The sequence below is a fragment of the Cupriavidus sp. 2SB genome (assembly GCF_005503625.1).
Taxonomy (GTDB): domain Bacteria; phylum Pseudomonadota; class Gammaproteobacteria; order Burkholderiales; family Burkholderiaceae; genus Cupriavidus.
Genome location: NZ_SCMX01000054.1, coordinates 1 through 46,428 on the forward strand (window position 1 = coordinate 1; position 46,428 = coordinate 46,428).

The following is a 46,428-nucleotide window of genomic DNA, read 5'->3' on the forward strand; positions in this document are numbered from 1 at the left end:
TCCCTGCGCATTGCCGCCATGGCCACGGCGGGCGTGCTCGCGTTGATGGCGGCCGGGCAGGCGTTCTTTGGCAAACCCGCGTCGAAGCCCCGTACGCCGCCGGTGGTCTCGAAACCTGCAGCCCCGGCCGCGGCGCCGAGCATCGAAACCGTTGCCTGGGAGACGCTGCGTCCTGCGGACTGGGATCCGATGAAGCCGTTCAAGGGCCTCGACATCGCGAAACTGGAGGACGACGATCCGCGTGCGCAGCAGGCGCTCGACGAGGCCAAGGTGTACTGGCAGAACGCGCCGATGAATCCTGCGCTCGACGGCCGCGGTGCGCGGATGACGGGGTATGTGGTGTCGCTCGAAGGCGAGGGGGAGGCGATCCGCGAGTTCCTGCTCGTGCCCTACTTTGGCGCATGTATCCATACGCCACCCCCGCCAGCCAACCAGGTGGTTCACGTGGTGGCGAACGAAGCGTCACGCAATTTCCGCACGATGGATGTGGTGACGGTCAGCGGCACGATGCGCGTCAAGGCGTCGCAAACGATGATGGGCGATGCCGGCTACCAGTTGACCGGTGCTGCCGTGGAAAATGTGAAGCCCGCATTCTGACGCTGGGCTCGCACGGACGCTCGATGTCATCGGTGACCGCTGGCCGCTGCGGTTCCCGGTCGTGGTGGCGCACTGGGCCAATGGGGCGAGCCGCAGCGCTTCACGCGTGGCGAACGTCACTCGGTATTGATCGACACGCGCACCGGCAAACCTGTGCCGCGCATGGCGCCCATGGACAAGGACGGCAATATCCTGTCGCCCGCCGATACCGAAGTGCACAAGGTGACCTGAGCCAACCTCGCGCAGCAGGCCGCTTATGCCGAGAGTAAGGTGACACTGGACAAGTAGATAGTACGGTCCACCCGCCCCGGTTTGCGGATCGGCCCCGAGGCGTGGCATCCCTGAATCCTGCGTGCGAATCTGAAAATCACGCCCTCCCTGGACGAGCAATATGACTTCCGACGCTTCCACAACGTCGCATCACTTGAAGTCCTAAACCTCTGTGCAAGGAGCACATCATGAAGAAGTTGACCCTGCTCGCCAGCGCCGCAATCCTCGCATTGCCCGCCATGGCTTTCGCCCAAAGCACCGTTCAGAATGGCGCCGAAACCCGCGCACAGGTGCGTGCCGACCTGATCGCCGTGGAGAAGGCTGGCTACGATCCGGCCCTGTCGAACGACAACTATCCGGCTGACATCCAGGCCGCCGAAGCCAAGGTATCGGCCGAGGAAGGCATCCGCGCACCGAAGCCGCTGACGCGCGCCCAGGTCCGTCAGGATCTGGTCAATGTCGAGAAAGAAGGCTACGACCCGTTCCGCACGGACTACAACTACCCGGTGGATCTGCAGAAGGCCGAAGCCAAGCTGTCGCAGGCGGAGGCATCGACGGTGTCGAACGCGACGTATGCCACGCAGCCGCAGGTGCAGGCGAAGATGACGTCGATGAAGGCAGCCACTTACGTGCCGCGTATCGACCGTCCGCGTAACCCGTTCTTCGACGGCGCCTGAGTATGGGTGCAAGGCCACATGACCTGATCGTCGAGCCCGCCGCCGCACGCAATGTTCCGCGTGGCGGCTGGCGCCTGCCCCTGGTAGCGGCGCTGACCGCCGTCGGCGCCGGACTGGGCGGCATGGCCCTGGCGATGCTCCTGCACGCCATCCAGCATCTGGCCTATCACTACAGCATGGCCGAGGTCATCGGCCACCAGAGTTTCCTGTCGGGTGTGGAACATGCCACGCCGCTGCGCCGGCTTGCCGCACTTGTCACGGCCGGCATTGTGGCCGGCGCCGGATGGTTCCTGCTCTATCGTTTCGGCCGCCCGCTGGTGGGTATCCGGCGCGCGGTGGGCGAGGCGGACGTCTCGCTGCCTGCACCACCCCGCATGCCTGTCTTCACCACGGTCTGCCACGCTTTGCTGCAGATCGTCACCGTCGCGCTAGGTTCGCCCCTGGGCCGCGAAGTGGCACCGCGCGAGATTGGCGCGCTCATCGGACAACGCCTGTCGGCAGCATTCGCCCTGCCCGCCCCCTGGCAACGCCGGATAGTCGCCGCAGGTGCCGGCGCCGGACTGGCCGCTGTCTACAACGTCCCGTTCGCAGGCGCCCTGTTCACGCTCGAAGTCCTGCTGCAAAGTTTTCAGCCCTCCACGGCGGTATTGGCGATTTTCATGTCGACCGTCGCGGCATTGGTCGCTTCGATGGGTCTCGGGTCGGAAGTCCAGTACACGCTGCCCGCATTCACGCCGGGCTTGCCGCTGCTTGCATGGGCCGCACTCTTCGGACCGATCGCCGGACTCACCGCCCACCTGTTTGCCAAAGTCACCGCCACTGCACGCCTGCACGCCGCGCGTTCCTGGCGCCTGCCTGTGCTCTGCCTGCTGAACTTCACATTGATCGGCCTGCTGGCGATGGTCTTTCCCGAACTGCCGGGCAACGGCAAAGGTCCCGCGCTGCTCGGTTTCACTGGCCAGATCGCCATCGGCCTCGCCATCACGCTGCTGGCGCTCAAGCTCGCGATCATCTGCTCCTCGCTGCGCGCGGGTGCGATGGGTGGACTGCTGACGCCCGGGCTGGCTTGCGGCGCGCTGATTGGCGTGATCGCCGCAGGGTTCTGGAACATGTTCCTGCCCAATATCCCGGTGGGCGCCTGCGCCGTCATCGGTGGCGCAGCCTTCCTCGCCACGTCGATGCAGATGCCGCTGACGGCCATCGTGCTGGTAGGCGAGTTCACGCATCTGCAATACGACATGCTGCCAGCCGTGGCACTCGCCGTGGTGGGATCGGTGTGTGCGCAGCGGCTGTACGCCGCACACGTGTCCACGCCGGTGCCGGCAGCCGTCGTCCCGGCAGGCACCCGCGGCGCGGCCTAATCCTTGATCTGCGCGATCACCACAAGGATCACCGCTGCATTGCCGGGCTGCTGCGTCTGCGAATAGGCCGCGCGCGCATGTCCGGCCTTGTCGCCCAATACCTCCGCAAACAGGTCCGATGCACCGTCGAGCACGGCGGGTTGATCGAACACGCCCGGCGCGCTCGTGACGTGCCCTTCCACGCGCACGATGTGATCAAGCCGGTCGAAACTGCCGAGATACGCACGAATCTGCGCCAATACATTCAATGCGGCCAGCGCCGCCGCTTGCTTGCCTTCTGCAACGCTCAGGTCGCGGCCCACCTGCCCGGTCCAGGCCACCTTGCCATCACGCAACGGCAACTGTCCTGATATGAACAACAGATCGCCCGCACGGCTGACGGCGGTGTAGCTGCCCAGCGGTTGGGGCGGCGGCGGCAGTGTCAGGCCGCGCGCGGCCAGTTTCGATTCGATGGTGCTCATGGAAGTCTCCGGGTAGTCATTCATCAAAGGATGCGAACCTGCGGCCAACTATAGGAACCGGCACTCCACGGATAAACCCCGGCGCTGGCACATGACTTGATACGCTGAGGAACAACTCAAGTCGCACGCTTTCCCCTATCATCGCGAAATTAGCATTTACATTGCATCTTTCATCTTGTTTCGAGATGAAATCCATCTCGCCGGCTGCGCCTTATCTGGAGACTGCAACATGACTTCGCCCACCTGGTCCGCTTCGTCCGCTTCGATCTTCCTGAACCGTCTCGGCCTGACCTCGCCGATCATCCAGGCGCCGATGGCCGGCGTAAGCACCCCGGCACTGGCCGCCGCCGTGAGCAACGCGGGCGGCCTTGGGTCTCTCGGGGTCGGTGCGATGGATGCCGAAGCCGCCCGCAAGGCCATCGCCGATACCCGCGCGTTGACGTCCAAAGCCATCAACATCAACCTGTTCTGCCATACGCCCGCGCAGGCCGACAGCCAGCGCGAACTGGCATGGCTCGACTACCTCGCATCGGTCTTTGCGGAATTCGGCGCCAAGCCGCCCGAATCGCTGCGTGAGATTTATCAGTCGTTCCAGACCGATAAAGCCATGCTGCAGATGTTGCTCGAAGAACGCCCTGCCGTGGTCAGCTTCCATTTCGGGCTGCCCGACGCTGCCAAGATCCGCGCGCTGCACGACGCCGGTATCTACCTGATGGCGTCGGCCACCTCGCGGGAGGAAGCACGGCTGATCGAAGCGGCGGGCATCGATGCCATCGTCGCGCAGGGTATCGAAGCAGGCGGCCATCGCGGCGTGTTCGATCCGAAGCAATACGACGAAGGACTCGGCACGATGGCGCTGGTGCGCGTGCTGGTACGTGAAACACGCCTGCCCGTGATCGCGGCGGGCGGCATCATGGATGGTGCCGGCATCGCAGCGGCGCTAGCCCTCGGTGCCGTGGCCGCTCAACTCGGCACGGCTTTCGTAGCGTGTCCGGAGACCTCCGCCGATGCCGCGTATCGCGCCATGCTCGCCTCGGCGCAGACACCGCCCACAACACTCACCCAGGCCATCTCGGGCCGCGCCGCACGCGGTTTCACGAACCGCTTCACGGCACTCGGCATGGCGGCTAACGCGCCAGCGGCCCCCGACTATCCGATTGCCTACGATGCCGGCAAGGCGCTCCACGCCGCGGCCAAGGCGCAGGGCTCCGCAGCGTTCGCCGCGCAATGGGCCGGACAGGCCGTGCCACTGGCGCGGTCGCTGCCGGCTGCGGACCTGATGCGGGTGTTGAATGCGGAGTTGGCCGAGACCGTTGATGGGTTGGCGGGATTGCGCGCGACGTTGCGCTGACCACCGGCGATCGTTCGCGATCGCAACCGGTTTTTCTCAGAAGGCTGGCGCCAGTGGCACCGGCCTTTTTTGTTGCGGCGTTGACTGGCCTCGGACTGCACTTGTTCCCCCCACGCACAAGTCTTTGTGCCGCCAGGCCGTTCAACTGAAGCGGGTCGTCACCTAAATTTGCATCCATCGACCACGTCGGTTCGATTGGCAAATCGCCAAGGTCAACCTAGATACGAGATCCCATCATGAGCACGCAAACCACCTCCTCCTCCAACGAAACCAAGGTCGCCATCGTCACGGGCGCCTCGCAAGGCATCGGTGCCGAGCTGGTCAAGGCCTATCGCCAACGCGGCTACCGCGTGGTGGCCACGGCCCGCAGCATCAAGCCGTCCGATGACGCCGATATCCTTGCCGTGGCAGGCGATATCGCCGATGCGGACACGGCCCGCCGCGTGGTGTCCACCGCCATCGAGAAATTCGGCCGCGTGGATGCGCTGGTGAACAACGCCGGCATCTTCATTGCCAAGCCGTTCACGCAATACACCGCCGAAGACTTCGCCACCAAGACCGGCGTGAACCTGGCTGGCTTCTTCCACATCACGCAGCTCGCCATCGCACAAATGGAAAAGCAGGGCCGCGGCCACGTGGTGAGCATCACCACGAGCCTGGTGGACCACGCCATCGACGGTGTGCCTTCGGTGCTGGCCTCGCTGACCAAGGGCGGCATCAACGCCGCTACCAAGTCGCTGGCTGTGGAATATGCCAAGCGCGGTATTCGCGTGAACGCCGTGTCGCCTGGCATCATCAAGTCGCCGATGCACGCCCCTGAAACCCACGCTGCACTGGGCGCGCTCCACCCGATGGGCCATATGGGCGAAATGAGCGACATCGTGGACGCCGTGCTCTTCCTGGAATCGGCACCGTTCGTGACCGGCGAGATCCTGCACGTCGACGGTGGTCAGAGCGCCGGCCACTAAGACGCATCACACATCAAGGGTAAACCCTTAGTCATCCTTCAGGTAGCCGTGAGCGCACTCTCCTAGACTGGAAGCTTTCGCCACGGCTACCTAAGGAACCCTAATGGCCACGATCGAAGTGAAGGTGCCCCAGCTTTCCGAGTCGATTTCGGAAGCTACGCTGCTGCAGTGGAAGAAGAAGCCCGGCGAGGCCGTTGCCGTCGACGAGATCCTCGTGGAACTCGAAACGGACAAGGTCACGCTCGAAGTGCCCAGCCCCGCAGCCGGTGTACTGGCGCAGATCGTTCAGCCAGATGGGGCGACGGTGCAGGCCGAACAGGTCATCGCCGTGGTGGACACCGAAGCCAAGGCCACGGCGGCGGCCCCTGCACCGTCCTCGCCTTCTGCTTCTCCAGTCCCTTCACCAGCCCCCTCCCCTGCACCCTCCTCAACACCTGCACCGGTCGCAGCTTCAGGCGGCGGCGCTCCCGCATCGGCCACGGCCGACTACGATGTGATCGTGATCGGCTCTGGCCCCGGCGGCTACATCGCGGCCATTCGCGCGGCGCAACTCGGCAAGACCGTGGCTTGCATCGAAGAGTGGAAAGACCCCAGCGGCAAGCCTCGCCTCGGCGGCACATGCCTCAACGTGGGCTGCATCCCAAGCAAGGCGCTGCTCGCATCGTCCGAACATTTCGAGCAGGCGCAGCACGATCTTGCGGATCACGGCGTCAACGTCAAGGGTGTCTCCCTGGATCTCGCCAAGATGATCGGCCGCAAGGCGGCTATCGTCGACAAGTTCACGGGCGGCGTGGAGTTCCTGTTCCGCAAGAACAAGGTCACCTGGATCAAGGGACACGGCAAGTTCAAGGGCCGCGCGGCGGACGGCGTGGTCACCGTGGAAGCCATCGAGGGCAAGGACGCCAAGTCCTATACCGCACGCAACGTCATCATCGCCACGGGCTCCAAGGCGCGACACCTGCCTAACGTGCCCGTGGACAACAAGATCGTTTCCGATAACGAGGGCGCACTGTCCTTCGATTCGGTGCCGAAGACGCTGGCCGTGATCGGCGCTGGTGTGATCGGACTCGAACTCGGGTCCGTCTGGCGACGGGTGGGCGCGGAGGTGACGCTGCTCGAAGCGCTGCCGACGTTCCTGGGCACGGTGGACGAAGCCATCGCCAAGGAAGCCGCCAAGCAGTTCAACAAGCAGGGGCTGGCGATTCACCTCGGCGTGAACATCGGCGAGATCAAGACCTCGGCCAAGGGCGTGAGCATCGCCTACAAGGACCGCGATGGCGCGGACCAGAAACTCGACGCCGACCGCCTGATCGTCTCCATCGGCCGCGTGCCGAATACCGACAACCTCGGTCTCGATGCCGTGGGCTTGTCAGCGGACGCACGTGGCTTCATCCCGGTGGACGACCAGTGCCGCACGTCGGTGCCCGGCATCTACGCGCTTGGCGATGTGGTGCGCGGACCGATGCTTGCCCATAAGGCCGAGGACGAAGGCGTGATGGTGGCCGAAGTCATCGACGGCCAGAAGCCGCACATCGACTACAACTGCATTCCGTGGGTCATCTACACCGCACCGGAAATCGCCTGGGTCGGCAAGACCGAAGCCCAACTCAAGGCCGAAGGCCGTGCCTACAAGACCGGCCAGTTCCCGATGACCGCCAACGGCCGCGCGCTCGGCCTGGGACGCCCCGAAGGCTTCATCAAGATGATCGCCGATGCCAACACCGACGAACTGCTGGGCGTACACATCATCTCGGTCAACGCCTCGGACCTGATCGCCGAAGGCGTGGTCGCCATGGAATTCAAGGCAGCATCGGAAGACATCGGCATGATCAGCCACCCGCATCCATCGCTGTCGGAGGTCATGCGCGAGGCCGCGCTTGCGGTGCAGAAGCGGGCGTTGAATATGTAGTTCTATCGACCGCTTCTTGGTTGACTCCCCTCTCCCACTGGCATGGGAGAGGGGAGCGCATAGCAGAGGACGTTGGCCTTTACGACACGCTTGTTTTTCTCCCATAGCGAAGGGCGTTGGAATACTCCGAAACGCCCTACCCCAACACCCCCACAAATCGCTTCCGATAGTCCGCCGGCGTTACCCCCACCACGCGCAAAAATGCCCGCCTGAACGTATCGATGTTCGTGAAGCCGCAGGCTGCCGCTGCCTGCTTCGGCGCGATGATGCCTTCCTCCAGCAATTGCCGCGCGGCGGCTACGCGGGCGCCCTCCACCCAACTCGCGGGTGTGACACCGACCTCTTCCTGGAACAGACGAGACAGATGCCGTGGACTGACGCCGAGGCGTGCAGCCAGGCTGGGGACATCGTGCGGTTCGGCGGGATGGGCGGCGACCCAGCGCTGGAGTTCCTGCAGTGCCGAACGATTGGCAGCGGGTGTTTCGCGGCGACTGAACTGCATCTGGCCACCGGGCCGTCGAAAGAACATCACCAGTTGGCTGGCGACGCGCATGGCGATATCCCGGCCCAGGTCTTCCTCCACGAGCGACAACGCCAGATCCATGCCGGCCGTGACCCCTGCCGCGGTACGCAGCTTGCCATCGCGCACGTGGATGGCATCGGCATCGACAGTGACATGCGGGAACCTTGCGGCCAGCGCGTCGGCGTCGGCCCAGTGCGTGGTGATGCGGCGTCCATCGAGCAGACCGGCCTCGGCCAGCAGGAACGCCCCGCTGCACACCGAACCATAACGCCGCGTCGTCGGCGCCACACGGCGCAGCCAGTCGAGCAATGCCGGGGCCATCTCCGCGTCTGCGGCGTGGGGTGCGCCCGCCACAAGCAGTGTGTGGATGCGAGGCAGTTTGCGCGCCCTGGGATCGTCCTCGATGACGATGTCCGGCATCAGGCGCACCCCCGACGAGGCCCGCACCGGGCCGCGACCAAGCGCCACGAGATCGAGGTGATAGATCTCGGCCCCGGCCTGGCGGTTGGCCTCGGCAAACACATCGAGTGGCCCCGAGACGTCCAGCAACTGCACACCCTCGATGGCGAGCAGGCCAATGTTTCGCGAAGCCGGCATGGCAGCGTCCTGTTAACGTCAGTTTGTCCTATATCGTCGTATTACGACGATTGAAGCCATCCTACCGCGCTCCTACACTCGCTTCAACCCCAAGCGAAGGAGTCCACCATGCGCTTCACCACCGGCGACATCGCCATCCCCGACAGCCAGCTGGCTCGCGAGATCACCGAACTCGTGCGCGATACCGAATCACCGCTGTTGTTCCATCACTCCAGCCGCGTCTATTACTGGGCAGCGTTGGCCGGTAAGCATCGCGCCCTGCGCTATGACCCCGAACTGCTCTACGCAGGCGCCATGTTCCATGACATGGGGCTGACCCATGCACATGGCAGCGCCGACAAGCGATTCGAAGTAGATGGTGCCAACGCCGCCGCGGACTTTTTGCGCAGCCGGGGCATCGGCGAGCGCGAAGTGGAAAAGGTATGGACGGCCATCGCGCTACACACCACGCCGGGCGTCCCAGAATTCATGGCACCTGAAATTGCGCTAGTCACAGCCGGTGTGGAGATGGACGTGCTTGGCATCCGCTACGACACGTTCGCCGATGCGGATCGCGAAGCCGTGGTGCATGCGCATCCACGCACCGAACACTTCAAGGAGGACATCATCCAGGCGTTCTACGATGGCATCCGTCACAAGCCCGATACCACGTTCGGCAATGTCAAGGCCGATGTCATTGCCGACAAGGAACCGCACTTTCATCGTGGCAACTTCTGCAGCGTGATCCGCTGTTCGGCCTGGAAAGGGTGAAGCCGTCGACTCAATCGGTATGAGGGAGACAGGCACGCAGGACACCGGCCAGCATCTCGGCGCTAGCCGGCTTTTCCAGCACCAGATCGATACCAGCGGCCCGGCACGCCCGTTCTATGGCCGGACTCACAGTGGCCGAGATGGCGACGATCGGTAGATGCGGTACTTTGTTACTTTGTTCCCGGCTCCGGACGGATCGGGCCAGCGTGAGGCCATCCATGCCGGGCAGGTCGATGTCGGTCAGCAGCATGGCAACATCCTGCGCCTGCAGCGCGGCCCAGGCCGCATGTCCGTGCTCGCACGACACGACCTCGCACGGCATGGCCGCGCGCAGTTGCTCCGCCAGCGCCATCAGGCAAAACGGATGATCGTCGGCCAGCACGATGCGCGGCAGCTTGTTGACGCGCACGGCAGACGATGCCGTACGCGTGGTGGTGGCCGGCGGCGTAGCGAACGTGGGCTGGACGAACAATGCAAGGCTGGGCATGGCGCGGACCGGACGCATTCCGGATAGAAACAGTGATGGTTGCGATCCCTGTATTGTGCGCGCCACGCTCTCTCGCAGGTTGCGGAAATTTCCGCAAATCACGGTGGAAAGTTCTCAATTTCTCATTTTTTCGACTTACCCCGTGACCCGGTTCATCAGAACATCGCCGCGTGTCCAGCGCCGGAGATTGTCGAGGAACATTTCCACCACGCGCGCGGCGTTGCCATCGGAGAATCCCGCGCTGTGCGGCGTGGCGATGACGTTGGGAAGCATCCAGAGTGGCGACGTGGCCGGCAGCGGTTCATGCGCAAAGACATCCAGATAGGCGCCGCCGAGATGACCATTGCCCAATACCTCGATCAGCGCCGTTTCGTCCACGATCTCGCCACGTGCCACGTTGACCAGGAGCGCACCCGCTGGCAGGCTCTGTAGCGCGGTGCCATCGATCAGCCCACGCGTGCGGTCGGTCAGCGGGCAGGCCAGGATCAGCCAGTCTGTCTGCGGGAGGATCGCGTCGAGGACATCGAACGTGGCCGTGGCGAACCCCTCGCCGGCCGGCGTGGCACGCTGCCTGATCACGGTGACGGACAGGCCCAGCACGCGCAGTACCGCGCCAATCTGCTGGCCGATCGGACCCCACCCCAGGATCGTCGCTCGCTGGCCCTGCAGATCGCGCGGCATGCCGCTACCGATCAGCGGCGCCCATCGTTGCGCGCGCTGGGCATCCATCAGTTGCGGAAAATGCCGGGCCAGCGCGAGCACACCCGCCAGCGCGGTTTGCGCCACGACTCCCGCGTTAGATCCCGACGACGTGGTCACGTCCACGCCACGTTCCCGCAGTTGCAGGAAGATCGCGCGATCCGCGCCGGCCGAGTGCGTATGCACCCAGCGCAACGACGGCGCCTCGCGCATCGCGTTGTAGAACCGTTCCGTGGCCGGCAGGACCTCATGCTTGGTCGACAGTCCCGTGACGTCGCGGGAGACGAAGGCGACATCGGCATCGACGGAGCGCGGATCGTCGATGTCTGGTGCGGACACCGGCTCCCACGCATGACCAGCCATGGCGTTGTCGATGGCATCACGATGGGCATCGAGCGCTGCCATCGACAACAGGATGCGCAGCGGTGCCGCGCCGGATTCGGACCTCGTCGCCATCGATCAATCCACCGTGGCGCCGGACGCCTTCACCACGGCCTTCCACTTGACGAACTCTGCCCGCGTGAAGTCTCCGAACTGTTTTGGCGTGCCGCCCACGGGATCGGCCCCCTCGCGGATCATCTGCGCCTGCAGGGACGGCAGGATCTCGTTGACCGTCTTGTTCAACCTCGCCACCACCTCGGGCGACGTACCCTTCGGTGCGAAGAAGCCAAACCACGATCCCGCCTCGAACCCCGGAAAGCCCTTCTCCGCGATGGTGGGCAGATCTGGCAGCGAGCGTGACCGCTTGGCGCTGGTCACTGCCAATGCCCGCAGCTTGCCGGCCTGGATATGGGACATGACCGAAGGAATCGTCGCAAACATGAACTGCACCCGGCCGGAGAGCAGGTCGTTAAGCGCATCGGCGCCCTTGTAGGGGATATGCGTGGCCTGCGTGCCCATACGCTCGGTCAGCATGAATCCCGACAGATGCGATGACGTGCCCACGCCGGTAGAGCTGTAGTTGAGCTTGCCGGGATTCGCCTTGGCATAGGCCGCGAATTCTTCGAACGTCTTTACCGGCAGCGACGGATGGACCACCAGCACATTCGGCACATCGGCGATCTGCACCACAGGGACGAGATCGGTCAGCGGGTCGTAGTTGAGCTTCTTGTAAAGCGTCTGGTTGATCGAGATCGGTCCCACCGAGTTCACAAGCAGCGTGTATCCGTCAGCCGGCGCACGCACCACGTACTCGGTGCCGATATTGCCGCCTGCACCGGGCCGGTTGTCCACCACGAACGACTGCTTCAATCGTTGTGCCATCTGCTGGCTGACGCTGCGGGCGAGCATGTCTGTTGTGCCGCCGGCGGTGAAGGCCACTACTACGCGAACGGGCTTGACGGGATAGTCGTCGGCCATGGCAGGCGTGGCCACTGTCACGCCCAGAGCCAGCGCGCAGGCCGTGAGCAATCGGGAATGCAGCGTTGGGGGGACGATTCGATGCATGGTTGTCTCCGTAGAATTTTTTGTTTTGTATTGTTTTGCTCCCCTCTCCCACGCAGTGGGAGAGGGGTTGGGGGAGAGGGCAACGAGGTTCTGCTTGCCGACCTGTCTCAATTTGCACTGCTGGCCCTCTCCCCCGCCTCTCTCCCGCTTGCGGGAGAGGGGAGAAACCGGGAGAAAACCGAGGCTCAATCCCGATATCCCGGGTCGATCCGGTCCAGCTTGCGCAGCAGAGCTGGCCACTCCATCACGCCATAAGGCCGACGCGTGCCGGGCTGGTAGTTGTTCCACGTTTCCTGCAGCACATCGGCGGGCACTTCCTGGAAAGGCGTGTTGCACGACATCGCCGCTACCTGCGAGCGGCAGGCCAGTTCGAGCCGGTGCATCCAGTTGAATGCCTCGCCCACGGTGTTGCCCACGGTCAGCGCGCCGTGGTTGCGCAGGATCAGTGCCTCGCCCCGGCCCAGGTCTTCGATCAGCGATGCCTGCTCGGCGGTGTCGAGCACCACGCCCTGGTAGTCGTGGTAGCCGATCTTCAGGAAGCGCATGGACGTTTGCGTGATTGGCAGCAGTCCGCATGCGAGCGAAGACACCGCCATCGACGCCCAGCTATGGGTGTGGATCACGCAGGCCACTTCGGGGCGCGCATGGTGGACGGCGCTGTGGATTACGTAGCCCGCCTTGTTGATGCCGTAGTTCAGCTCACCGAAGTCAGGCTTCGACAGGATCTTGCCGTCATGGTCCACCTTGATCAGGCATGAGGCGGTGATCTCCTCGTACATCATTCCGTAGGGATTGATCAGGAAGGCATCGTCCTCGTCCGGTACGCGCACGGAGATGTGGTTCGCCATCATGTCGGCCATGCCGTAGAGCTCGACCAGCCGGTAGCAGGCGGCCAGATCCACGCGCGCCTGCCACTCCGCCTCGCTGCACTGGTCGCGCATCGACGGGATGTTCAGCACACCGGGTTTCGTCATGGGGGTGTCTCCTGGATGGGGTTCGATTGGGTATGTTGTTTGCCCGAGATTCAATCCGAGCCGAGGGCAAGATCAGCCGGCCGGCGTTTCTCGATATGGAACTTGAGCAGCGCAGCACTGCGGAAAATGCCGTGCGCGAACTTGCCATAGGGCAGCGTGGCGAACAGTGCCATCACGATGCCCAGGTGTATGGCCAGCAGCGCGGCCATGGCGCCGGTATCGCGGAAGGCAAGCAGAGCCAGTCCGCTCGCGCTGGTCAGCAACAGCAGCGCGATAAAGCCACGGTCCATCGGCTTCTGCGCAGCGTCCATCGTCTTAGGGTCCCGACGCAGGTTCAGCCAGAGCAGCCCGGCCGGCCCGATCAGCAGACCGATACCGCCTGCGATGCCCAGCAGCACCGGCACGCTCGTGACCGGATATGGCGCGTGGAGATCCAGCAGGTAGTGATACAGCGTAGCCACCGTGGTAGCGGCAAAGCACAGCATGAAGCCGTAGAACGTGAAATGGTGGAAGCGGCGACGCAACAGCGTGAACGCATCGTCATCGTTGTTGCAGCCCTTGCCATGACCGCCATCCAGATACTTGAGCCGCAGCGCATCGTGTGCTGCACCACCGGCCGCCGCACCGTGCGATTCCCCGTCGCGCGTGCCCGGCGTGACCTGCCGCCAGAACCGCGTCACGCCGATACCCAGCGCGAGCATCGCGAACAGGAATACCGCACCGAACATCGCGGCCAGCAGGTTGTGCGGAAAGATCGCGTAGAAGTTGCCGGCCAGCGGCGCGTGCCACAGCGAGCCGCGCATGGCCAGCACCATCAGCAGGAACAGCACCAGACCACCGGCCAGCGCCAATGCCACGGTCATACCGGCGCGACGATAGAGTCCGCCGAGCACCGCCGGGAACGCGAAATCTCCGTAGGTCTGTACGCGCACCTTCGCCATGGCCTGCGGAATGTTGACCGCGAATTCGTGCGGCGGCGCGTACTGGCAGGCGTGATAGCACGCGCCGCAGTTGTGGCAGAGATTGGCAAGGTAGTGGATATCGGCTTTCGGGAACTCCAGCCGGCGCGTCATCGCCGGGAACACGGCGCAGAATCCTTCGCAATAGCGGCATGCGTTGCAGATCTGCAGCGTGCGTGCCACTTCCTCTTCGTCCGCAGTCAGCGGCAGCAGGCCATGGAGTCCACTGGCGCCAATGGTGTCGATGTCGCCGTTGGCCAGCGCCGCCGCCTCGCGCGTCAACGCTTCAAGATGTTGCATAGTCCTTTTCCTGTGATGCCACACCCGTTGCAGCGCGTGCTGCCTGGGTGCCCGCGATCCGGCCGAATGCGGTGCCGATGGCCATGCCCACACCGGCCGTGTAGCCCTTGCCGAGCACGTTGCCGGCCATCATCTCGCCCGCCACGAACAGGTTGTCGCTAGGCTGACCGCCAAAATGCACGGCCGCCTGGTCGTTGACCTTCAAACCCAGGTACGTGAACGTGATGCCGGGCCGCAGGGCATAACCATAGAACGGCGCGGTATCGAGCGGACGCGCCCAGTGCGTCTTGGCCGGGGTCACGCCCTCGGTGTGGCAATCGTCCAGCACGGTGTGATCGAAATTTCCCACGCGGCAGGCGGCGTTGTATTCGCCGATCGTGCGCATGAAAGTGGCCTCGTCCAGCCCGAGCTTGCGGGCGAGTTCGGGCAGCGTGTCGGCCTTGACACCGGGGAACACCGGCGGCATGAAGCGGCCCACGGCCTTGGCGTCGATGATCGAATAGCCGATCTGCTGCGGCTGCTGCGCCACGAGGCGGCCCCAGATGGCGTAACGCTTGGGCCAGAAATCTTCGCCTTCATCGTAGAAGCGCTCGGCATTGGCGTTCAGCACCACGCCCAGCGACACACAATCGATCCGCGTGCAGATACCGCCGTCATAGAGCGGCGCGCGCGCGTCGATGGCCACGCAGTGCGATTGCGACGGATCGCCGATGGCGTCGGCGCCCGCCTCGATCATGTGCTTGAGCAGCACGCCCATGTTGAAACGCGTGCCACGGATCAGGAAGTTGTCGGCCGGCCATTCCCCGCGCTCGTTCTGACCCCAGGCTTCGCGCAGCCATTCACGATTCGATTCGAAGCCACCCGCCGCCAGCACGCAGGCACGCGCCGCAATGCGCTCGTTGCCGATGTACGCCGCGACGAAGCGACCTCCGTCCAGTTCGATGCGATCGACCGGCGCGTTGTAGCGGATGCTCACGCCCAAACGCTCCGCGCTGCGGTAATACGCGTTGACCAGCGCCTTGCCACCACCCATGAAGAACGCATTGGTGCGCGCCACATGCAGCGCGCCCGATAGCGGCGGCTGGAAATTCACGCCATGGCTGCGCATCCAGTCGCGGCAGGTCGATGACGCCCGAATCGCCAGGCGCGCCAGCTTTTCGTCCGTCAGGCCGCCCGTGACCTTGAGCAGGTCCTGCCAGTATTCCTCTTCGGGATAGGCATCGATCAGCACGTCCTGCGGCGCGTCGTGCATGCAGCGCAGGTTACGGGTATGCGAGGAATTGCCGCCACGCCATTCGCGCGGCGCGGATTCGAGCAGCATCACGCTGGCGCCCGCTTCACGGGCCATCAGCGCCGCGCACAGCGCAGCATTGCCGCCGCCGATCACCAGTACATCGATCATCGGCGAACTCATGCGCAAGCACCCTGCCGGCAGGTCTTTTTGAGGAGTGGGAACACGATGTTTCATGCCTTCGTGGGTCTGTGCAGCGACTGTATCCGCGCGACGGATCGCTGCTAAGCCCTTGTCTGGCATGGGGGCATCACGATTTGTGATGGCTGACGGGAGACCGGCAAGTGCTGCCGGGGCCCACTACGCGCCCGAGTAATTCCTGCCTTTCAGGCAACCCCCTCCACCAACCTCGCTCCCCGCCACTCTCCTGATCGCACCAGTCCGCGCGCGATGTCGCCCAGCACTACGCGCAGGGCCAGGGCGGCTGGCGAGAGTTCGTCGTCGGATAGGCTGCAGAGCAGGTTGCGGCGCATGACGGCCGGGTCGTCTATCTGGGCGAGGTGGAAGCGCGTGGCCGCGTCGGGATAGCGGCCCACGGCGGCCCACGGTTGCAGCGTGGCGCCGAAGCCCATGTCGACGGCGTCCATGAGCATGGCCAGGGAATCGACTTCCTGCGTCACGTGCGGCGCCACCTTGGCGCGGGCGAAGGCGGCATCGAGCGTGCTACGCAAGCCGTGTACACCCGTGGGCATGATCAGCGGCACCTCGGCGAGGTCCGCCATCTGGCACAGCGTTGGCGGATCGGCCTTGCCTTGTGGCAGTGCCTGGCGTGACTGGATCAGGAACAGGGTTTCCTCCAGCAGCGGGATGACGGTCCAGCGGCGCGCGGCGTGGGTATCGAACAGCACGGCCAGGTCGAGCTGGCGCGCGTTGAGCATGGCGGTGAGATGGCCGGAAAGGCTTTCGACAACATGCAGCCGTACGTCGGGATAGCGCTCGCGCATGGCGCGGATCAGCGGCACGCCGATCACCGATGCCGTGGTGGGAGCCAGCCCCACGCTGACGGTTCCGGAGAGCCGGGCCTGATGCGCGGCGCGGCGCGCCTGTTCGGCGTGGCGCAGCGTGAGTTGGGCTTCGTGGAAAAAGGCGAGGCCCGCCTCGGTGGGCGTTACGCCCTGCGGCGTGCGCCGCAGCAGCCGCGTGGCAAGCTCGCCTTCGAGACGGCTGATCTGCTGGCTGACCGCGGACTGCACCATGTCGAGTTCAAGCGCGGCGCGGCTCATGCTGCCGAGTTCCACGACACGCACGAAGTATTGAAGCTGGCGCAGTTCCATCTGTCTCCCCAGGGCTTGGCCGATCCGCCCGGCAACACGGTTACGCAGGCGTTCGGCTTGTCGTTCTGGGGCGTCTTATACCAGATGCAGCGCGGCGAATGGTGCTTCTCGCGCTTTGGTTGCCTCAGGCTTCGTCGGCCCCGCTGTACCAGTCCACGGCCTGATCGGAGTAGACCAACCCCTTGGCGGCAAGTCCCGGGCGCATGTTGTACATGTCGAGTCCGAGTACGCCCGATGCAAGGGTCTCGCGTTTGGCGCCTTCGAGTGCCTCGCGCTCCAACGCCTTGCGCGCCACCTCGCCGGCCTGCGGACGAGCAACCACCACCACGCCATCGTCATCGGCCACGATCACATCGCCGGGCCGCACCTGCGCGCCAGCACAGATCACGGGCACGTTGACCGCGCCCACGGTTTCCTTGACCGCGCCCTGTGCCGAGATCGCGCGCGACCAGACCGGAAAGCCCATCGCGTTGAGCGTGGCAACGTCCCTGCAACCAGAGTCAAGGATCAGACCACGCGCGCCGCGCGCCTTCAGCGACGTGGCCAGCAGATCGCCGAACACGCCATCGGTGCAGTCGCTGGTCAGCGCCACCACCAGCACGTCGCCGGGCTGGATCATCTCCACGGCCACGTGAATCATCCAGTTGTCGCCGGGATGCATCAGCGCCGTCACGGCACTGCCCGCGATGGCCGAGCCCGACTGGATCGGACGCAGGTACGGCTTCATCAGCCCCGTGCGGCGCTGGGCTTCATGCACCGTGGCCACACCGAGCTTGCCAAGCGTCTCGATATCGCGCCCATCGGCGCGCAGGATGTTGCGATAGGCAACCGTTCTCATGCCAACACCTCCGATACTTGCGGAAAGACGCGTGCGTAACCTTCCCCATGCTGGATCTTGCGATCCGAGTTGCGCGTGGCCTGCGCGCCGCGCTGCAACGCCACGCGGGTGTAGTACTCCCACAGGTGTTCCTGCGCGGCCATCGTCGTGAACGCGCGCTGCTTCTTCTCCCACACCGAGGAGATATCCAGCAGCACATCGGGCTTCCAGTTGCACTGCTCGGGCTGATGCGGCTCGAACAGGAACACAGGCGGCGCGCCGATCACGGGCACCTCGGGCTTGTAGCCATGCGCCTGCGCAATGACGCGGGCTTCCTGCGCGACGTGCGTCGCCAGCGGATGGTCGAAGTTGTAGATGTCTTCGCGCGAATGGCTCAACACCAGTTCCGGGCGAATCTCGCGGTAGATATCGGCCAGCCGCAGCAAGGCTTCGTCGGGCACGCGCAGCGGGTAATCGCCAAGGTCGAAGCATTCCAGCGTGCCGCCGAGAATGTCTGCCGCCTTCTGCGCTTCTTCGAGACGCGCCGCCTTCACGCGCTCGATGGTCATGCCGGGCTGGCGCCACATCTTGGCCGATTCACCGCGCTCGCCAAACGAGAGGCACGCGATGCGCACGTGGTAGCCGCGCTCCGCGTACAGCGCGATGGCACCGCCCGCACGCCAGACGAAATCAGCCGCGTGGGCGCTGACGACGAGGATCGAAGGCCGGGGAGAGATTTGCTCGGACATTGGGGACTTCCAGTTTCAATCGTTGATGCTTGAATGCGGGTCAATCAGGGGCTCAATCAGCGGTGATCCCGGCCTTCTTGATCACGTGCTGCCACGTAGCCGTCTCGGTCTTCACGAACTGGCCGAACTGCTCGGGCGTGCCGGACACGATGGTCACGCCAAGCTGGTTCAACTGCTTGCGCACCTCGGGGTCAGCCAGCGCCGTATTGGCCGCCGCATTCAGTTGCTTGATGATCGGCGCAGGCGTCTTGGCCGGTGCCACGAGGCCCCACCACACCGACGCCGTGAAGTTCGGCAGCCCTTCCTCCTTAGAGGTCGGCACGTTCGGCAGCAATGCAGAACGGTTGGCGCTCGCCACCGCCAGTGGGCGCAGCGTGCCAGCCTTGATATGCGCCACCACTTCCAGCGGATTGATCGGCATGAACGTGATGCGCTCGCCGATCAGGTCGGTGATGGCCGGCGCGCCGCCCTTGTACGGCACGTGCAACACATCGATATCGGCGGCGTCCTTGAGCAGTTCGCCGGCAAGGTGCCCGGAACTGCCATTGCCCGCCGACGCATAGTTGAGCTTGCCCGGCTGCGCCTTGGCCTGCGCCACGAGTCCCTTCAACGAGGTGATGCTCGACTTGGCTGGCACCACAACCACCAGCGAGGCTTCGCCCACGCGCGCCACCGGCGTGAAATCCGTGGCCGGGTTGAAACTGAGCTTGGGGAACAGCGCGGCGTTCGTGGCCAGGCTGTTCGACGCCATCATGATCGTGTAGCCATCTGCCTGCGCCTTGGCCACGTAGTCGAGGCCGATATTGGTGCTGGCGCCCGGACGATTGTCCACGACGATGGGCTGCTTGAGCACGATGCTCATGTGCTGGCCCACGGCGCGCGCCACGATGTCCACGGCGCCGCCGGCGGCATACGGCACGACCAGGCGGATCGGCTTGTCAGGATAGGCGTCGGCGTGCGCCACGGCACTCCCCAAAGCCAGCGCCGCCGCCAGCGAAACCAGCATGGGGCGGCTCCCGCCCATTGGAAAACGAATACGAGCGAGCCCGCGCAGCATGGTTGTCTCCTGTGAGTCTTGGTTTAGAACGTGCTCGCATTCTGAGTTCGGGTCGTGATACTGTCCAATACGTTTTCAGATGGCTTGTTATTCCGAATCCCTATCATGGACTTTCGCCAACTCCGTTATTTCGTGGCTGTGGCCGAGGCGCTGAGCTTCAGCGAGGCAGCCCGGCGCCTCCACATCAGCCAGCCGCCACTGAGCGTGCAGATCAAGGCACTTGAGGATGAATTGGGGAGTCTGCTGCTGGAGCGCTCCCGCCACCACGTGGCGCTTACCCCGGCTGGCGAACTGTTCCTGGAGAAAGCGCGCGCCGCGCTGGCCAACCTGGACGAGGCGCGCGAGGTGGTGAAGCAGGTGGCATCCGGCGAGGCTGGCGAGATTCGCGTGGGCTTTACCGCGTCGGTGCCGATGCAGGACATGTTCCCGCGCGCCGTCCATGCGTTCCGCGAGGCGCATCGCCATGCACGGCTCGAACTCGTGCATCTGTCCACGGGGCAGCAACTGCAGCAACTGGAACACGGCGAGATCGACATCGCGTTCCTGCGACCTTCCCCTCAATTCCGTCCACCCGCGAGCATCACCGTGCGCGAGGTGTTGGTGGATCGGCTCGTCGCCGTGCTGCCCGTTGCGCATCCGCTGGCCGCGCAGGATGCCGATATCGATATCGGTGCGCTATCGGCTGAACGTTTCTTGCTGTTCCCGCGCGGACTCGGCTGTGGACTGTTCGATCATGTGACGACGCTGTGCAACCGCGCAGGTTTCGCAGCCAACGTTGCACAGGAAGCGAGGGAAGCCACCACGATCATCGGTCTGGTGGCGAGCGGTGCGGGGGTATCGGTGTTGCCGGAGATTTACTCACGCACCGGGATTCCGGGCGTAGCGTATCGGCCGATCGCGGGGCCGGATGCGGCCAGCCATATCTTGATGGCGCATCGGACGGGGGTGCTGTCGCCGATCATGGGGAGGTTTGTGGGGTATTTCGGGAACTGACTCACTGATGGTCTGCTCCCCTCTCCCACAACGTGGGAGAGGGGAGCAAACCAAGAGAGAACGAGGTAAATCAAACCTCTTCCGACGGCTGTGCCTTCGCTGGCACCGCCACCTCCGCGTCCAACTGCATAAAAATCCACGCCGACGCCGACGTAATCAGCCCCACGCACAGGAACGTTGCATGGAAGGCGGGCAACACATCGAAGTGATGCGAGCCGATACCCGCCTGGAACGTCGCGAGCAGCGCCCCGGCTGAGGTCACCGCCAGGCTCATTGCCAGCATCTGCACCATCGACAGCATGCTGTTGCCGCTGCTGGCCGTCACGCCGCTCAGGTCCTTGAGCGTGACCGTGTTCATGGCCGTGAACTGGATCGAATTCACCGCACCGAAGATCGCCAGTTGCAGCAGCGTGAGCGGCAGTGGCAACGTGGGCGAGATCAGCGCGAACGATGCCATCACCAGTCCGACGACGAACGTGTTGACCACCAGCACGCGCCGGTAGCCGTAGCGTTCGATCAGCCGCGTCGCCAGGCTCTTCGACGCCATGCCGGCCACCGTCACCGGCACCATCATCAGGCCGGCATTGAGCGGCGAATATCCCAGGCTGATCTGCAGCGTCAACGGAATCAGGAACGGCATGGCGCCATTGCCGATCCGCGCGAACAGGTTGCCCATCAGCCCTACGCTAAAGGCATGGATACCGAACAACTGGAGCGGAAACAGCGGCATGGTGCTGCGGCGCGCGTGGAACACGTAGGCGGTGAGCGCCGCCATGCTCGCGATCAACAGCATCAGTACCGTGGCGTGCTGGAAGCCCATGCCCGCCAATCCGTCGAGCGAAAAAGACAGCGTCACCATCGCGATGGCCAGGAACGCGTAGCCGGCCACATCGAATCGCCCGATGCCGGGCAGCCGCGCGTTGGGCATGTAGCGGATGGTGGCCAGCGCGCCGATGATGCCCACGGGCACGTTGATCAGGAAGATCCAGTGCCACGAAAACGTCTGCGTGATCCAGCCACCGAGTGTCGGGCCGATCAGCGGACCGATCATGCCCGGAATGGCCACGAAACTCAGCGCCTGCAGATACTGCTCGCGCGGAAATGTACGCAGCACCGACAAGCGCCCCACCGGCAGCAGCATCGCCCCGCCCGCGCCCTGCACCACGCGCGCGGCGGTCAGGAACGGCAAGGTGGGCGCCCACGCGCACAACAGCGATCCCAGCACGAACAGACCGATGGCAATCTGGAAGATCGTGCGCGTGCCGAACTTATCGGCCAGCCAGCCCGACGCCGGAATGATCACCGCCATCGTCAGCGAATACGCGATGATCACCGACTGCATGCGCAGCGGGCTCTCGCCCAGACTGCGCGCCATCGACGGCAACGCGGTGTTGACGATGGTGGAGTCCAGCGTCTGCATGAAGAACCCCACCGCCACCACCCACAGCATGATGCGCAGCTTGGGATCGTGAGGCATGGAAGCAGAATCGACGGGGGGTGTGACGGACGGCATGACGGCTGAGGGCGGGGGCTGCCGGCGTGATGCCGGCCAGAACCGCCACCTTAGGCGCTCATCACGGCGCTGGCAAGGGGGGGCACGATGACCGCTGCTACATCGATGCCCGCAATCCCACGAAGAATCGCCGCCCCGGCGCGGGTTCGTAGTAGCGCCCGTTGGCCTCGTTGACGATGACCGAGCCGATGTAGTGCCGGTCCGCCACGTTGTCGATGCGCCCGAAAACGTAAAGCTGCGTGGCCCCAACCTTGAACGTGTAGCCGGTCTTCAGGTTGACGATGAAATAGCCCGGCGCGGCCTGCGTGTTGAGATCGTCCGCGTAGACCTTGCTGTCCGCCTTGGCTTCCACGCCCACCATCCATTGTCCCCACGGCCGGTAGGCCACCTCGGCGCCAAAGCTATGCCGTGCCGTGCCCGGCAACCGGTTGCCCGCCGCCACGGTCGCGCCCTGCGCGTTGACGAACGATTCGCCGAAGTACGCCGACAAATAGGTATAGCCGAGTCCTGCGGTCAGCCGCTGTGCCGCGCCAAACGCGCCGCGCCAGCCGAGTTCCAGTCCGCGCCGGCGCACGCCGTCCACGTTCTGGTAGACCGTGCGGCCGTTGTCGTTGGATTGCGGCACCACCTCCGAATGACTATCTGCATCGAACAGCGCCACGTCCACCCGCTGGCCGCCCGACTGCCACTTCATGCCGATCTCGCCCTGTCGGCTGGTGGATGCCTGCAACCCCAGGTTCGCGCCCGTGCCGCCCGGGCCATAGGCCACCTCCGTCAGCGTCGGCGTCTCGAAGCCACGCCCGAGATTGGCGTAGACATTCAGCGTCTCGTGCGCATGCCAGACGGCGCCGAGCACCGGACTGACGTTGTGGTACGTGGACGTGCCGCTGTCGTCAGGGCTGGCTGCCGTGATGTAGTGATCGTCGATCCGCAGCCGCACCATGCTGGCACGCATGCCGCCAACGATTTCCCACGCTGGATGCACGGTCCAGTTGAACTGGGCGAAAGCACCATAGTCTGCCGCTTCATCAGTCTCGTCACGACGCAGCGCGCCCTGCTGGCCGTTGTTGTTGACGTAGCCATGGCGGGCATCGCGCATGCCATTTGCCTCGATACCTGCCGTCCATTGCAGCGGCAGCCCGTTGGCCGTGGTCTTGCGCGTCCACGACAGGGCACCGCCTCCGTAAGTACGATCGAGATCGACGATACCGCCCGCCGAGGTCGGCGCCGCGCCACTGAACCCGAGCCGCTGGGTCAGTTGCCGACCGCCGCCATAGAGCCGGAAGTTCAGGTTGTCCTGCTCCGTCAGTCGATGCTCGACCACCACACCGGCCTGCGTCTGCTCCACGTCCTTGCCAGTATTGAACTGCGTGGCGGCGGCAATCGACTGGCGCGGATTGGCTTCGGCCTGCGCGCGGGTGAGCCCGAGTGGGTCTTCGGCCAGCGGCTGGCTGAAGTAATTGAACTGGCCGGTGATCTTCGTGGATGTGGTCGGCTGCGCCACGATCTTGGCGTTGAGTTGATAACGGCGCGCCGCGCTGTGATCGCGATAGCCATCGGTCTGGTAGGTCCACGCATCGAGCGTGGCACCGAGCTTCTCATTGCCGCCGCCCAGCATCACACCGGCCTGCCACTGTCCATCGGAACCAAACCCGGTGGAGGCGCGCCCGGTGAAGCCGGACTTCGGCGGATCGGGCGTAAAGACCTGCACCACGCCGCCCGACGCATTGCCATACATCTGCGCGAACGGTCCGCGCAGGATTTCCACACGGCTGGCATTGGCGAGGTCGAACGTGGACGCCTGCCCTTGCCCGTCCGGCATCGTGGCCGGGATGCCATCGACAAACAGCCGCACCCCGCGCACGCCGAAGGTAGAGCGGCTGCCAAACCCGCGCACGGCAATCTGCAGATCCTGCGAATAGTTCTGGCGGTCGCGCACGGCAATGCCGGGGCTGGTCAGCGTCAGTTCGGACAGGCTGACCAGTGGCGACGTGGCCGTGAAGGGATTGACCGGAATACTGTCGATGGCAGCGGGCGCATCGAAGCGGCGCTGCTCGGCGCGGTTGGCGCTGACCACCACATCGGGCAGCGTGGTCTCGTCGGCCCCGGCTGGCAACGACAGCGTGGACAGGACGATGGCGGGCGGCAGGAGCCAGCCCTTCAGCGCAAACGAGACAGACAACGAAAGCGGGGACCTGCCGGTAGCGTGCATGGGGCGCGTTCCGCAAAGTGGAAACCCGAGGGAATGCTTTCTTGCGCGCCAGGCTCTCGACAGGACTGTGACCCCCGGCGCGTGGCGCATAGTCTACCGGCACTTGCCTCGCCTGCGCCGTCGGGCAAACGCTGACATGCGACATGCGCACGACGTCTGGCGATGCTACCCTCGCGGCACCACAGCCCTCCCCGCCCCTATGCGTGCCCTGCTCGAAGTCTTCACCGTGTTCCTGCGCCTGGGCCTGACCTCGTTCGGCGGGCCGGTGGCGCATCTCGGCTATTTTCGGGAAGCCTTCGTGACGCGCCGCCGCTGGCTGAGCGAGTCGTCCTATGCGGATATCGTGGCGCTGTGCCAGTTCCTGCCGGGTCCGGCCAGTAGCCAGGTGGGCATGGTCATCGGGTTGTCCCGCGCGGGCTACGGCGGGGCGCTGGCGGCGTGGCTGGGCTTTACGCTGCCGTCGGCGGTGGCGCTGATCCTCTTTGCGATCGGGCTGTCCCACTTCGGCAACGTCATCCCGGCCGGCGCGTTGCACGGCCTCAAGCTGGCCGCCGTAGCCGTGGTCGCGCAGGCTGTCTGGGGGATGGCTCGCTCGCTATGCCCCGACACGCCGCGCCTGTCGATGATGGCACTGTCATCCACCGCGGTGCTGTTGATGCCGTCGCCGTGGGTCCAGGTCGGCGCGATGGTGCTGGCGGGGGTCATCGGCACGCGGCTGTTCCGCGCCGAAGCCCCTGCCTCCCATGAGCCGCTGGCGATTCCGGTCGGACACGGGGTGGCCGTGGTCTGCCTGCTGGCCTTCGCCGCGCTGCTGGTGCTGCTGCCACTGGCCGCGCAGGCTTCCACCCATCATGCGGTGGCACTGTTCGATGCCTTCTTCCGCGCCGGCGCGCTGGTGTTCGGCGGCGGCCACGTGGTGCTGCCCCTGCTGCAAGCCGCCGTGGTGCCGCCGGGGTGGGTCGACGCCGATACCTTCCTCGCTGGATACGGCGCCGCACAGGCCGTGCCGGGACCGCTGTTTACGTTCGCCGCATTCCTCGGCGCGGCGGATACGCGCATGGGCGGATGGGGTGGAGGCTTGCTCGCCGTGGTGGCGATCTTCGCCCCGTCCTTCCTGCTGGTCTTCGGCGCGCTGCCATTCTGGGAGCGGCTGCGCCGCAACGCTGCCACACGCGCGGCGCTGGCCGGCGTCAACGCCGCCGTGGTGGGGCTGCTGCTGGCGGCGCTCTACGATCCGGTCTGGATCAGCGCCGTCCACTCGGCCCCCGACTTCGCGCTGGCGGTGCTGGCCGTGATCGCGCTGACGGTATGGCGCGTGCCGCCGTGGCTGGTGGTGGCTGGCTGCGCGCTGGGCGGATGGGCATTGGGCTAGGCCGGCCGCGCGTCATCGTCGTAGCTCGCCGCGAACTCTGCGGACGGGGCGATGGGCGTAATGATGTCGAGCATGACGCCGTTGGGATCGGCGGTGATGAAGTGGCGCTGCCCGAATGCTTCGTCTCGCAGCGGCAGCAGGATCGGCAGGCCGGCGTCTTTCAGGCGCGCGTGCACGGCATCGACATCCTCCACCTCGAAATTGATGAGCAACCCCGCCGCCGTCTTGCCGCGTCCCTCGGCGGGGATCGTGTCGTGGTCGGCATCCAGGATGGCGAGGTTGACCTGTGCATCGGCCTCGGCCTGAAGGTGGACGTACCAGTCCGCCTCGAACAGCGGCCGAAATCCGAAATGGCGCTGGTAGAACGCCGCGGTATCGGCCACGTTGCGGGTCATGATGACGGGGTAATAGCTGGTGGTCTTCATCGTGTTGTCTCCAGGGTTGGCTGAGGCGGCGTGCCTGACGTAACATACAGACTGTATCTTTCTTCATCATATACATACAGGCTGCATGTATGCAAGACGCAAAAGCGCGCTCCAACCAGGAACGCACGCAGGCCACTCGTACTGCCCTGCTGGCGGCGGCGCGGCAGTTGTTCGTGCAAAAGGGCTATGCCGGCACATCGACGCCCGAGATCGTAGCCGCCGCCGGTATCACGCGCGGCGCGCTGTATCACCATTTCGCGGACAAGCAGGCCCTGTTCCGCGCCCTGCTCGACGATGAAGCGCGCGCCGTAGCTGCCGAGATCGAGCACGTCGCGCCCATCGACCTGCCCGTACGCGATGCGCTCGTGGCCGGCAGTCTGGCCTACCTTGCGGCGATGACAGTGCCGGGACGCACGCAGTTGCTGCTCGTCGACGGACCCGCCGTGCTCGGCCCATCGGCAATGTTCGCGCTCGATGCCGAACATGCGGGCCGCACACTGCGCGAAGGGCTGCAAGCCGCTGTCGGGCAGGGCCTGCTGAACGTTTCGACATCGGATGCGCCGGTGGATGCGCTGGCCGCCCTGCTCTCCGCAGCCTTCGACCGGGCCGCGCTGGAGGTGGCAGCCGGTGCCGATGCAGAAGCGTTCCGCACGGCCATGATCGGACTGGTCGAAAGCACCGTGCCGACGGCAAGCGCGCCATGACACCGGCCCGCCGGTTGCCGCTCGCGGTAGCCATCGCCGCAGCACTCCTGCTGGCGGGATGCGCCACGCCAGCCGCGCGTGCCGCGCCGCCAGTGACTTTCATCGACGTGGTGGAACGCGACTGGCATACCGACGTCTGTATCCGCACGGTCGATGCCGACGCGCAACTGCTGCGCGTCACCGTGGGCTACGAAGGCTCGAACTATCTCTGCTTCGGATTCGGAGATCGCCACTATCTGATGAGCGGCGAGCGCGGCCCGATGACGCTGCTTTCTGCGCTGCTACCCGGTGAGGGCGTGCTGCTGCTGACGATCCTGCGGGACACCCCCGCTGCCGCGTTCGGCAAGGACAACGTGGTACGGCTCGACGTGGACGCCGCAGGCATCCAGCGCCTGCGCGCCTTCCTGAATCGCAGCGTGCAAACCAATGCCAGCGGCGCGCCGGTGAGTCTCGGCGACGGCCCTTATACGGGCGGGCTGTATTTCGGGGCCACGGCGCGATACGCGGGTTTCTACACCTGCAATACGTGGACTGCCGATGCGCTGCGCGAGGCCGGCATTCCGATCCTCGGCCCGGTGCTGTTCGCGGAAGGCATCATGCGCCAGATCCGCGACGTTACGGAAACAGCACCCTAGCAGGGTCCGGGATTGCAGACCGTGGTCGTGCCCGGTGCCGGGGTGACCACAGTGGTACGTTGCGGCGGATTGGGATCGCTGCTGCTGACCGACACACAGCCGGCCAGCCATATCGGCACGAGCAGGAGGACGGCGATTTTCGGCATGGCTTTCCGCGTGGCTTCCAGCATGGTTGACTCCCGCCAGGGTGCGCAGGTGCGCGACACAGCCAGTATAGGCAGCCGCCGTGGCAGGCTGCCATCCTTCATGCGCCTACGTATCTATAGCGATCTCAATTCTTGAGACTTGTCGCGCGGCGCTCCACCTCGGCCAGATCGCCCTTGACTGCTGCCGTCAGGCGTTTGCCGTAGTCGGCATCGGCCTTGTAGAAGTGGCTCAGCATGACGTGCTTCACTTCGCTGCTCTTCACCACGCCCAGGTCGGCCGCCAGATTGCCGATCAGGTTGGTCTTGCCCGACGCCGGCAAGGCCCGGTAGTAATCACCGGCCTGGCTGAAGTTATCGGTCCGGGCGATGGCCTGGGTCTGCGTGGTGCCGGTCAGCGGCGTACGCATATATTGATAGTGCGGATTCTCCGAGTAGGCCCCGGCCCGGCGCGACGGCTGGTAGTTCACGTCACCCTTTGTGCCATCGGCATCGCCGTAGCCATCCACCTGATAGTTCTTTACCGGCACCCGCGGACGATTCACCGGCAGCTTCTGCTTGTTGGCGCCCAGGCGATAGGTCTGCGCATCGTAGTACGAGAACAGGCGGCCCTGCAGCATGCGGTCCTCGGACGGCTCGATGCCGGGCACGAGGTTGGACGGTGCGAACGCCGACTGCTCCGTGTATTCGAAGAAGTTATCGGGCACCTTGTTCAGCGTCATCGTGCCGACCTTTTTCGCCGGGATGCCGGGCCAGATCTTGGTGGCGTCGAGCGGGTCGTATTGCGTCTTCGCCAGATCCTCGGGCTTCATCAACTGCACGTACAGATCCCATTTCGGATGCTGGCCTTCCTCGATGGCCATGTAGAGATCCGCGGTCAGGTTGTTGAAATTCATGCCCTGGATCTTTGCCGCCTCGGCACGGGTCAGGTACGCCTCGCCCTGCTGGGGCCGCCACTGGAACTTGGCATAGTTCACTTCGCCCTTGGCGTTCACGAGCTTGTACGCATGCACGCTGTTGCCCTGCATCTTGCGGTACGACGCGGGAATGCCGAGGTCCGAATACAGCTGCGTCAGCATGTGCGTGCTTTCGGGCTGGTGGCTGAAGAAATCGAAAAAGCGGTTCGGGTCCTGCAGGTTGCTCACTGGCGACGGCTTGAGCGAATGCACCATGTCCGGGAACTTGATCGCATCGCGGATGAAGAAGATCGGGGTGTGATTGCCGACGAGGTCCCAGTTGCCCTGGTCCGTGTAGAACTTGGTGGCAAACCCGCGCGGGTCCCGCACGGTCTCGGGCGATCCGCGTCCATGAATCACGGTTGAGAACCGCACCGTCACGGGCGTGACCTTGCCCGGCGCGGCCAGCAGGCTGGCGGTGGTCAGATCCGAGAAGTTACCGGCGGACACGAACTCGCCCTGTGCGGCGGTGCCGCGCGCATGCACGACGCGCTCCGGAATGCGTTCGCGGTGAAAACGCTGCAGCTTCTCGATCAGGTGCACATCCTGCAGCAGCGTGGGGCCGTTCGGTCCTGCGGTCTGCGAGTTCTGGTTGTCACCGACCGGCGCACCGTTGTCGCGGGTCATGGTCTGTGCGGCGACAGGTACGGCCAGCGCGGCGGACAGTCCGAGCACGGCCAGGTGAATACGGGAAAAACGAGGGAAGCGAGGTGCTGCCATTTGGGGGGATCTCCTCGATATCGCCACAAGAGCGACGGGGTGAGGGGGCGCCCACGCATGGTATGAGCCTGGCCGGCACCGGGCCATTTGCATATTCCGATGATGCCGATGCACAGCAGCAATCACATTCGTCGATCACGCCGGAACGTGCGGGGGCTGTTGCAGTGCCCCAAATAAAAAGAGCCGTCCTGAAGACGGCCCGATTCCCCGCTCTACACAAAGGTCCTCGCCATGCCCGGCGCTTCTGTCTGCAACCGTGAGCTTCCGTGGCTTAACGACAAGGCATCCACGCCGGTCCGAGGCGACTGCGGTCGCATCCGAGGTTCCCGACTTGTACTGCGGAACCGGCTGCGTGACATTCTGGTGATGAAATATTTCGGCAATAAGAAAGCGTAGCGGCTCAGGCGCCACATTCGCCCCACTTCGGAAACACATCGCAACGTCTTTCCATCGGTGGACTCTCTAGAATGAAACAGACCAGCAAAACGGAGTCGCCATGAAACGCAATCCTCCTGCCAGCACGGAAACCACCGCCGACGGTCTGGCCGCCTTGATCTATCACATCGCCCATGGTGCGAGCCAGGGCCAGCTCGATCCCGAGTTCGTGCGCAAGCTGACCAAGCGTGTGGACAAGGAACTGGAAGCGATGGAGACCGCGCGCCACCTGTCGCGCCCTGACCGTGACCGGCTGCACCATGCCATAGAGACGCTTCACGCTACGGTGGATGCCGAGGAGGGTGCAATGCTCACGCGCTCGCTGGAGCGGCTGCGCGCCTCGGACAACGGTGCCGTGCCCAACTGACCCTGCGAACGCGCCCCCCAAAACAGAACGCCCCTCTTCCCGCCAAGTCGGGTGAGGGGCGTTTGTTATCCGGCAGGGGCGGGGGGAAAGGCCCCGTCTGCCGGTGTCTCCTGCTTAGAAGCGGTGACGGATGCCGACCACGGCGCCGGTCTGGTTCGAACCTGCCTGAACCGGGATCGAGCTGCTCATGCTCAGGGCGGCGTTGCCCTTGTTCTTCGTGTAGCCGATGTTCAGGTATGCGTCGGTACGCTTCGAGAACGCGTAGTCGGCCGACAGCACAAACATCCACGGATCGTTGTCGCTGTTGTTGGTGTCCTGGTAGTACGCGGCACCCGTCAGCGACAGGGCCGGCGTCACGCGGTACAGACCGCCCACCCAGTACACGTTGTTGCGCGTGGCGGCAGTCGTGGCGCTGGCGATGCCGTCATCGCGCATCCAGCGATAGCCGGCGAACACCTTGGCCACCTGGAAGTCGTACGACGTACCCAGGGCCCAGCGCTTGACGGCCTTGTCCGAGACAGCCGTCGTGGCGCCCTGGTACTGGTCGTAGGCGGTGCCCACCGAGAAGCCACCAGCGGCGTAGGCCACACCGGCGCCGAAGTTGCGGCCAGCCTTGTAGTCGCCCGGCACTTCGCCGTTGTTGTCGCGGCCCGTGCTGTAGAAGGCCGTGGTGGTCAGGCCACCGAACTTGCCCGTGTACTTCAGCGCGTTGTCGGCGCGGCCGTTGAAGGCCGAGTCAACCGAATTCAGCGAGAACTTCGGGCCGACAGCCATCGGGTCGTAGGCGCCGAACAGGTCGTACAGCGAGTTCTGCTGGCGACCCAGGGTCACGGCGCCGAACGTGCCTTGCAGGCCGACGAAAGCCTGGCGGCCGAACAGGCGGCTGCCCTGGCCCGACGTACCGGTGTCGATGTCGAAACCCGATTCCAGCGTGAAGATCGCCTTCAGGCCGTTGCCGAGGTCTTCCGCACCACGCAGGCCCCAACGCGAACCCGACAGGTTGCCGGAGCTCATGCGGACCGAATTGCCCACGGTGGCCGGTTGGCCAGCGCCGTTGGACTGGGTCACGTGGTTGCCGAATTCGACGCCAGCATCGACGATACCGTACAGCGTCACGTTGGAAGCCGACTGGGCCGACGCCACGCCGGAGAGGGTGCAGGCGCCTGCAGCTGCCAGCGCAAATAGAGCTTTCTTCACTGTGAGTTTCTCGTTTTGTTAAGACATTGAGATGCTTCCCCGCCTCGTCCCGGCTGTGTGAACCTTACATTTCTGTCACTTTCGGAAACGATGACCGTTGGGGGCAGGCGAATTGTTTCAATCGAATGTGAAATTCATGTGACGGTCTGGCCGCACTTTGGTGCGAGTACATCGAAAAGCCGCGTCTCGTTGTTTTTTCGCACCAAAACATACGGGTTTTCCCGATCCGCGGTTTGGTACGATGCAGCCTTTCTGTGAAAGGCATTTGACGGTTTCGTGGCGTTTTGCCCGCGTCCGCCCTGCCTGCCTCGATGCGCCCGGATTTCTACAAGACCCATATCGCCCCACGGCTCGCACCGCTGCGCCAGCACCTGCACCGCCCTACCCGGCGCACCGCGTTGCTGGCTGTCGCTGCCATCCCGGCGCTGTTCCTGCTTTATGTCATCGTCCTGATCCCGTTCACGCCGGGCATCAGCGATATCCGCAAGGCCAAGTCCGAACAGCCCGCCCAGGTCCTCTCGGCCGACGGCAAGGAACTGGCGGTTTACCGCTGGGCGAATCGCGACTGGGTGACCCTGGCCGATATCTCGCCCAACGTGGTCGATGCACTGATCGCCACCGAGGACCATCGCTTCTATCAGCACCATGGGCTGGACTGGCGCCGCACGGCCTCCGCCGCGCTGCACACGTTCTCGGGCGACCGTCAGGGCGGGTCCACCATCACGCAGCAGCTGGCGCGCAACCGGTATCCGGACGATATCGGCCGGGCGCCCACCATGACGCGCAAGCTCAAGGAAGCCATCACCGCGTTCAAGATCGAGGCGCTGTACTCCAAGGAAGAAATCCTGGAGACGTACCTGAACACCGTGCCGTTCCTGTACAACGCGTTCGGCATCGAGATGGCCGCGCGCACGTACTTCGACAAGTCCGCCCGCAAGCTCGACGTGCTTGAAGCCGCCACGCTGATCGGCATGCTCAAGGGCAACAGCTACTACAACCCGGTGCAGAACCCCCAGCGCGCGCTGGAGCGCCGGAATGTCGTACTCGGGCAGATGGTCAAGCGCGGCAAGCTGGACGCCGGACGCTACGCGATCCTCGTCAAGCGGCCACTGCGGATCGATTTCGAGCGCCAGGTGGAGGAGCCGGGCCCGGCCGCCCACTTTGCCCAGCAACTGCGCAAATGGCTGATCGCGTGGGCAGACCGCCACGACTACAACCTCTATACGGACGGACTGGTCATCCGCACGACGATCGATTCGCGGCTCCAGGCGGCAGCCAACCAGGCTGTGGCGCGCCAGGGCAACCAGCTTCAATCGATTGCCAATGCCGCATGGGCACCACGTGCAGGATGGGGGGAGAGCCGCGCACTGGTGCAGGCGTTCGTGCGCGAGACCCCCGAGTTCCGCAACGCCGTGGCGGCCGGGCAGCCCGAGGACGAGGTGCTGCAGCACCTGATGCGCGACAACGCATTCATGCAGACACTGCGTCAGACCAAGACCCGCGTGCAGGCGGGCTTCATGGCGCTGGACCCAGCCTCGGGCGAGATCCGCGCCTGGGTCGGCAGCCGCGACTTCAGCGTCGACGCCTTCGACCACGTGGCACAGGCGCGCCGCCAGCCTGGTTCCACGTTCAAGCCGTTTGTCTACGGCGCCGCGTTCGCTCGCGGCGAAAGCCCCGACGAAACGTTCATCGACCAGCCCGTGGAAATGAAACTCGCCGGCGGCGAAATCTGGCGCCCTGCCGACGAATCCCCGCCAACGGGACGCGCCATGAGTCTGCGCGACGGACTGGTCTATTCGAAGAACACCATCACCGCGCAGCTCGTGCAGACCATCGGGCCCGAGCGCGTGGCGCGGTTGGCACGCGCCATGGGCGTGCGCGACAGCAAGCTGGAAGAAGTACCGTCACTGGCGCTGGGAACGAGTCCGGTCACGCTCAGGGAAATGGTGTCGGCCTACGGCACCATCGCCAATGGCGGGCAGTACATCGCCCCGTCGATGCTGACGCGCATCGAGGACCGCGAAGGCAACCTGCTGGCGCAGTTCCGGCCTGCCTCGCCAGAGCGCGCGCTGTCGGCCACGGCCAACGATACGTTGCTCGACGTGATGCGTGACGTGGTGGACCGGGGCACGGCTACGGCCATCCGCAGCCGTTACGGCATCCGCGCCGACGTGGCCGGCAAGACCGGCACCACGCAGGACAGCGCCGACGGCTGGTTCATCCTGATGCATCCGCAGCTCGTGGCCGGTGCCTGGGTGGGCTTCAACGACAGCCGCGTGACGCTGCGCAGCGACTACTGGGGCCAGGGCGCCCACAGCGCGCTACCCATCGTCGGTGATTTCTATCAGCGCGCCATCCGTGCACGGGTGGTGGATGGTCGCGCCCGCTTTGCGGAAGTCGATCAGCGGACCTGGTATTCGGGACTGACCGATACGGTGCGCGGCTGGTATCAGAAGCTGTTCGCGTCGAAGAAAGCTGAAGAAGCGGTGTCGGCGCCGAGACCTACGCCACGGCGGCCTGTGCTGCCGACTACCGAGGCGGAGGCGTTGCCACCGGCTTCGTCGCCATCGGTTGCCGCCGACAACGGCATGGCGCTGGACCCGGGTGAGGTGGTGGAGGCGGTGCCGGCTTCGGAGGTGGAGGTCGAGCCAGTGGAAGCGAGCGGGGCCGCGGCTTCGGCGCCTGCGGCGTTGTAGAAGCCTGTCTTCCCATCTTTGTTTGCGCCCCTCTCCCGCAAGGCGGGAGAGGGGCGAAATTCAGCCCCTACTTCGCCAACCGCAACCGTCCCCGATGCAGCGCCCGCAGCGACGCGTCCGACAACGTCAGCGGCGGTTCCGGCGAGGGTCTCGCCAGCAGGTAACCTTGCGCCAGGTCGATGCCCAGATCGCGGCAGACCACGAGGTCGTCCTCTCGTTCGATCCCTTCGGCAATCAATTGCGTGCCCGATGTACGTGCCAGCTTGCATAGCGCCTGCAGTGCCTCGCGCTGGAACGGCGACGATGCCACGCCGTCGATGATCACGCGGGCAATCTTCACGTAGTCCGGTTTCAAGGCGATCCACTGCCCCAGGCTGGCGTGGCCGGTGCCATAGTCGTCCAGCGCGAACTGCGCGCCCCGGCTACGGATCGAGAACACGGCCTTGGCCAGTGTTTCCATCGGCCCCAGCGGCGCCTGTTCGGTCAGTTCCAGCACGATGCGGTCCGACGGCAGCCCCTGCCCCTGCAGGAAGACGCGTACCTCGTCACGCGTATCTTCGATGTCGCGGAGGGAATCCGCGCTGTAGTTCAGGAACAGCTTGCCGGGCAGGCCCAGGTCCATGAACGTGCGGATCGAGATACGCGCGGCCAGCCGCTCCAGCGCAACGTGTTTGCCCACGCGCGCCGCTTCGGCGAACAACGCGATAGGGCTCTCCAGCGGCGAGCCTGCCGGGCCGCGGATCAGTGCCTCGTAACCAAATACATCGCCCGTGACGAGCGAGCCGATCGGCTGGAATACCGGCCGCAGCAATTTGTGTTCGAGGCAATCGGCAATGGAGGGCGTCAGAGGTCGTGACAAGGCTTTGCGCTCAAACAGGCTAGGTATCGTTCTTGTACGAATCAGCTGTGGGCAGATGCCACTCCCACTGCTGATCTATCGGCATCCGCCAGCCCGACTTGAGTGTTGCCGCCTACTGCTTTGGGAGGGTGGCCCGGCCAGCATCCGTCGACGCACCCACTATTTTGCATACAATTTACGGATACAATGATCGGCCGTTCCACCCCAGACAAACCGGAGACAAGCATGACCAACCCCGCCGCCACCTCGCAGCACATTCCCGCCCTTGCCCCGCTGGAGCAATACCTGGAAGCCCATCGCACAGGCCGGGCCGAGTTTATCTTCGCGGCTTTCCACGCCGACGCCCGCATCATTTCCTTCCGCGACGGCGCCCTGCACTCGCTGACCGTCGAGGAATTCTCGAAGCGCTTCCAGGGTGAGCCGCAGCCGGACGAGGCGCAGCGCCGCCGCCATATCGCGAGCTTCGACGTGGTGGGCAATGCGGCCACGGCCAAGATCGTGCTCGATTATCCGGAAGTGGTCTTTACTGACTATATGAATCTGCTGCAGATCGACGGGGTGTGGAAGATCGCCAACAAAACGTTCAGCGCGGCACCCAAGACGAAGTAACGGCGGCGCGCCAATTCCCGCCTGTCATCGTCCCGTCACACGTGCCCGTGACAATGCGCGGCAATGACAGGCGCGGGAGTCTGCACTGACCAAATTGCGGCAGTGCAGCGCAGATATTCCTTGACGCCTGATTTTTCGGCGCTTCAATGAAAACGTTTTCATTGAGTGTTCGAGCGATCGATCCGAGAGGAACCATGCCGCCATCCCGTCGTGCCGCACTCACGCCCCGCCTTGCTTCGGCCGAACCCGGCCATGGCGTGACCCTGGCCGATGTGGCATTGGCCGCCAAGGTATCGCTGGCCACCGCCTCGCGCGTCTTCAGCCATCCGCAACTGGTGCGCGAGGCCACCGCCCAGCGCGTACATGACGCCGCACGGCGCCTGTCCTTCCGCCCCAACCTCCTCGGCGCCAAGCTGCGCGCCCAGCAGACGCGCATCATCGGCGTGATGCTGCCCACCCTCGACAACGCCGTATTTGCCGAATGCTGGCGCGGCATCGAGGAAGCGGCAATGTCCGCAGGCTACTCCCTGATGCTGGTGACGAGCAACTACGATCCGGCACGCGAGCGCGAGCGGGTGGAATATCTGTTGCGGCATCGCGTCGATGGCATGGTCCTGACCGTGGCCGATGCCTGCGACAGCAACGTGCTCGATCAACTCGACCAGGAAGCCGTGCCATACGTGCTGGCCTACAACCAGGTGACCATGCGTGCGAATGGGCAACCCAATGGGCAGCCGCGCCATTCCGTCTCCGTCGATAACCGCACCAGCGCCGCCGAAGGCGTCCGGGCATTGATCGCCGCCGGGCACCAGCGCATCGCTGTCGTGTCAGGCGCCTTCACCGCATCGGACCGTGCACGGCAGCGCTTTGCCGGCTACGAGGATGCGATGCAGGCCAACGGCCTGCCGGTGCTCGAACCGGTCAACCTGCCTTCGCACACCGCCAGCAACGCCGACCAGATTCGCGCGCTGATGGGGACCACCTCCGCGCCTACCGCATTCTTCTGCACCAACGACCTGCTCGCCATCGGCGTGATCTCCGACCTGAAACGCCTGGGCCTGCGTGTGCCGCGCGATGTGTCGGTGCTCGGCTACGACGGCATCGCGCTCGGGGCGCTCGTCGAGCCGCCATTGGCCACCGTCGTGCAGCCCAACGCCGATATCGGCGCCCAGGCCATTGCGCGCCTGCTGCGCCGCCTGGGCCATCAGGGCGCCGGTGCCAGGATCGAAGAGATGACCCAGAACGGCGCCGATGACAGCGCGTTGCTGCTGCCGCATGCGCTGCGTATCGATGGCACCGTCGGTCCGCCCGCCTGACTTCGAGTTTTTGTTCGCTGTTGCCGCACCTTCGTCAGACTCACCCCGTTATCCGATACCTCACCAGGGAGCCTTACATGTCGACGCAATCCTTCTGGCGCCGCCCGCTGCGCTGGCTGGCCATCACCGCATCCGCCGCCACGCTTGCTGCCACGTTCAGCCAGGGCGCCGCCGCGCAGACCGCCATCTGCTACAACTGCCCGCCGGAATGGGCCGACTGGGCCGCGCAGATCCGCGCGATCAAGGAAAAGACCGGCGTCACCGTGCCGCACGACAACAAGAACTCGGGCCAGTCGCTCGCGCAACTCGTGGCCGAGAAGGCCGCCCCCGTGGCCGACGTGACCTACCTCGGCGTGACCTTCGGCATCCAGGCCAAGGCCGATGGCGTGACGCAGCCGTACAAGCCCGCGCACTTCAACGACATCCCCGACGGTCTCAAGGACCCGCAGGGCAACTGGTTCGCCATCCACTCGGGTACGCTCGGCTTCATGGTCAACGTGGATGCGCTGCGCGGCAAACCCGTGCCGCAGTCGTGGGCTGACCTGCTCAAGCCCGAATACAAGGGCCTGATCGGCTATCTCGACCCGGCCAGCGCGTTCGTCGGCTATGTGGGCGCCGTGGCCGTGAACCAGGCCCTGGGCGGCACGCTCGACAACTTCGGCCCGGCCTTCAAGTTCTTCCGCGACCTGCAGAAGAACCAGCCCATCGTGCCGAAGCAGACCGCCTATGCGCGCGTGCTCTCCGGTGAAATCCCCATCCTGCTGGACTACGACTTCAACGCCTATCGCGCCAAGTACAAGGACCGCGCCAACGTGGCCTTCGTGATTCCGAAGGAAGGCTCACTGGTGGTGCCGTATGTGATGAGCCTGGTCAACAACGCGCCGCATGCCGACAACGGCCGCAAGGTGCTGGATTTCGTGCTGTCCGACCAAGGCCAGGCGCTGTGGGCCAACGCCTACCTGCGTCCGGTGCGCAACGTGCCGATGCCAGCAGAGGTGCAGTCGCGCTTCTTGCCGGCCGCTGACTACGCACGCGCCAAGCCCGTGGACTTCGGCAAGATGGCCCAGGTGCAGAAGGCATTCAGCGACCAGTACCTGAAGGAAGTGCGCTAAGTCCGCGCAGCCCACCCTCGATCATGACCCAACGCTCCCCCGCCCTCTTCCTGTTCGCGCTGCCAGCGCTCGTCGTATTCCTGGCGTTCTTCTGCCTGCCGATGGCACGGCTGATCGAGGTCAGCCTGACGGGCAAGCAGGGCGCGGGTGTGTACTGGATCGTGCTGTCGAGCCCACGGTACCTGCACAGCCTGCTGGTCACCGTGGTGCTGTCCGCGCTCGTTACGCTGGCGACGCTGGTGATCGCCGGCATTTCGGGCACGTTCCTGCAGCGCCACTCCGTGCCGGGCAAGCCCATGCTGGTGGCCATGCTGACGTTTCCGCTGGCGTTCCCCGGCGTGGTGATCGGCTTCATGGTCATCATGCTCGGCGGACGCAACGGCCTGCTTGCCAACATCGGCGATGCACTCGTTGGCGAGCGCTGGACCTTTGCCTATGGGCTGGTCGGCCTGTTCGTCGGCTACCTCTATTTTTCGATTCCGCGCGTGATCCTGACCGTGATGGCCGCCGTGGAAAAGCTCGATACCTCGCTGGAAGAAGCGGCCCGCTCGCTGGGCGCCAGCCCGTGGCGCGTGGTGCGCGACGTGATGCTGCCTGCGCTGATGCCGGCCATGCTGTCGAGCGGTGCCATCTGCTTTGCCACGAGCATGGGCGCGTTTGGCACCGCCTTTACGCTGGCCACGCAACTCGACGTGCTGCCGCTGACCATCTACAACGAGTTCACCAACTACGCCAACTTCGGCATGGCCGCCGCGCTGTCGATCCTGCTTGGCGTAGTCACCTGGGCCCTGCTGGCGCTGGCGCGCTGGTACTCCGGCGACGCCGTTGCCGCCACGGCCTGAGGGACTTCATCGATGAAAACATCTGTCACGTCCCAACCCCGCCGCACCGGATACTGGCTGCAACTCGCACTCACGCTGGCCGTCTGCGCATTCATGACCGTACCCGTGGTGCTGTCCGTGCTGGCCGGCCTCACCAACAACATCTTCGTCGGGCTGTCGAGCGGGCTGACCACGCGCTGGCTCGTCGAAGTCTGGTCGCTGTATCGCAACACCATCTTTCTGTCGGTGGGCATCGCGCTGGCCTGCCTGGCCTGCACGCTGGTAATCGGCGTGCCTGCCGCGTACTACATGGCACTGCGCCGCAATCGCGTGACGCGGCTGATCGAGGAACTGCTGATGCTGCCCGTGGCGGTGCCGGGTCTGGCTACCGCGCTGGGGCTGATCCTGCTCTACGGCAGCCTGCAAGGGCTGCGCACAAGCTGGGTATTCATCCTGATCGGTCACGTATTGTTCACGCTGCCGTTCATGGTGCGATCGGTGCTGGCGATTCTCTCGGCCATCGACATCCGCACGCTCGAAGACGCCGCCGCCAGCCTGGGCGCCACGCGGATGCAACGCTTCTTCACCGTGGTGCTGCCGAACTGCCGCCAGGGCATCCTGGCCGGCGCGTTGATGGTGGTCACGCTGTCGATGGGCGAATTCAACCTGACGTGGATGCTGCATACCCCCACCACGCAGACACTGCCCGTAGGACTGGCCGACAGCTACGCGTCGATGCGGCTGGAAATCGGCTCCGCCTACACCATCGTCTTCTTCGTGATGATCATTCCGCTGCTGGTCTTCATGCAGTGGATGAGTGCGCTGGGTGCTCGCGCACGCCGCCACACGCCGGATGCCGTTGCCGAGTCCATTGCCCCGCTCGCTACCTCCCCCCAAACGACCACGCGCCCTGCCGCCGAGACCCGCCATGCATGAACCGACTTCGATCCGCGTGCGCCAGTGCGCCAAGACCTTTGCCGATGGCACCGTCGCGCTGCAACCGCTCGACCTGGACATCGGCGCTGGCGAAACGGTCGTGCTGCTCGGCCCCTCGGGCTGCGGCAAGACCACCACGTTGCGCATCATCGCCGGTTTGGAGCAAGCCGATGCCGGCGGCGAGATCTGGTTCGGCGATACGCGTGTGACGGACCAACCCATCGAGCGGCGCGGCGTGGGCATGGTGTTCCAGAACTACGCGCTGTTTCCGAACATGACCGTGGCCGAGAACATCGGCTATGGCCTGCGTGTGCGCCGCACCGATGCCGCCACGCGCCGTCGCCGTGTGGACGAAATGCTGGCGATGATGCATCTGGAACCGCTCGCGGACCGGCGCATCGATCAGCTATCGGGCGGCCAGCGTCAACGTGTGGCACTGGCCCGCGCCATCGCCGTGCAGCCGCGCGTGCTGCTGCTCGATGAACCGCTCACCGCGCTGGACGCCAAGCTGCGCGACACCCTGCGCGCCGATATCAACCAGTTGCTGCGCAGCCTGCGTATCACGGCGGTGTATGTCACCCATGACCAGGCCGAAGCCATGGCGCTGGGCGACCGCATCATCGTGATGGACCGTGGCCGCATTGCGCAATCCGGCACGCCGCAGGATATCTACCGCCAGCCAGCCAATGCCTTCGTGGCGGACTTCATCGGCACGATGAACCATCTGACAGGGCAAGCCGAAGCCGGCCGCTGGCGTGTGCCGGGCGGCACCGTGCCGATGGGCCCGCCACAGGAGATGCCGGTGTCCGCATCGGTGCGATTGATGTTCCGCCCCGAGGACGTCACGCTGGTCGAGGCCGATCACGCGCATGTAGAAGGCGCGATCGTGACCGCGCTATTCCTCGGCGATCACACACGTCTGCTGGTGGATGTCGGCGCCGGTGCACCGCTCATCGTCGATACGGCACGGCGCGACGCCTGGCAGACCGGCCAGCGCGTGGGCCTGCGCATCGACACCAATCACCTGATCACCCTTCCACAAGCCGCATGACCGTAGCCACGTCCAACACGCCCAACACGCCTGACGCGCTCGGCAAACCCTATCTCGTCGCCCAGATCACCGACCTGCATATCAAGGCGGGCGGTAAGCTGTCTTATCGCCGCGTGGACACTGCCGGTGCATTGCATGCGTTGATCGACACCATCCTGGCCGCACCGCAACTGGCCGACATCGTGGTGGTCACCGGCGATCTGGTCGACTTCGGCGACGAGCACGAATACCGCTTCCTGCGCGATATCCTGCAGCGCCTGCCGATGCCGGTGAAACTGCTCCCCGGCAATCACGATCACCGCACGTCGCTGCGGCGCGTCTTTCCCGATCACGACTACCTGTTCGAAGCCGGAGATGGCGAGGCACCGATGCACTACGCCATCGATGCCGGACCGCTGCGGCTCATCGGCTTCGACTGCACGCAGCCCGGTCAGCCCGGCGGCCGCGTGCAACCCGATGGCCTGGCCTGGCTCGACGCCACGCTGAATGCCGCTCCCGTGCGCCCGACGCTGGTCATGCTGCACCATCCGCCCTTTCATACCGGGATCGGACACATGGACGTGCAGGGGCTCGACAACGCCGCCGCGCTGGAAGCGGTTATCGCCCGCCATCCGCAGGTGGAACGCGTGATCTGCGGCCATTTGCATCGGCACATCACGCGACGCTTCGGCGGCACGATTGCGATGACCGCACCGGGCCCGGCCCATCAGGTGGCGCTCGACCTCGACCCGCAAGCCGCGTCGCGCTTTCGCATGGAGCCGCCTGGCTACCTGCTGCACTGGTGGCACCCGTCGCACGGACTGGTCACGCATCTGGCCGCCAGCGGCGACCACGGCCCGCTGCATCCGTTCTTCGATGCGGACGGCAGGCTAATCGACTAGAACGTCGACCCAAACATCAAGCTGGAAAGAAACCGCCTCAGGACGAGGCGGCTCGATCTCCCGCCTGCCGCCAGGGCAGGCCAGGAGATCAGCGAGGCAGATTACGAACCGACCTTCAACTGGCCGCCGCGACCCAGGCCGCCCTTGACTTCCTGGGCCTTGTAGTTGCGCAGCGAGACAACCATGTTGTTGTAGGCGTCCATGAACGCCGCCACGGTGGCCTTGCCTTCCGGCGTGCGCGAGAAACCGCCCAGGCCGCCAGCGGCACCGCCGCCGAACGCGCCCAGCGCCGCACCGAAGTTGGTGGCCGTCGCATTGCCTTCCGAGATCGACAGTTGTACGCCCGAGCGGATGTCCATCATGGTCAGCGTCACGACCGAGACCTTGCTCGACATGGCGCCGCCCACCAGCGCACCCACGCTGCCGAACAGGCTGCCCACGCCCGCGGCCAACTGGCCCGTGGGATCGTTGTCGATGATGATGGCCGGTTCCATGTAGTAGTCGGCGGCCACGCGCTGACCCTTCTGCTGCTTCGAACCGGCGCGGAACTCGCCCGAGTTGCGTTGCTTGTCCGTGATCGCGGTGAGCTTGCTCTCGGTACGATTGTTGCCCACGGACGTGATCACGAAGCAGTTCGACTGTTGCACGGCCAGGCGAATCAGCGGCTCGATGGTCGTGATCTTGGTGGCCGCGCCAAAGCTCGCATACCACTCCTTGCCCCGGCCATCGTCCACCGCCAGCGTGCCAAGCGGCTTGTCGCAACGTTCCAGCGTCGGATTGGCATTCACGCTGGTGGCGCCGCCCGCAGCGCCCGTGGCGGCCGTCGGCGCGTTGCCGGTGGTGATCGAACCGCCGCCACCGGGCATGCCGGCGCAACCTGCCAGAACCAGGGAAGCGGCCAGGGTGGCCAGGCGCAAAGATGTCTTCTTCTGCATGAGAAACGCGTTCCTGTAGACGGATAGATAAGAGATTCAGGGAGCGATGCCCACGCGGGAAGGGTTCCGGCGCGAGCGGGGGCGGAAGTGGCCTGCGTGGCAAACCTGCCGCAGGCCTCAACCCATGCCTAACGCAGGTACCAGCCGGAATTGCCCCAGACGTAGTAGTACGGATAACCGCTGTACCAACCGATCCAGGACTTGCGATAGGCTTCGCGCACGCGATACAGGGCCTGCTCGTCCTTCTTGGCGGCCTGCGCTTGCGGAATCAGTTCGGCGGCTTCCTTGTTGCCCTTGGCCGCCGCACGGGTCAGCCAGGCTTCCGCCTCGGCGGGGTCCGAGCCCATTTCCTCGAAACCCATCAGGTAGAGACGCCCCAGCGCCAACTGGGCCTGCACGTGGCCGTTGTCGCCAGCCTTGCGCAGCCATTCGATTGCCTGGTAGCTGTTGCGCTCCACGCCATCGCCACGCAGCAGGCGCAAACCCAGGTCATAGGCCGCGTTCGGATTGCGCTCGGCCACCTGCACCAGCGCGTTGAAGCGCCGCTCGGCCTCGGCATCCACCGGGGCGCCCTGGAACGTCGAGATACGGCGGTCCTGATCCGTGCAGCTATTGCCATTGCACAGACGCACCGTCTGCGAACGCGGCGCCAACTGCGACTCCGGGCTTTGTGCACACCCGGCAACGACAACCAATGCGGAAAACAGGAAGGGAACGACAACCTTCATAGCAGACTCCACCCCGATATATTTATTTTTTCTGCTACAAAAATCACTTTTTGTAAGCAAACGTGTCGATTGTAACAGCATTGCATGTACCGTTTGCAATACATGAAAAGAGGGGTATCGGGCGTTTGTTGCGTGAGGGGTACGGTGAGTGGGGGACTTCGGCGCCACTTATCCGTGATTGTCATAGATCACTTCAGGAAGTCAAAGGCCGAGGCAAGGCCGCCTGACGTCCTCAATCGCCACACAAAAAAATACCCGCAGCCGGGAGGTAGCGGGTATGAGAAGTGGTATGGACAAGTCGCGGAATTTGTCCATGGCCGACTCTGTCACCCGCCCACTACGCTGCCAATAATCTTTCCGGACTACTTCTATCGATCGAGGCCGTGCGGGCATGGACAAGCCGCGTCGAATCCAGTCCAATCAGGAACCTGCCGTTTCCGCCACTTGCGTCCTGCCCCCATGTCGCGCGCCCGCCTGCTGCTTATCGACGATCACACCCTGTTTCGCACCGGCCTGAAGCTGCTGCTGGCCGACAGCCCCAGCGTGGCGTCGATCATCGAGGCTGGCGCCGTGATGCAGGCCGTGGAGCAGCATGGCACCCAACCCGTGGATATCGTGCTGCTCGATATCCAGATGCCTGGCCTGAACGGGATCGAGGGCATACGGGTGCTGCGGCGGCACTTTCCGGCCGCGCGCATCGTGATCGTCTCGGGCACCTCCGGCATCGAGGCGATCCCGGCCGAAGCGCGCCGCGAGATTGCCGGGTTCCTGCCGAAGTCCGCCGATGCGCACGAGATCGAGCAAGCCATTGCGGGTTGCCTGGCGGGCGGCACGCATTTTCCCGCGGAGGAACACCGCACCCTGGCCACATCCGCGTACCAGCCGAGCCAGCTCACACCGCGCCAGCTGGAAGTGCTGAACCAGCTCAACCTGGGCCGCTCGAACAAGGTCATTGCCTATCACCTGGGCTTGTCCGAAAACACGGTGCGGGTTCATGTGGCGGCGATCCTCGATCACCTGGGCGTGGTCAGCCGCGTGGAGGCCATTCTGGAAGCGCAGCGGCGCGGCCTCGTGCAGGCCCAGCGCTGATTCCGCGCAACCATGGCCCTGTCGCTCCCGCCCCTGCTGCGCCGCCTGCCCCTGCTTCCCCGTTACGCCGAGCCGCGCCTGCTCACAGGGCAGATGGAGCTGATCGACCAGAGCTTCGGCATGGCCATGCTCGGCTGCTCACTGGCCGCGCTGATCCTGGGGTTAGGGCTGGCGCTGACCGATGGACACCCGGGCGGCCTGCCGTGGGCCACCGCGACGGTGGCGCTCTGCGCCCTCGCGCATTTTGGCCGCTTCGCCCTGCCGGGCCGGCTGACCGAATCCGGGTCGGGCCGCTACGCCCGCGCCATGACCGCCATGCTGGTGCTGATCGGCAGCTTGTGGGGCCTGGCCGCATGGCTCTATCTCGATATCCGCTCGCCGGCGGTGGTGATCTGCGTGCTGTCGCTGATCGCCGGTATGAGCGCCGCCGCGCTGGCAGTCTTCTCGGCCTGCCTGCCCGTGGCCGTGGGCTTCTTCGTGCCTGCCATCGTGCCGGTGTGGATCGTCTTCCTGAACACGCACGATGTGGCCTACCTGCCGATGTTCCTCGGCACGCCGCTCTACCTGTTTGTGCTGATCGTGTTTGCGCGCAACTACTCGCGCGTAGCTGCGCATGCCATTGCGCTGCGCTTCGAGAACGTGGAGCTGATTTCACAGTTGCGCAACCAGACCGCACGTGCGGGCCATGCGCAGCGCGCCGCCGAAGAAGCGAATCGCGCCAAGTCTGTATTCCTGGCATCGGCCAGCCACGACCTGCGCCAGCCACTGCATGCACTTGGCCTGTTCCTGGTCTCGCTGGGCCGCACGTCGCTCGACCCTCATCAGCGCCAGTTGCTTGACCACATCGAGGCATCGTCTGGCGCAGCACGCGAGATGCTGAACACGCTGCTCGACTTCTCAAAGCTCGATGCCGGCGTGGTGACGCCGCGCCCCAAACCCTTCCGGCTGCAGCCGATCCTGCACAAGCTGGAAAACGAGTTCGCGCCGCAAGCCAACGAACGCGGCCTGGTCTACCGCACGCGCGACACCACGGCCACGCTGTTCGGTGACCCCACGCTGATCGAACTCATCCTGCGCAACCTGATTGCCAACGCTATCCGCTACACACACAGCGGCGGGCTGCTCGTGGGTTGCCGGATCCGGCGCTTTCATGTGTCGGTGGAAGTCTGGGATACCGGCATCGGCATTCCCGCTGCGCAGCACGTCGAGATCTTTCGGGAATTCCACCAGCTCGGCAATCCGGAGCGCGACCAGCGCAAGGGACTGGGGCTGGGACTCGCGATTGTCGAAGGACTTGCGCGCACGATGCAGACGCGCGTGACGGTGGCGTCCGTCCCCGGCCGGGGATCGGTCTTCCGGCTGCGCTTGCCGCTGGCCTGGACGGCGCCCGAGGAAACTGCGCATCCCGACATCGCCGTGCGGCTCGACGGCCTGCGCGTCCTTGTGATTGACGACGACGCCGCCATCCGCGAGGCGATGGCCGGACTGCTCTCTGTCTGGAACTGTCCGAGCCGCACCGCCGAAACCGAAGAAGACGCGCTCGCCGTGGTCGACAGCGGCTTCGTGCCCGACCTGATCCTGGCGGACTATCGCCTTCGCGGTCAGCGTACCGGCCACGAGGCAACGGCGGCTATCCGCGAACGCGCGGGCCGCCAGATTCCCACCATCATCATCACCGGCGATACCGCCGCCGATCGCCTGCGCAATGTCCACGCTGGCGGCACCGCGCTGCTGCACAAGCCCGTAGTGCCCGGCGAACTTCACGCGGCCATCAGCGGCCTGCTTCGCGCAGGCGCATGAACACGATGCGAGAACGCCCTGCGGGCATCAGCCAATAGGGCGCATCGGCATCAGCGAATAGGCAAAGACGAGCACGCCGACGATGGCCGGCGAGACGTACTTGAACGCCAGGCTCTGCGACTGCACGCCCAGATAGGCATACATGCACAGCAGCAACATGGCGCAGATATAGACGAGGCTGTCATAGACTTGCATGGTGTCTCCCAGAGTTCGTTCTACGACTACTTCTGTGACGCGCGGGCCGGCTCGTGGGGCACCCGCATTTTGTAATGCCGCTGCAATCTATTGAGGCCGATGGTCGCGCCATCGTCAGGGCGCGGCAATCATGGTTATCCCTTCGTTATGGGCGTTTGAGGGATGGTGCGGTGCGGGGGGGATGTGGGGGATGTGATGGGCTCCCCTCTCC

At 64.9% G+C, this 46,428-nt stretch carries 44 protein-coding genes; 22 read left to right on the top strand and 22 right to left on the bottom strand.

Annotated features, from left to right (window positions below):
* The 3 genes from FFS21_RS22105 to FFS21_RS22120 form a co-directional block, all read left to right on the top strand.
* Positions 1-597 (top strand): DUF3299 domain-containing protein (locus FFS21_RS22105; protein ID WP_137926872.1); only part of this gene is annotated, 597 nt, incomplete at its 5' end.
* 458 nt (positions 598-1,055) lie between these two features.
* Complete coding sequence (locus FFS21_RS32800; RefSeq protein WP_137926873.1) at positions 1,056-1,544, top strand: DUF4148 domain-containing protein; 489 nt, start codon at positions 1,056-1,058, stop codon at positions 1,542-1,544.
* Positions 1,545-1,546: 2 nt separating this feature from the next.
* Entirely contained in the window at positions 1,547-2,905 is a 1,359-nt protein-coding gene (locus tag FFS21_RS22120; RefSeq protein WP_137926874.1) for a chloride channel protein, read from the top strand.
* Here the strand turns inward: FFS21_RS22120 and FFS21_RS22125 are convergent.
* The gene (locus tag FFS21_RS22125) at positions 2,902-3,366 is read right to left on the bottom strand and encodes a RidA family protein (protein WP_137926875.1); all 465 of its coding nucleotides are present in this window, start codon (positions 3,364-3,366) and stop codon (positions 2,902-2,904) included. The two genes, FFS21_RS22120 and FFS21_RS22125, sit on opposite strands and share 4 nt — an antisense overlap.
* 229 nt (positions 3,367-3,595) lie before the next feature.
* Between FFS21_RS22125 and FFS21_RS22130 the strand changes: the two genes are divergently transcribed.
* The 3 genes from FFS21_RS22130 (at position 3,596) to lpdA (ending at position 7,594) form a co-directional block, all read left to right on the top strand.
* A complete protein-coding gene (locus FFS21_RS22130; RefSeq protein ID WP_137926876.1) occupies positions 3,596-4,717 on the top strand; it encodes an NAD(P)H-dependent flavin oxidoreductase in 1,122 nt (373 codons plus the stop codon).
* A gap of 236 nt (positions 4,718-4,953) precedes the next feature.
* Complete coding sequence (locus tag FFS21_RS22135) at positions 4,954-5,685, top strand: SDR family NAD(P)-dependent oxidoreductase (RefSeq protein ID WP_137926877.1); 732 nt, start codon at positions 4,954-4,956, stop codon at positions 5,683-5,685.
* A 103-nt stretch (positions 5,686-5,788) separates the two neighbouring features.
* Positions 5,789-7,594 (top strand): dihydrolipoyl dehydrogenase, encoded by a 1,806-nt coding sequence (lpdA, locus tag FFS21_RS22140; RefSeq protein ID WP_137926878.1) that lies wholly within the window; start codon positions 5,789-5,791, stop codon positions 7,592-7,594.
* Between the two features lie 136 nt (positions 7,595-7,730).
* Here lpdA and FFS21_RS22145 read toward each other — a convergent pair whose 3' ends face one another.
* Positions 7,731-8,714, bottom strand: a complete 984-nt coding sequence (locus FFS21_RS22145) for a GlxA family transcriptional regulator (RefSeq protein WP_137926879.1) — start codon at positions 8,712-8,714, stop codon at positions 7,731-7,733.
* 108 nt (positions 8,715-8,822) lie between these two features.
* On the opposite strand from FFS21_RS22145, the gene FFS21_RS22150 reads away from it, so the two are divergent.
* Complete coding sequence (locus FFS21_RS22150) at positions 8,823-9,464, top strand: HD domain-containing protein (RefSeq protein ID WP_137926880.1); 642 nt, start codon at positions 8,823-8,825, stop codon at positions 9,462-9,464.
* 10 nt (positions 9,465-9,474) lie between these two features.
* On the opposite strand, the gene FFS21_RS22155 is transcribed toward FFS21_RS22150, so the two are convergent.
* The 10 genes from FFS21_RS22155 to FFS21_RS22200 form a co-directional block, all read right to left on the bottom strand.
* Positions 9,475-9,951, bottom strand: a complete 477-nt coding sequence (locus FFS21_RS22155; protein ID WP_202126826.1) for a response regulator — start codon at positions 9,949-9,951, stop codon at positions 9,475-9,477.
* Positions 9,952-10,086: 135 nt separating this feature from the next.
* Positions 10,087-11,106: a D-2-hydroxyacid dehydrogenase gene (locus FFS21_RS22160; RefSeq protein WP_137926881.1), complete on the bottom strand. Its 1,020-nt coding sequence runs from the start codon at positions 11,104-11,106 to the stop codon at positions 10,087-10,089.
* A 3-nt stretch (positions 11,107-11,109) separates the two neighbouring features.
* Positions 11,110-12,096 carry a Bug family tripartite tricarboxylate transporter substrate binding protein gene (locus FFS21_RS22165; protein WP_137926882.1) on the bottom strand — a complete coding sequence of 329 codons (987 nt, stop codon included), beginning with the start codon at positions 12,094-12,096 and terminating at the stop codon, positions 11,110-11,112.
* A 185-nt stretch (positions 12,097-12,281) separates the two neighbouring features.
* On the bottom strand, positions 12,282-13,070 hold the full coding sequence (locus tag FFS21_RS22170) for a class II aldolase/adducin family protein (RefSeq protein ID WP_137926883.1): 789 nt from the start codon (positions 13,068-13,070) through the stop codon (positions 12,282-12,284).
* Positions 13,071-13,120: 50 nt separating this feature from the next.
* A complete protein-coding gene (gene tcuB, locus FFS21_RS22175) occupies positions 13,121-14,329 on the bottom strand; it encodes a tricarballylate utilization 4Fe-4S protein TcuB (protein WP_137926884.1) in 1,209 nt (402 codons plus the stop codon).
* Positions 14,316-15,731 (bottom strand): FAD-dependent tricarballylate dehydrogenase TcuA, encoded by a 1,416-nt coding sequence (gene tcuA, locus FFS21_RS22180; protein ID WP_137926912.1) that lies wholly within the window; start codon positions 15,729-15,731, stop codon positions 14,316-14,318. Before tcuA ends, tcuB begins: the two co-directional genes overlap by 14 nt.
* A 215-nt stretch (positions 15,732-15,946) precedes the next feature.
* Positions 15,947-16,894, bottom strand: a complete 948-nt coding sequence (locus FFS21_RS22185; protein ID WP_137926885.1) for a LysR family transcriptional regulator — start codon at positions 16,892-16,894, stop codon at positions 15,947-15,949.
* A 124-nt stretch (positions 16,895-17,018) separates the two neighbouring features.
* A complete protein-coding gene (locus FFS21_RS22190; protein WP_137926886.1) occupies positions 17,019-17,732 on the bottom strand; it encodes a 4-carboxy-4-hydroxy-2-oxoadipate aldolase/oxaloacetate decarboxylase in 714 nt (237 codons plus the stop codon).
* The gene (locus FFS21_RS22195) at positions 17,729-18,460 is read right to left on the bottom strand and encodes a PIG-L deacetylase family protein (RefSeq protein WP_137926887.1); all 732 of its coding nucleotides are present in this window, start codon (positions 18,458-18,460) and stop codon (positions 17,729-17,731) included. Before FFS21_RS22195 ends, FFS21_RS22190 begins: the two co-directional genes overlap by 4 nt.
* Positions 18,461-18,512: 52 nt before the next feature.
* On the bottom strand, positions 18,513-19,517 hold the full coding sequence (locus FFS21_RS22200) for a tripartite tricarboxylate transporter substrate binding protein (protein WP_137926888.1): 1,005 nt from the start codon (positions 19,515-19,517) through the stop codon (positions 18,513-18,515).
* A 105-nt stretch (positions 19,518-19,622) separates the two neighbouring features.
* Here FFS21_RS22200 and FFS21_RS22205 point away from each other — a divergent pair, with 105 nt between their 5' ends.
* The gene (locus tag FFS21_RS22205) at positions 19,623-20,510 is read left to right on the top strand and encodes a LysR substrate-binding domain-containing protein (RefSeq protein WP_137926889.1); all 888 of its coding nucleotides are present in this window, start codon (positions 19,623-19,625) and stop codon (positions 20,508-20,510) included.
* Between the two features lie 70 nt (positions 20,511-20,580).
* Here FFS21_RS22205 and mdtD read toward each other — a convergent pair whose 3' ends face one another.
* Together mdtD and FFS21_RS22215 are read right to left on the bottom strand one after the other, a co-directional pair.
* On the bottom strand, positions 20,581-21,987 hold the full coding sequence (mdtD, locus tag FFS21_RS22210) for a multidrug transporter subunit MdtD (protein ID WP_137926890.1): 1,407 nt from the start codon (positions 21,985-21,987) through the stop codon (positions 20,581-20,583).
* Between the two features lie 133 nt (positions 21,988-22,120).
* The gene (locus tag FFS21_RS22215; RefSeq protein ID WP_137926891.1) at positions 22,121-24,235 is read right to left on the bottom strand and encodes a TonB-dependent receptor family protein; all 2,115 of its coding nucleotides are present in this window, start codon (positions 24,233-24,235) and stop codon (positions 22,121-22,123) included.
* A gap of 199 nt (positions 24,236-24,434) precedes the next feature.
* Here FFS21_RS22215 and chrA point away from each other — a divergent pair, with 199 nt between their 5' ends.
* Complete coding sequence (gene chrA / locus FFS21_RS22220; RefSeq protein WP_137926892.1) at positions 24,435-25,607, top strand: chromate efflux transporter; 1,173 nt, start codon at positions 24,435-24,437, stop codon at positions 25,605-25,607.
* Here chrA and FFS21_RS22225 read toward each other — a convergent pair.
* Positions 25,604-26,032, bottom strand: coding sequence for a VOC family protein (locus FFS21_RS22225; protein ID WP_137926893.1), 429 nt, complete (start codon positions 26,030-26,032; stop codon positions 25,604-25,606). The two genes, chrA and FFS21_RS22225, sit on opposite strands and share 4 nt — an antisense overlap.
* 89 nt (positions 26,033-26,121) lie before the next feature.
* On the opposite strand from FFS21_RS22225, the gene FFS21_RS22230 reads away from it, so the two are divergent.
* Entirely contained in the window at positions 26,122-26,736 is a 615-nt protein-coding gene (locus FFS21_RS22230; protein ID WP_137926894.1) for a TetR/AcrR family transcriptional regulator, read from the top strand.
* Positions 26,733-27,371 carry a DUF2459 domain-containing protein gene (locus FFS21_RS22235; RefSeq protein ID WP_137926895.1) on the top strand — a complete coding sequence of 213 codons (639 nt, stop codon included), beginning with the start codon at positions 26,733-26,735 and terminating at the stop codon, positions 27,369-27,371. The genes FFS21_RS22230 and FFS21_RS22235 overlap by 4 nt, the downstream gene beginning before the upstream one ends.
* Here FFS21_RS22235 and FFS21_RS32130 read toward each other — a convergent pair.
* Together FFS21_RS32130 and FFS21_RS22245 are read right to left on the bottom strand one after the other, a co-directional pair.
* The gene (locus tag FFS21_RS32130; protein WP_160473570.1) at positions 27,368-27,517 is read right to left on the bottom strand and encodes a hypothetical protein; all 150 of its coding nucleotides are present in this window, start codon (positions 27,515-27,517) and stop codon (positions 27,368-27,370) included. The two genes, FFS21_RS22235 and FFS21_RS32130, sit on opposite strands and share 4 nt — an antisense overlap.
* A gap of 125 nt (positions 27,518-27,642) precedes the next feature.
* Complete coding sequence (locus FFS21_RS22245) at positions 27,643-29,190, bottom strand: catalase (RefSeq protein ID WP_137926897.1); 1,548 nt, start codon at positions 29,188-29,190, stop codon at positions 27,643-27,645.
* A gap of 496 nt (positions 29,191-29,686) precedes the next feature.
* Between FFS21_RS22245 and FFS21_RS22250 the strand changes: the two genes are divergently transcribed.
* Positions 29,687-29,992 carry a hypothetical protein gene (locus FFS21_RS22250; RefSeq protein WP_137926898.1) on the top strand — a complete coding sequence of 102 codons (306 nt, stop codon included), beginning with the start codon at positions 29,687-29,689 and terminating at the stop codon, positions 29,990-29,992.
* 114 nt (positions 29,993-30,106) lie between these two features.
* Here FFS21_RS22250 and FFS21_RS22255 read toward each other — a convergent pair whose 3' ends face one another.
* Entirely contained in the window at positions 30,107-31,189 is a 1,083-nt protein-coding gene (locus FFS21_RS22255) for a porin (RefSeq protein ID WP_137926899.1), read from the bottom strand.
* Between the two features lie 311 nt (positions 31,190-31,500).
* Between FFS21_RS22255 and FFS21_RS22260 the strand changes: the two genes are divergently transcribed.
* A complete protein-coding gene (locus tag FFS21_RS22260) occupies positions 31,501-33,885 on the top strand; it encodes a penicillin-binding protein 1A (protein WP_137926913.1) in 2,385 nt (794 codons plus the stop codon).
* Positions 33,886-33,952: 67 nt separating this feature from the next.
* Here FFS21_RS22260 and FFS21_RS22265 read toward each other — a convergent pair whose 3' ends face one another.
* Entirely contained in the window at positions 33,953-34,744 is a 792-nt protein-coding gene (locus tag FFS21_RS22265; RefSeq protein ID WP_237380457.1) for an EAL domain-containing protein, read from the bottom strand.
* Between the two features lie 225 nt (positions 34,745-34,969).
* Between FFS21_RS22265 and FFS21_RS22270 the strand changes: the two genes are divergently transcribed.
* From FFS21_RS22270 to FFS21_RS22300, 7 genes are all read left to right on the top strand, one after another.
* The gene (locus tag FFS21_RS22270) at positions 34,970-35,353 is read left to right on the top strand and encodes a nuclear transport factor 2 family protein (protein ID WP_137926900.1); all 384 of its coding nucleotides are present in this window, start codon (positions 34,970-34,972) and stop codon (positions 35,351-35,353) included.
* A gap of 194 nt (positions 35,354-35,547) precedes the next feature.
* The gene (locus tag FFS21_RS22275; RefSeq protein ID WP_137926901.1) at positions 35,548-36,669 is read left to right on the top strand and encodes a substrate-binding domain-containing protein; all 1,122 of its coding nucleotides are present in this window, start codon (positions 35,548-35,550) and stop codon (positions 36,667-36,669) included.
* A gap of 77 nt (positions 36,670-36,746) precedes the next feature.
* On the top strand, positions 36,747-37,781 hold the full coding sequence (locus FFS21_RS22280) for an ABC transporter substrate-binding protein (RefSeq protein ID WP_137926902.1): 1,035 nt from the start codon (positions 36,747-36,749) through the stop codon (positions 37,779-37,781).
* A 23-nt stretch (positions 37,782-37,804) separates the two neighbouring features.
* Entirely contained in the window at positions 37,805-38,623 is an 819-nt protein-coding gene (locus FFS21_RS22285) for an ABC transporter permease (protein WP_137926903.1), read from the top strand.
* A gap of 12 nt (positions 38,624-38,635) precedes the next feature.
* Positions 38,636-39,538: an ABC transporter permease gene (locus tag FFS21_RS22290; RefSeq protein WP_137926904.1), complete on the top strand. Its 903-nt coding sequence runs from the start codon at positions 38,636-38,638 to the stop codon at positions 39,536-39,538.
* Complete coding sequence (locus tag FFS21_RS22295) at positions 39,531-40,589, top strand: ABC transporter ATP-binding protein (protein ID WP_137926905.1); 1,059 nt, start codon at positions 39,531-39,533, stop codon at positions 40,587-40,589. Before FFS21_RS22290 ends, FFS21_RS22295 begins: the two co-directional genes overlap by 8 nt.
* Positions 40,586-41,470, top strand: a complete 885-nt coding sequence (locus FFS21_RS22300; RefSeq protein WP_137926906.1) for a phosphodiesterase — start codon at positions 40,586-40,588, stop codon at positions 41,468-41,470. Before FFS21_RS22295 ends, FFS21_RS22300 begins: the two co-directional genes overlap by 4 nt.
* A 101-nt stretch (positions 41,471-41,571) precedes the next feature.
* On the opposite strand, the gene FFS21_RS22305 is transcribed toward FFS21_RS22300, so the two are convergent.
* On the bottom strand, positions 41,572-42,405 hold the full coding sequence (locus FFS21_RS22305; protein ID WP_137926907.1) for a hypothetical protein: 834 nt from the start codon (positions 42,403-42,405) through the stop codon (positions 41,572-41,574).
* 128 nt (positions 42,406-42,533) lie between these two features.
* Entirely contained in the window at positions 42,534-43,133 is a 600-nt protein-coding gene (locus tag FFS21_RS22310; protein ID WP_137926908.1) for a tetratricopeptide repeat protein, read from the bottom strand.
* 459 nt (positions 43,134-43,592) lie between these two features.
* Between FFS21_RS22310 and FFS21_RS22315 the strand changes: the two genes are divergently transcribed.
* Positions 43,593-44,222: a response regulator gene (locus FFS21_RS22315; protein ID WP_137926909.1), complete on the top strand. Its 630-nt coding sequence runs from the start codon at positions 43,593-43,595 to the stop codon at positions 44,220-44,222.
* A 12-nt stretch (positions 44,223-44,234) separates the two neighbouring features.
* The gene (locus FFS21_RS22320; RefSeq protein ID WP_137926910.1) at positions 44,235-46,022 is read left to right on the top strand and encodes an ATP-binding response regulator; all 1,788 of its coding nucleotides are present in this window, start codon (positions 44,235-44,237) and stop codon (positions 46,020-46,022) included.
* A 27-nt stretch (positions 46,023-46,049) separates the two neighbouring features.
* Here the strand turns inward: FFS21_RS22320 and FFS21_RS32135 are convergent, their stop codons facing one another.
* Positions 46,050-46,217 carry a hypothetical protein gene (locus tag FFS21_RS32135; protein WP_171020470.1) on the bottom strand — a complete coding sequence of 56 codons (168 nt, stop codon included), beginning with the start codon at positions 46,215-46,217 and terminating at the stop codon, positions 46,050-46,052.
* Positions 46,218-46,428: the final 211 nt, after the last annotated feature.

Bases quoted from the DNA above. Each gene is read 5' to 3' on its own strand.
- FFS21_RS22310 (WP_137926908.1), bottom strand. From the start codon at position 43,133: ATGAAGGTTGTCGTTCCCTTCCTGTTTTCCGCATTGGTTGTCGTTGCC.
- FFS21_RS22235 (WP_137926895.1), top strand. From the start codon at position 26,733: ATGACACCGGCCCGCCGGTTGCCGCTCGCGGTAGCCATCGCCGCAGCA.
- FFS21_RS22185 (WP_137926885.1), bottom strand. From the start codon at position 16,894: ATGGAACTGCGCCAGCTTCAATACTTCGTGCGTGTCGTGGAACTCGGC.
- tcuA (WP_137926912.1), bottom strand. From the start codon at position 15,731: ATGATCGATGTACTGGTGATCGGCGGCGGCAATGCTGCGCTGTGCGCG.
- FFS21_RS22130 (WP_137926876.1), top strand. From the start codon at position 3,596: ATGACTTCGCCCACCTGGTCCGCTTCGTCCGCTTCGATCTTCCTGAAC.
- FFS21_RS22275 (WP_137926901.1), top strand. From the start codon at position 35,548: ATGCCGCCATCCCGTCGTGCCGCACTCACGCCCCGCCTTGCTTCGGCC.
- FFS21_RS22125 (WP_137926875.1), bottom strand. From the start codon at position 3,366: ATGAGCACCATCGAATCGAAACTGGCCGCGCGCGGCCTGACACTGCCG.
- FFS21_RS22320 (WP_137926910.1), top strand. From the start codon at position 44,235: ATGGCCCTGTCGCTCCCGCCCCTGCTGCGCCGCCTGCCCCTGCTTCCC.
- FFS21_RS22215 (WP_137926891.1), bottom strand. From the start codon at position 24,235: ATGCACGCTACCGGCAGGTCCCCGCTTTCGTTGTCTGTCTCGTTTGCG.
- FFS21_RS22200 (WP_137926888.1), bottom strand. From the start codon at position 19,517: ATGCTGCGCGGGCTCGCTCGTATTCGTTTTCCAATGGGCGGGAGCCGC.
- FFS21_RS22165 (WP_137926882.1), bottom strand. From the start codon at position 12,096: ATGCATCGAATCGTCCCCCCAACGCTGCATTCCCGATTGCTCACGGCC.
- FFS21_RS22195 (WP_137926887.1), bottom strand. From the start codon at position 18,460: ATGTCCGAGCAAATCTCTCCCCGGCCTTCGATCCTCGTCGTCAGCGCC.
- FFS21_RS22150 (WP_137926880.1), top strand. From the start codon at position 8,823: ATGCGCTTCACCACCGGCGACATCGCCATCCCCGACAGCCAGCTGGCT.
- mdtD (WP_137926890.1), bottom strand. From the start codon at position 21,987: ATGCCTCACGATCCCAAGCTGCGCATCATGCTGTGGGTGGTGGCGGTG.
- FFS21_RS32135 (WP_171020470.1), bottom strand. From the start codon at position 46,217: ATGCAAGTCTATGACAGCCTCGTCTATATCTGCGCCATGTTGCTGCTG.
- FFS21_RS22290 (WP_137926904.1), top strand. From the start codon at position 38,636: ATGAAAACATCTGTCACGTCCCAACCCCGCCGCACCGGATACTGGCTG.
- chrA (WP_137926892.1), top strand. From the start codon at position 24,435: ATGCGTGCCCTGCTCGAAGTCTTCACCGTGTTCCTGCGCCTGGGCCTG.
- FFS21_RS22245 (WP_137926897.1), bottom strand. From the start codon at position 29,190: ATGGCAGCACCTCGCTTCCCTCGTTTTTCCCGTATTCACCTGGCCGTG.
- FFS21_RS22170 (WP_137926883.1), bottom strand. From the start codon at position 13,070: ATGACGAAACCCGGTGTGCTGAACATCCCGTCGATGCGCGACCAGTGC.
- FFS21_RS22305 (WP_137926907.1), bottom strand. From the start codon at position 42,405: ATGCAGAAGAAGACATCTTTGCGCCTGGCCACCCTGGCCGCTTCCCTG.
- FFS21_RS22155 (WP_202126826.1), bottom strand. From the start codon at position 9,951: ATGCCCAGCCTTGCATTGTTCGTCCAGCCCACGTTCGCTACGCCGCCG.
- FFS21_RS32800 (WP_137926873.1), top strand. From the start codon at position 1,056: ATGAAGAAGTTGACCCTGCTCGCCAGCGCCGCAATCCTCGCATTGCCC.
- FFS21_RS22260 (WP_137926913.1), top strand. From the start codon at position 31,501: ATGCGCCCGGATTTCTACAAGACCCATATCGCCCCACGGCTCGCACCG.
- FFS21_RS22300 (WP_137926906.1), top strand. From the start codon at position 40,586: ATGACCGTAGCCACGTCCAACACGCCCAACACGCCTGACGCGCTCGGC.
- FFS21_RS22230 (WP_137926894.1), top strand. From the start codon at position 26,122: ATGCAAGACGCAAAAGCGCGCTCCAACCAGGAACGCACGCAGGCCACT.
- FFS21_RS22225 (WP_137926893.1), bottom strand. From the start codon at position 26,032: ATGAAGACCACCAGCTATTACCCCGTCATCATGACCCGCAACGTGGCC.
- lpdA (WP_137926878.1), top strand. From the start codon at position 5,789: ATGGCCACGATCGAAGTGAAGGTGCCCCAGCTTTCCGAGTCGATTTCG.
- FFS21_RS22135 (WP_137926877.1), top strand. From the start codon at position 4,954: ATGAGCACGCAAACCACCTCCTCCTCCAACGAAACCAAGGTCGCCATC.
- FFS21_RS22190 (WP_137926886.1), bottom strand. From the start codon at position 17,732: ATGAGAACGGTTGCCTATCGCAACATCCTGCGCGCCGATGGGCGCGAT.
- FFS21_RS22145 (WP_137926879.1), bottom strand. From the start codon at position 8,714: ATGCCGGCTTCGCGAAACATTGGCCTGCTCGCCATCGAGGGTGTGCAG.
- FFS21_RS22315 (WP_137926909.1), top strand. From the start codon at position 43,593: ATGTCGCGCGCCCGCCTGCTGCTTATCGACGATCACACCCTGTTTCGC.
- FFS21_RS22205 (WP_137926889.1), top strand. From the start codon at position 19,623: ATGGACTTTCGCCAACTCCGTTATTTCGTGGCTGTGGCCGAGGCGCTG.
- FFS21_RS32130 (WP_160473570.1), bottom strand. From the start codon at position 27,517: ATGCCGAAAATCGCCGTCCTCCTGCTCGTGCCGATATGGCTGGCCGGC.
- FFS21_RS22280 (WP_137926902.1), top strand. From the start codon at position 36,747: ATGTCGACGCAATCCTTCTGGCGCCGCCCGCTGCGCTGGCTGGCCATC.
- FFS21_RS22250 (WP_137926898.1), top strand. From the start codon at position 29,687: ATGAAACGCAATCCTCCTGCCAGCACGGAAACCACCGCCGACGGTCTG.
- tcuB (WP_137926884.1), bottom strand. From the start codon at position 14,329: ATGCAACATCTTGAAGCGTTGACGCGCGAGGCGGCGGCGCTGGCCAAC.
- FFS21_RS22295 (WP_137926905.1), top strand. From the start codon at position 39,531: ATGCATGAACCGACTTCGATCCGCGTGCGCCAGTGCGCCAAGACCTTT.
- FFS21_RS22160 (WP_137926881.1), bottom strand. From the start codon at position 11,106: ATGGCGACGAGGTCCGAATCCGGCGCGGCACCGCTGCGCATCCTGTTG.
- FFS21_RS22120 (WP_137926874.1), top strand. From the start codon at position 1,547: ATGGGTGCAAGGCCACATGACCTGATCGTCGAGCCCGCCGCCGCACGC.
- FFS21_RS22285 (WP_137926903.1), top strand. From the start codon at position 37,805: ATGACCCAACGCTCCCCCGCCCTCTTCCTGTTCGCGCTGCCAGCGCTC.
- FFS21_RS22270 (WP_137926900.1), top strand. From the start codon at position 34,970: ATGACCAACCCCGCCGCCACCTCGCAGCACATTCCCGCCCTTGCCCCG.